Annotated in this window: 48 protein-coding genes (1 of these 48 cut by a window edge); 28 read left to right on the forward strand and 20 right to left on the reverse strand. The window is 73.0% G+C overall.

Going from position 1 to position 57,364, the window contains the following annotated elements:
- Positions 1-50: 50 nt before the first annotated feature.
- Both ABZV94_RS11395 and map read right to left on the reverse strand, forming a co-directional pair.
- The gene (locus ABZV94_RS11395; RefSeq protein WP_356339784.1) at positions 51-2,594 is read right to left on the reverse strand and encodes an ATP-dependent Clp protease ATP-binding subunit; all 2,544 of its coding nucleotides are present in this window, start codon (positions 2,592-2,594) and stop codon (positions 51-53) included.
- 190 nt (positions 2,595-2,784) lie between these two features.
- On the reverse strand, positions 2,785-3,561 hold the full coding sequence (gene map / locus ABZV94_RS11400) for a type I methionyl aminopeptidase (protein WP_356339672.1): 777 nt from the start codon (positions 3,559-3,561) through the stop codon (positions 2,785-2,787).
- Positions 3,562-3,623: 62 nt separating this feature from the next.
- Here map and ABZV94_RS11405 point away from each other — a divergent pair, with 62 nt between their 5' ends.
- The 9 genes from ABZV94_RS11405 (at position 3,624) to ABZV94_RS11445 (ending at position 15,094) form a co-directional block, all read left to right on the forward strand.
- The gene (locus ABZV94_RS11405; RefSeq protein WP_356339674.1) at positions 3,624-3,875 is read left to right on the forward strand and encodes a helix-turn-helix transcriptional regulator; all 252 of its coding nucleotides are present in this window, start codon (positions 3,624-3,626) and stop codon (positions 3,873-3,875) included.
- Between the two features lie 152 nt (positions 3,876-4,027).
- Positions 4,028-6,001: a hypothetical protein gene (locus tag ABZV94_RS11410; protein ID WP_356339676.1), complete on the forward strand. Its 1,974-nt coding sequence runs from the start codon at positions 4,028-4,030 to the stop codon at positions 5,999-6,001.
- Between the two features lie 206 nt (positions 6,002-6,207).
- Positions 6,208-7,050, forward strand: coding sequence for a nitrilase-related carbon-nitrogen hydrolase (locus ABZV94_RS11415; protein WP_356339678.1), 843 nt, complete (start codon positions 6,208-6,210; stop codon positions 7,048-7,050).
- Entirely contained in the window at positions 7,047-8,330 is a 1,284-nt protein-coding gene (locus tag ABZV94_RS11420; protein ID WP_356339680.1) for an aspartate aminotransferase family protein, read from the forward strand. Before ABZV94_RS11415 ends, ABZV94_RS11420 begins: the two co-directional genes overlap by 4 nt.
- 17 nt (positions 8,331-8,347) lie before the next feature.
- Positions 8,348-9,913, forward strand: coding sequence for a PucR family transcriptional regulator (locus tag ABZV94_RS11425; protein WP_356339682.1), 1,566 nt, complete (start codon positions 8,348-8,350; stop codon positions 9,911-9,913).
- Positions 9,914-10,068: 155 nt separating this feature from the next.
- Positions 10,069-10,911, forward strand: a complete 843-nt coding sequence (locus ABZV94_RS11430) for a nitrilase-related carbon-nitrogen hydrolase (protein WP_356339684.1) — start codon at positions 10,069-10,071, stop codon at positions 10,909-10,911.
- A 103-nt stretch (positions 10,912-11,014) separates the two neighbouring features.
- A complete protein-coding gene (gene hydA / locus ABZV94_RS11435; protein WP_356339686.1) occupies positions 11,015-12,409 on the forward strand; it encodes a dihydropyrimidinase in 1,395 nt (464 codons plus the stop codon).
- Positions 12,410-12,420: 11 nt separating this feature from the next.
- The gene (locus ABZV94_RS11440; protein WP_356339688.1) at positions 12,421-13,440 is read left to right on the forward strand and encodes a TIGR03842 family LLM class F420-dependent oxidoreductase; all 1,020 of its coding nucleotides are present in this window, start codon (positions 12,421-12,423) and stop codon (positions 13,438-13,440) included.
- A gap of 130 nt (positions 13,441-13,570) precedes the next feature.
- The gene (locus ABZV94_RS11445; protein WP_356339690.1) at positions 13,571-15,094 is read left to right on the forward strand and encodes an NCS1 family nucleobase:cation symporter-1; all 1,524 of its coding nucleotides are present in this window, start codon (positions 13,571-13,573) and stop codon (positions 15,092-15,094) included.
- A 200-nt stretch (positions 15,095-15,294) separates the two neighbouring features.
- Here ABZV94_RS11445 and ABZV94_RS11450 read toward each other — a convergent pair whose 3' ends face one another.
- Complete coding sequence (locus tag ABZV94_RS11450; protein WP_356339691.1) at positions 15,295-15,963, reverse strand: hypothetical protein; 669 nt, start codon at positions 15,961-15,963, stop codon at positions 15,295-15,297.
- Between the two features lie 218 nt (positions 15,964-16,181).
- Positions 16,182-17,246, reverse strand: a complete 1,065-nt coding sequence (locus ABZV94_RS11455; RefSeq protein ID WP_356339693.1) for a biotin/lipoate A/B protein ligase family protein — start codon at positions 17,244-17,246, stop codon at positions 16,182-16,184.
- Positions 17,247-17,366: 120 nt separating this feature from the next.
- Between ABZV94_RS11455 and ABZV94_RS11460 the strand changes: the two genes are divergently transcribed.
- The 8 genes from ABZV94_RS11460 to ABZV94_RS11495 all read left to right on the forward strand — a co-directional run bounded on the left by ABZV94_RS11460 (position 17,367) and on the right by ABZV94_RS11495 (position 26,314).
- Positions 17,367-19,184 carry a gamma-glutamyltransferase gene (locus tag ABZV94_RS11460; RefSeq protein ID WP_356339695.1) on the forward strand — a complete coding sequence of 606 codons (1,818 nt, stop codon included), beginning with the start codon at positions 17,367-17,369 and terminating at the stop codon, positions 19,182-19,184.
- A 256-nt stretch (positions 19,185-19,440) separates the two neighbouring features.
- Positions 19,441-20,286: an inositol monophosphatase family protein gene (locus tag ABZV94_RS11465; protein WP_356339696.1), complete on the forward strand. Its 846-nt coding sequence runs from the start codon at positions 19,441-19,443 to the stop codon at positions 20,284-20,286.
- Between the two features lie 87 nt (positions 20,287-20,373).
- Positions 20,374-21,792 carry an NAD(P)/FAD-dependent oxidoreductase gene (locus tag ABZV94_RS11470; protein ID WP_356339698.1) on the forward strand — a complete coding sequence of 473 codons (1,419 nt, stop codon included), beginning with the start codon at positions 20,374-20,376 and terminating at the stop codon, positions 21,790-21,792.
- Between the two features lie 21 nt (positions 21,793-21,813).
- Entirely contained in the window at positions 21,814-22,323 is a 510-nt protein-coding gene (locus ABZV94_RS11475) for an O-acetyl-ADP-ribose deacetylase (RefSeq protein ID WP_356339700.1), read from the forward strand.
- A 158-nt stretch (positions 22,324-22,481) separates the two neighbouring features.
- Positions 22,482-22,958, forward strand: coding sequence for a hypothetical protein (locus ABZV94_RS11480; protein ID WP_356339702.1), 477 nt, complete (start codon positions 22,482-22,484; stop codon positions 22,956-22,958).
- A gap of 415 nt (positions 22,959-23,373) precedes the next feature.
- Positions 23,374-24,246, forward strand: coding sequence for a methylenetetrahydrofolate reductase (locus ABZV94_RS11485; RefSeq protein ID WP_356339704.1), 873 nt, complete (start codon positions 23,374-23,376; stop codon positions 24,244-24,246).
- 88 nt (positions 24,247-24,334) lie between these two features.
- The gene (locus ABZV94_RS11490; protein ID WP_356339706.1) at positions 24,335-25,813 is read left to right on the forward strand and encodes an AlkA N-terminal domain-containing protein; all 1,479 of its coding nucleotides are present in this window, start codon (positions 24,335-24,337) and stop codon (positions 25,811-25,813) included.
- Between the two features lie 9 nt (positions 25,814-25,822).
- Positions 25,823-26,314, forward strand: a complete 492-nt coding sequence (locus ABZV94_RS11495) for a methylated-DNA--[protein]-cysteine S-methyltransferase (RefSeq protein WP_356339708.1) — start codon at positions 25,823-25,825, stop codon at positions 26,312-26,314.
- Between the two features lie 29 nt (positions 26,315-26,343).
- Here ABZV94_RS11495 and ABZV94_RS11500 read toward each other — a convergent pair whose 3' ends face one another.
- On the reverse strand, positions 26,344-27,069 hold the full coding sequence (locus ABZV94_RS11500; protein WP_356339710.1) for a Sir2 family NAD-dependent protein deacetylase: 726 nt from the start codon (positions 27,067-27,069) through the stop codon (positions 26,344-26,346).
- A 106-nt stretch (positions 27,070-27,175) separates the two neighbouring features.
- Between ABZV94_RS11500 and ABZV94_RS11505 the strand changes: the two genes are divergently transcribed.
- Positions 27,176-27,376 carry a DUF2191 domain-containing protein gene (locus ABZV94_RS11505; RefSeq protein ID WP_356339712.1) on the forward strand — a complete coding sequence of 67 codons (201 nt, stop codon included), beginning with the start codon at positions 27,176-27,178 and terminating at the stop codon, positions 27,374-27,376.
- Between the two features lie 24 nt (positions 27,377-27,400).
- Here ABZV94_RS11505 and ABZV94_RS11510 read toward each other — a convergent pair whose 3' ends face one another.
- Together ABZV94_RS11510 and ABZV94_RS11515 are read right to left on the reverse strand one after the other, a co-directional pair.
- Positions 27,401-27,895: an NUDIX hydrolase gene (locus ABZV94_RS11510; protein ID WP_356339714.1), complete on the reverse strand. Its 495-nt coding sequence runs from the start codon at positions 27,893-27,895 to the stop codon at positions 27,401-27,403.
- 28 nt (positions 27,896-27,923) lie between these two features.
- Positions 27,924-28,997, reverse strand: coding sequence for an ADP-ribosylglycohydrolase family protein (locus ABZV94_RS11515; protein WP_356339716.1), 1,074 nt, complete (start codon positions 28,995-28,997; stop codon positions 27,924-27,926).
- A gap of 165 nt (positions 28,998-29,162) precedes the next feature.
- Here ABZV94_RS11515 and ABZV94_RS11520 point away from each other — a divergent pair, with 165 nt between their 5' ends.
- Entirely contained in the window at positions 29,163-30,299 is a 1,137-nt protein-coding gene (locus ABZV94_RS11520) for a glycerate kinase (RefSeq protein WP_356339717.1), read from the forward strand.
- A gap of 65 nt (positions 30,300-30,364) precedes the next feature.
- Here the strand turns inward: ABZV94_RS11520 and pssA are convergent, their stop codons facing one another.
- The 9 genes from pssA to ABZV94_RS11565 all read right to left on the reverse strand — a co-directional run bounded on the left by pssA (position 30,365) and on the right by ABZV94_RS11565 (position 41,295).
- Positions 30,365-31,183 (reverse strand): CDP-diacylglycerol--serine O-phosphatidyltransferase, encoded by an 819-nt coding sequence (pssA, locus tag ABZV94_RS11525; RefSeq protein WP_014675980.1) that lies wholly within the window; start codon positions 31,181-31,183, stop codon positions 30,365-30,367.
- A 22-nt stretch (positions 31,184-31,205) separates the two neighbouring features.
- Entirely contained in the window at positions 31,206-31,862 is a 657-nt protein-coding gene (locus ABZV94_RS11530; RefSeq protein WP_356339719.1) for a phosphatidylserine decarboxylase, read from the reverse strand.
- A 170-nt stretch (positions 31,863-32,032) separates the two neighbouring features.
- Entirely contained in the window at positions 32,033-33,238 is a 1,206-nt protein-coding gene (locus ABZV94_RS11535; RefSeq protein WP_356339721.1) for an acyl-CoA dehydrogenase family protein, read from the reverse strand.
- Positions 33,239-33,240: 2 nt separating this feature from the next.
- On the reverse strand, positions 33,241-33,753 hold the full coding sequence (locus ABZV94_RS11540) for a MaoC family dehydratase (protein WP_356339723.1): 513 nt from the start codon (positions 33,751-33,753) through the stop codon (positions 33,241-33,243).
- A gap of 5 nt (positions 33,754-33,758) precedes the next feature.
- Positions 33,759-34,724 (reverse strand): CoA ester lyase, encoded by a 966-nt coding sequence (locus ABZV94_RS11545; RefSeq protein WP_356121826.1) that lies wholly within the window; start codon positions 34,722-34,724, stop codon positions 33,759-33,761.
- Positions 34,721-36,748: a protein meaA gene (locus ABZV94_RS11550; RefSeq protein ID WP_356339725.1), complete on the reverse strand. Its 2,028-nt coding sequence runs from the start codon at positions 36,746-36,748 to the stop codon at positions 34,721-34,723. The genes ABZV94_RS11545 and ABZV94_RS11550 overlap by 4 nt, the downstream gene beginning before the upstream one ends.
- A gap of 17 nt (positions 36,749-36,765) precedes the next feature.
- The gene (gene ccrA / locus ABZV94_RS11555; RefSeq protein ID WP_356339786.1) at positions 36,766-38,103 is read right to left on the reverse strand and encodes a crotonyl-CoA carboxylase/reductase; all 1,338 of its coding nucleotides are present in this window, start codon (positions 38,101-38,103) and stop codon (positions 36,766-36,768) included.
- A 398-nt stretch (positions 38,104-38,501) separates the two neighbouring features.
- On the reverse strand, positions 38,502-39,320 hold the full coding sequence (locus ABZV94_RS11560) for a TetR family transcriptional regulator (RefSeq protein WP_356339727.1): 819 nt from the start codon (positions 39,318-39,320) through the stop codon (positions 38,502-38,504).
- Positions 39,321-39,480: 160 nt separating this feature from the next.
- Positions 39,481-41,295 (reverse strand): 3-hydroxyacyl-CoA dehydrogenase family protein, encoded by a 1,815-nt coding sequence (locus ABZV94_RS11565; protein WP_356339729.1) that lies wholly within the window; start codon positions 41,293-41,295, stop codon positions 39,481-39,483.
- 388 nt (positions 41,296-41,683) lie between these two features.
- Here ABZV94_RS11565 and ABZV94_RS11570 point away from each other — a divergent pair, with 388 nt between their 5' ends.
- Positions 41,684-42,265 (forward strand): adenylosuccinate lyase, encoded by a 582-nt coding sequence (locus tag ABZV94_RS11570; protein ID WP_356339731.1) that lies wholly within the window; start codon positions 41,684-41,686, stop codon positions 42,263-42,265.
- 6 nt (positions 42,266-42,271) lie between these two features.
- On the opposite strand, the gene ABZV94_RS11575 is transcribed toward ABZV94_RS11570, so the two are convergent.
- The 4 genes from ABZV94_RS11575 to ABZV94_RS11590 all read right to left on the reverse strand — a co-directional run bounded on the left by ABZV94_RS11575 (position 42,272) and on the right by ABZV94_RS11590 (position 46,190).
- Positions 42,272-42,790 (reverse strand): GNAT family N-acetyltransferase, encoded by a 519-nt coding sequence (locus ABZV94_RS11575; RefSeq protein WP_356339733.1) that lies wholly within the window; start codon positions 42,788-42,790, stop codon positions 42,272-42,274.
- Positions 42,787-43,185, reverse strand: coding sequence for a RidA family protein (locus tag ABZV94_RS11580; protein ID WP_356339734.1), 399 nt, complete (start codon positions 43,183-43,185; stop codon positions 42,787-42,789). The genes ABZV94_RS11575 and ABZV94_RS11580 overlap by 4 nt, the downstream gene beginning before the upstream one ends.
- A gap of 252 nt (positions 43,186-43,437) precedes the next feature.
- Entirely contained in the window at positions 43,438-44,997 is a 1,560-nt protein-coding gene (locus ABZV94_RS11585) for an alpha/beta hydrolase (RefSeq protein WP_356339735.1), read from the reverse strand.
- A 149-nt stretch (positions 44,998-45,146) separates the two neighbouring features.
- A complete protein-coding gene (locus tag ABZV94_RS11590) occupies positions 45,147-46,190 on the reverse strand; it encodes an Rv2578c family radical SAM protein (RefSeq protein ID WP_356339737.1) in 1,044 nt (347 codons plus the stop codon).
- Positions 46,191-46,324: 134 nt separating this feature from the next.
- On the opposite strand from ABZV94_RS11590, the gene ABZV94_RS11595 reads away from it, so the two are divergent.
- The 8 genes from ABZV94_RS11595 to ABZV94_RS11630 all read left to right on the forward strand — a co-directional run.
- Positions 46,325-46,768 (forward strand): SRPBCC family protein, encoded by a 444-nt coding sequence (locus tag ABZV94_RS11595; RefSeq protein WP_356339739.1) that lies wholly within the window; start codon positions 46,325-46,327, stop codon positions 46,766-46,768.
- 162 nt (positions 46,769-46,930) lie between these two features.
- Entirely contained in the window at positions 46,931-49,333 is a 2,403-nt protein-coding gene (locus tag ABZV94_RS11600; RefSeq protein WP_356339741.1) for an MFS transporter, read from the forward strand.
- A gap of 142 nt (positions 49,334-49,475) precedes the next feature.
- A complete protein-coding gene (locus ABZV94_RS11605) occupies positions 49,476-51,929 on the forward strand; it encodes a SpoIIE family protein phosphatase (RefSeq protein WP_356339743.1) in 2,454 nt (817 codons plus the stop codon).
- Positions 51,930-52,067: 138 nt separating this feature from the next.
- Positions 52,068-52,787 (forward strand): class I SAM-dependent methyltransferase, encoded by a 720-nt coding sequence (locus tag ABZV94_RS11610; protein ID WP_356339745.1) that lies wholly within the window; start codon positions 52,068-52,070, stop codon positions 52,785-52,787.
- A 70-nt stretch (positions 52,788-52,857) separates the two neighbouring features.
- Complete coding sequence (locus ABZV94_RS11615; protein WP_356339747.1) at positions 52,858-53,691, forward strand: M55 family metallopeptidase; 834 nt, start codon at positions 52,858-52,860, stop codon at positions 53,689-53,691.
- Positions 53,684-55,000, forward strand: coding sequence for a M20/M25/M40 family metallo-hydrolase (locus ABZV94_RS11620; protein ID WP_356339749.1), 1,317 nt, complete (start codon positions 53,684-53,686; stop codon positions 54,998-55,000). Before ABZV94_RS11615 ends, ABZV94_RS11620 begins: the two co-directional genes overlap by 8 nt.
- A 3-nt stretch (positions 55,001-55,003) precedes the next feature.
- Positions 55,004-56,971 carry a prolyl oligopeptidase family serine peptidase gene (locus tag ABZV94_RS11625; protein ID WP_356339750.1) on the forward strand — a complete coding sequence of 656 codons (1,968 nt, stop codon included), beginning with the start codon at positions 55,004-55,006 and terminating at the stop codon, positions 56,969-56,971.
- Positions 56,968-57,364, forward strand: partial view of an LD-carboxypeptidase gene (locus tag ABZV94_RS11630; protein WP_356339752.1) — the 5' portion only. The gene runs 527 nt beyond the window's last position; the window shows 397 of its 924 coding nt (coding positions 1-397); the start codon lies at positions 56,968-56,970; its stop codon lies beyond the right edge, outside the window. The genes ABZV94_RS11625 and ABZV94_RS11630 overlap by 4 nt, the downstream gene beginning before the upstream one ends.

Consider the following 57,364-nt stretch of genomic DNA (forward strand, 5'->3'; position numbering starts at 1 on the left):
GCCCGGCCGCGGGGCTGCCGGCCGCGTGGCCGCCCCGGGGTGCCCGGCGGTCAGAGTTCGGGCGCGGGCGGCTGGGCCGGTTCCGTGCGGAAGTCCAGCCGTCCGTCCCGCGCGTCCACCGTCACCCGGCTGCCCTCGGTGATCGTGCCGTTCAGCAGCAGCCGGGACAGTTGGTTGTCCACCTCCCGCTGGATCGTGCGCCGCAGCGGCCGGGCACCGTACTCCGGCTGGTAGCCGCGCTCGGCGAGCCAGTCGACGGCCGCGCTCGTGAACTCGACCGAGACGCCCTGCCCGTCCAGCAGCCGCCGGGTGGTCTCCAGCAGCAGATCGGTGATCTGCCGCAGCTGCTCGCTCGTCAGCTGCCGGAACACCACGATCTCGTCGATCCGGTTCAGGAACTCCGGCCGGAAGTGCTCGCGCAGCGGCCGCAGGATCTGCTCGCGCCGCGCCTCCTCGTCGGCCTCCGCGCCCCCCGGCCCGAACCCGATCCCGGCACCCCGCCGGGTGATCGCCTCCGAGCCCAGGTTGCTGGTCATCACGATGACCGTGTTGGTGAAGTCCACGGTCCGGCCCTGCGCGTCGGTGAGCCGGCCGTCGTCGAGCACCTGGAGCAGGATGTTGAAGACGTCCGGGTGCGCCTTCTCCACCTCGTCCAGCAGCAGCAGCGAGTACGGGTGCCGGCGCACCACCTCGGTGAGCTGGCCGGCCTCCTCGTGGCCGACGTACCCGGGCGGGGCGCCCACCAGCCGGGAGACGGTGTGCCGCTCCTGGTACTCGCTCATGTCCAGCCGGACCATCCGGTCCTCGCTGCCGAACAGCGCCTCCGCCAGCGCCCGCGCCAGCTCGGTCTTGCCGACACCGGTCGGGCCGAGGAAGAGGAAGCTGCCGATGGGCCGGTTCGGACTCGCCAGCCCGGCGCGGGAGCGCAGCACCGCCTCGGACACCACGGCGACGGCCTCCTCCTGGCCCACCACCCGCTGGTGCAGGTGCTGCTCCAGGCCGAGCAGCCGCTCCTTCTCCTCCTGGGTCAGCCGGCTGACCGGGATGCCGGTCTGCCGGGACACCACCTCGGCGATGGCCTCCGCCGTCACCTCCAGGTCCTGGCCCTCGTCGGCCTTGTCGCCGCCGGTCGCCTGGGCGATCCGCTGCTTCAGCTCACCGATCCGGTCGCGCAGCTGCTTCGCCTGCTCGTAGTCCTCGTCCGCGACGGCCTGGTCCTTGTCCCGGACCAGCTGCTCGATCTCGCGCTCCATCGTGCGCACGTCCGTGCCCTTCGTCCGGGCACCGAGCCGGACCCGCGCGCCCGCCTGGTCGATCAGGTCGATCGCCTTGTCCGGCAGCCGCCGGTCGGTGAGATACCGGTCCGACAGCTCCACGGCGGCGATCAGCGCCTCGTCGGAGTAGCGGACCTGGTGGTGGGCCTCGTACCGGTCCCGCAGCCCGCGCAGGATCTCGATCGTGTCCTCGGCCGTCGGCTCGGGCACCAGGACCGGCTGGAAGCGGCGGGCCAGCGCCGCGTCCTTCTCGATCCGGCGGAACTCCTCCAGCGTGGTCGCGCCCACGATGTGCAGCTCGCCCCGGGCGAGCGCGGGCTTGAGGATGTTCCCGGCGTCCAGCGCGCCGCCCTCGCCGCCGGAGCCCGCGCCCACGACGGTGTGCAGCTCGTCGATGAACACGATCAGCCGGTCGGAGTGGGCGCGGATCTCCTCCACGATGGTGTTGAGGCGCTCCTCGAAGTCGCCCCGGTAGCGGGTGCCGGCCACCACGCCGGTGAGGTCCAGGGCCACCACCCGGCGCCCGGCCAGGACGTCCGGGACCTCACCGTCCGCGATCCGCTGGGCGAGGCCCTCCACGATGGCCGTCTTGCCGACGCCCGCGTCACCGATCAGCACCGGGTTGTTCTTGCCGCGCCGCGACAGCACCTCGATGGTCTGCTCGATCTCGGTCTCCCGGCCGATCACCGGATCGATCCGGCCCTGCCGGGCCATGTCGGTCAGGTCACGGCCGTACTTGTCCAGGGTCGGCGTGCCGGTGGGCCGCTGCCGCTGCCGCTCCGGGCGGGGCGGCGCGCTCTCCGCGGCCTCCGGAGGCAGGGAGCTCCCCGAGAACCGGGCCGCGTGCAGGATGTGCCCGGCCGCCGAGTCCGGATTCGCGGCCAGCGCGCTCAGCACGTGCTCCGGGCCGATGTACCCGGCGCCGCTCGCCCGCGCCATGTCGTGCGCGTCCAGCAGGGCGCGCTTGACCGCCGGGGTCAGCGACAGCGAGGTCGGCGGCGGGGTCTCGCCCGGCGGGTGCTGGACGGGGCCCGCCCGGTCGTCGATCTCGTGGGCGAGCGAGTCCGGGTCCGCGCCCGCCCGGCTCAGCAGGCTCCGGGTGGGCTCCGTGGACACGGCCGCGCGCAGCAGGTGCTGGGTGTCCAGATCCCGGCTGCCGTGCTCGGCCGCGTACTGGGCGGCTCCTCTGACCAGCTCCCGGGCCGGCTGGCTGAGCAGGCGGCCGATGTCGATGTGGCGGGGCCCGGGGGCTCCGCCCGTGCCGCCGAAGAAGCGGGCCAGGAATTCACCGAAGGGGTCAGGAGGGTAGCCGTTGGTCATCGCGTGGGTTCCTTCGCTGACGACATGCGGAGCGGCCGGGTAACCCGGGGCCGGGTTGCTCATGCCCACGATGACACGATCCGTGGGGGCGGGCATGTTCGCCCAGGCGGGTGGGGAACCGGTACGGCACGGCGGCCGCGGCCCCCTCCTGGGCGCCCTGGCGTACGCCGGGGAGCCGACCCGGCGCGCCCTACGGGACTTCGCGTGCCGTCAGCACCCTGGGGCCGTTCTCCGTGACCGCCACCGTGTGCTCGACGTGGGCCGCGCGGGAGCCGTCGTCGGTGCGCAGCGTCCAGCCGTCGGGCGCCGCGTGGTAGCCGTCCCCGCCGCTCGCGATGACCATGGGCTCGATGGCGAGGACCATGCCGGGGCGCAGCGGCAGGCCGCGGCCGGGGCGGCCCTCGTTCGGCACATCGGGGTCCTCGTGCATACGGCGGCCCACGCCATGGCCGCCGAAGCCGTACGGGATGCCGTAGCCGGCGCCGCGGCAGACCCGGCCGACGGCGTGCGCGATGTCGCCGATGCGGTTGCCGGCCACGGCCGCCTCGATGCCCGCCGCCAGCGCCCGCTCGGCGGTCTCGATCAGCCGGAGGTCCGCGGGGCGCGGACGGCCCACCGTGAAGCTGATCGCGGAGTCGCCGGCCCAGCCGTCCAGCAGCGCGCCGCAGTCGACGGAGAGCAGGTCGCCGTCGCGCAGCCGGTACCGGGTGGGGATGCCGTGGACGATCGCGTCGTTCACCGAGGCGCAGATCACCGCGGGGAAGGGGGTGGGGGCGAAGGAGGGGCGGTAGCCGAGGAACGGCGAGGACGCGCCCGCCTCGCGCAGCACCTCCCGGGCCACCTCGTCCAGCTCCAGCAGGGAGACGCCGACGTGCGCGGCCTGCCGTACGGCCGTCAGGGCGCGGCCGACGACCCGGCCCGCCGCGTGCATCGCGTCGATCGAGGCGTCCGTCTTCAGTTCCACCATGCAATTACTATACCGGTATTTGAATAGGAGTGCCGGTGGGGGGTGGTATTAGAATGGGCCACATGGTGCGCACCCCCCTCACCCCCGAAGAACACGAACGCGGCGAGCGGCTCGGGCAGTTGCTGCGGGCGGCGCGCGGCGATCGGAGCATGGTCGACGTCGCCGCCGAGGCGGGCATCTCGGCCGAGACGCTGCGCAAGATCGAGACGGGGCGGGCGCCGACGCCGGCGTTCTTCACCGTCGCCGCGCTGGCGCGCGTCCTCGGCCTGTCCATGGACGACCTCGTCGCCCGGTGCGCCCTGGTGCCCGTCTGAGGGACCCGTACGGCGGGGCCGGGCGCGCAACGCTCACGATCCCGAAATGAGCGGTCCGCGCGCCGCCGGAAAACTCTCCGTAGCAAGCCCGTAACACGACTGGTGTTGCCTACCGGGGACGAGGGTGCTGGCGGTCGGGCGGGAGCTGGGCGATGGCGGTGGATCAACTCCCCGGTCGAGTACGGGAGTTCGCGAGCTACCTGGACGCCCTGCTGGCGCGTCTCGATCCGCGCGGCGGCTGGAACGGGGTCTTCTGGGAGCGGGACCCGGAGGGCATGCGCGCCTGCCTGGCCGGGCGCGAGGTGCCGCCCTGGGACGTGGTGGAGGCGCTGCTGGAGGATCTCGGCGCGCTGTACGGCCCCGCCACCGCGGGCGCCGAACGGGAACGGGCCCGCGCGCTGCACGCCGCCGCGGTCACCGCGTACGACGCCCGGCCCGGCGCCCGGGACGCCCTGGCCGACCGGCTCGACGTCATGCTCCGCGAGCAGCGGTACGCCGCGGAACGCCACGCCGGACTGAGCCGCCGGCTGTCCGCACCGGTCCCCGGCGACCAGCCCGACGCCCTCCGGCTCGACCTCGCCTGGGCCCGCGACGACCACGCCCGCGCCACGGCCCGCTGCGCGGAACTCCGCGCCCGTTTGGAGGCACTGGACCGGCGACCGGACCCCGGGCAGGCCCAGCCCGGAGAGCCCGGGGAGCCCGTGGACCCAGCCCGGCTCGGCCGGCCTGCCCGGCTCGGCGAGTCGGGCCGGCCCGGTCAGCTCGGCGCATTGGGTCAGTTCGCGCAGTCCGGTCAGCTCGGCGAGCCGGCCCGGCCTGCCGGGCCCGGCCAACTCGCCCCGCCCGGAGAGCCCGGAGAGCCCGTGGACCCCGCCCGGCCCGGCACGTCGGGCCAGCTTGCCTGGTTCGGCCAGCCCGGTCAGCCTGGCCGGCTCGGTGAGTCTGGAGAGCCCGCTCAGCTTGTCCGGCCTGGCCACCTCGGCCCGTCCGGTCAGTCCGCCCAGCCGGGCCGGCTCGGCCACCCGGGCCGCTCCGCCCTGTCCGGCCGGCTCGGCCACCCGGGCCAGTCCTCCCAGTCCGACGACCCCCCTCAGCTCGGCAAGCCAGCGCCTCCCGGCCAGCCCGGCCCTCCCGGCCAGTTCCCCGAGCCTCGCCAACCCGCCCAGCCCAGCCGGTCCGCCCAGACCGACCCCGTCCCCGGTGTCGCCCCCGTGTCTGACGTTGCCGTAGATCCCGCCCGGGCCGTTCCGTCCGCGGCTCCCCGTGTCCGTACCGCCGTGGAGCCCGAGGAGGCCACCCACGGTGTCGTGCTGCCCGTCCAGGACTCCCGGGCGGCCGGTGCCGGTGTCGAAGCCCCGGGTCCCTCCTCGCCGCCCCCCATCACCCGCAAGCCCCGCAAACGGCGCCGTGGCAGTGCCCGGTTCGCCGGGGTCGTCGATGGCGAGGAGGCCGCACCCGTCGTCGTACCGCAGGCCTCCGGAGGTGTCGGGGCGGACGGTGGGCCGCGGACGCAGCGGGCACCGCGGGGGGCTCGGTTCGCCGGGGTCCCGGAGGCGGCGGAGCCGGTGGTGCCGGAGGGGGCGCCGCCGCTGGACGAGCAGGCCCGGGAGGCCGTCGACGGGGTCGTCACGCGGCTGGCGCGGTTGCGGGCCGAGGGGCGCAGCGGGGAGGCGCATGTGGTGCTGGTCGAGGCCGCGCGCTGGTCCGTGGACCGGCTGCCGCTGCTCGCGGACGCCCTGCACCGGGCCGGGCTCGGCGCCGACTGGGCCACGCTGCTGTGGGAGGCCGCCGCGCTGCCCGCCGAGCGGCTCGTCGCCGCCGCCGACGCGCTGGCCGCGGCCGGCCGGGACGGCGACGGCCGGCAGCTGCTGCGGCAGGGCGTGGCCCGGCCGGCCGAGCGGATCGGCGCGGCCGTGCTGCGTCTGGCGGAGGAGGGCAGGACCCGGGAGGTGCGGGCCCTGCTGGACGCCTACGTGCGCGTCCGCACTCCCGAGGAGGCCGCCCGGTGTGTCCACGCCGACCCCGGGCGCCTGGTCCCGCTGCTGCTGGAGGCCGCGCTCGGCGTCTCCGACGAGCGGCACTGGGACCTGGTGCACGCGCTGCGTGTCGCCGGGTACGGCGCGTGACAGGCCGGAGGGGTAGTGTCCTGGTGTGTCCCGATCCGCGCACCCGGGTCGGCGTCGCCGGCTCACCCACCGGGGTGTGAAACGTGATCGACTCAGCGGGTTGACGGCGATGGTCTTGGCAAGGGCCGCGCGGAGGCTTACTTTCGTCCCTCTACGGCCTGCTCTACGGGCGTAGAGGCTCTGACGTCGTGTCGAAGGAGCAGCTCATGGCCAACGTCGTCCGCGCCGCTCTGGTCCAGGCCACCTGGACCGGCGACACCGAGTCCATGGTCGCGAAACACGAGGAGCACGCCCGCGAGGCGGCCCGCCGGGGTGCGAAGATCATCGGGTTCCAGGAGGTCTTCAACGCCCCCTACTTCTGCCAGGTCCAGGAGCCGGAGCACTACCGCTGGGCCGAGCCGGTGCCGGGCGGGCCGACCGTCCGCCGGATGCAGGACCTCGCCCGGGAGACCGGCATGGTGATCGTCGTCCCGGTCTTCGAGGTCGAGCAGTCCGGGTTCTACTACAACACCGCCGCCGTGATCGACGCGGACGGCACCTGCCTCGGCAAGTACCGCAAGCACCACATCCCGCAGGTCAGGGGCTTCTGGGAGAAGTACTACTTCAAGCCCGGCAACCTCGGCTGGCCGGTCTTCGACACCGCCGCCGGCCGGATCGGGGTCTACATCTGCTACGACCGCCACTTCCCGGAGGGCTGGCGGCAACTCGGGCTGAACGGCGCCCAGTTGGTGTACAACCCGTCCGCCACCCACCGCGGCCTGTCCGCCTACCTGTGGCAGCTGGAGCAACCCGCCGCGGCCGTCGCCAACGAGTACTTCATCGCGGCCATCAACCGCGTCGGGCGGGAGGAGTACGGCGACAACGACTTCTACGGGACGTCGTACTTCGTGGACCCGCGCGGACAGTTCGTGGGCGAGGTCGCCGACGACAAGAGCGAGGAACTCCTCGTCCGTGACCTGGACTTCGACCTCATCGAGGAAGTGCGGCGGCAGTGGGCCTTCTACCGCGACCGCCGCCCGGACGCCTACGAAGGGCTGGTGCAGCCGTGAACGACCTCTACTCCCGCCACCGCAGGGTCCTGCCCGACTGGCTCGCCCTCTACTACGACGACCCGATCGAGATCACCCACGGCGAGGGGCGACACGTCTGGGACTCCGCCGGGCGCCGGTACCTGGACTTCTTCGGCGGCATCCTCACCACGCTGACCGCGCACGCGCTGCCCGAGGTGACCAAGGCGGTGAGCGAGCAGGCCGGCCGGATCATCCACTCCTCGACCCTCTACCTCAACCGGCCGATGGTCGAACTCGCCGAGCGGATCGCCCAGGTGAGCGGCATCCCGGACGCCCGCGTGTTCTTCACGACCTCCGGCACCGAGGCCAACGACACCGCCCTGCTGCTCGCCACCACCTACCGGCGCAGCAACACCGTCCTCGCCATGCGCAACAGCTACCACGGCCGGTCCTTCAGCGCGATCGGCGTCACCGGCAACCGCGGCTGGTCCCCGACCTCCCTGTCCCCGCTGCAGACCCTGTACGTCCACGGCGGCGTGCGCACCCGGGGGCCGTTCGCCCACCTCGACGACCGGGCGTTCATCGACGCCTGTGTCGCCGACCTGAAGGACGTCCTCGGCCACACCCGGCCGCCGGCCGCGCTGATCGCCGAACCCGTCCAGGGCGTCGGCGGCTTCACCTCCCCGCCGGACACCCTCTACGCCGCCTTCCGCGAGGTGCTGAAGGAGCACGGCGTCCTGTGGATCGCCGACGAGGTGCAGACCGGCTGGGGCCGCACCGGCGACCACTTCTGGGGCTGGCAGGCGCACGCCCGCAGCGGCCCGCCGGACATCGTCACCTTCGCCAAGGGCATCGGCAACGGCATGTCCATCGGCGGGGTCATCGCCCGCTCCGAGATCATGAACTGCCTGGACGCCAACAGCATCTCCACCTTCGGCGGCACCCAGATCACCATGGCCGCCGGCCTAGCCAACCTCACCTATCTCCTCGAACACGATCTCCAGGGCAACGCCCGGCGCGTCGGCGGTCTGCTCCTGGAGCGGCTGCGGACGGTCGGGGCGCAGCTGCCCGGGGTGCGGGAGGTGCGCGGACGCGGGCTGATGATCGGCGTCGAGCTGGTCAGGCCGGGCACGGACCAGGCCGACCCGCAGGCCGTCGCGGCGGTGCTGGAGGCGGCCCGGGAGGGCGGGCTGCTCCTCGGCAAGGGCGGCGGGCACGACACCAGCGCCCTGCGGATCAGCCCGCCGCTGTCGCTGACGGTCGCCGAGGCCGAGGAGGGCGCGGCGATCCTCGAACAGGCGCTGAGGAGCACGTACTAGAGAACAGGTGTACGGCCATGAGCATCACCTCGGAATCCCGGCACGTGCCGGAACCCGCCCTCTCCGTGCGCCAGGTGCTGACCCTGGAGCGCGTCCTCGCCGGGGAGCCCGAGGTGGTGGCCGGCGCCGCGCAGCTCGACCGGCCGGTGCGCTGGGTGCACGTCGCCGAGGCCGCCGACGTCGGCGTCATGCTCAGCGGCGGGGAGATGGTCCTCACCACCGGGGTGCTGCTCGCCGGGGACGAGGCCCGGCAGGCCGAGTACATCCAGTCCCTGCACCGGGCGGAGGCGGCGGCCGTCGTCCTCGGTCTCGGCCGGGCCTTCCCCGCGCCGCCCGAGGTGATGCGCCGGGCCGCCGAACGGTGCGGGCTGCCCATGGTCGTACTGCACCGGCCGTTCCCCTTCGCCGAGCTGACGGAGGAGGTGCAGTCCCGGCTCGTGCGGCGCAAGTTCGCCGCGATCAGCCTGTCGGAGAGCGTACGCACCGCCCTCACCGGGCTGATCACGGCCGGCGCGCCGCTGCAACGGCTGCTCGACGAGGTCGCCCGGCACAGCGGCTGTCCGGTCGTCGTCACCAACCTCGCCCACCGGGTCCTCGGCACGGCGGGGGAGCGGTCCGCCGTGGACGACGTGCTGCGCGACTGGGAGCGGATCGCCCGGCAGGCCGGCGGCAGCGCCGGCGACGGCTGGGTACGCGCCGAGCTGGGCGGGCGCGGGGAGCGGTGGGGCCGGCTGCTGCTGTGCGGCTACCGGGGCGACGCGGCCACCGGGCGGCTGCTCGCGGACCGCGCCGCCGAGGCCCTGGTGCTGCACCGGATGCTCGGCGGCGCCTGCGCGCACAGCTGGGAGGAGCAGTCCGCGCAGAGCCTGCTGACCGACCTCGTCTCCGGGGTCGTACCGGCCCGGCAGCTGCTGCCGCGGGCCCGGGCGGCCGGGCTGCCGGTCAACCGGCGGACCTTCGTCCCGCTCGTCGTCCAGGGCCGCACCCCGGAGCAGCTCGACCGGGTGCTGCGGCTGCTGGGGCTGCCCGGCCTCGTCGCCGAACTCGCCGACGGCGCCGCCACCGTGCTGCTCAGCCTCGCCCGCGACCAGGACGCCGAGGCGCTCACCGCGCACTTCGCGACCCGGCTGCGCGCCGCGTCCCCGGCCGTGGTCGCCGCCGCCGGTCCCCGTACCGCGTGGGACGACGTGCCCGCCGGGCTGCGCGAGGCCCGGCACGTCGCCGACGCCGTCGCCGGCTCCTCCGCCGCCCTCGACCTGCCGGCCGTCGTCCGGCTCAAGGACGTCCACCTGCGGGGGCTGATCCGCCTGCTGCGGGACGACCCGCACGTGCAGTCCTTCGCCGAGCGGGAGCTGGACGGGCTGCTGTGCGCCGCCGAACCGGAGCTGCTGAACGTCCTGCGCACCTATCTGGCGACGGGCCGCAACAAGTCCCGCACCGCCCAGCTCCACCATGTCTCCCGGCCCGCCCTCTACCGCCGCCTGGAGGCCATACAGGCCCGCCTCGGCGTCGACCTGGACGACTTCGAACAGGCGGCCTCCGTGCACATCGCGCTCCTCGCGCACGACGCGCAACAGGGGTGAAACATGCGACGACCTGCGACAACGGCGGTGAAACATGGGCCCGCGCACGCGTGACACGGTGGCACGCCGGCCACCCGGGGACGTGACACGCTGCCCGTCGAACCGGCCGCCCGGGCTTCCTACGCTCACGGCACACCGAGCTACCGGAGGTCCCGATGAGCCGAGTGATCCGTGCCGCCCTCTTCCAGACCGCCTGGACCGGCGACAAGGAGTCCATGACCCAGGTGCACGAGCAGGCGGCCCGCGACGCCGCCGCCCAGGGCGCCCAAGTCCTCTGCTTCCAGGAGCTGTTCTACGGCCCCTACTTCTGCCAGGTCCAGGACAAGGCGTTCTACGAGTACGCCGAACGGATCCCCGAGGGCCCCACCGTCCAGCGCTTCCAGAGCCTCGCCCGCGAGCTGGGCATCGTCCTGGTCCTGCCCATGTACGAGGAGGAGCAGCCGGGCGTCCTGTACAACACGGCCGCCGTGATCGACGCGGACGGCTCCTACCTCGGCAAGTACCGCAAGACCCACATCCCCCAGGTCCAGGGCTTCTGGGAGAAGTTCTACTTCCGCCCCGGCAACAGCGGCTGGCCCGTCTTCGACACCGCCGCCGGCCGGATCGGGGTCTACATCTGCTACGACCGCCACTTCCCGGAGGGCTGGCGGGCCCTCGGCCTCGCCGGTGCCGAGATCGTCTTCAACCCGTCGGCCACCTCCCGGGGCCTGTCCCGCTACCTCTGGCAGCTGGAGCAGCCGGCGGCGGCCGTCGCCAACGAGTACTTCGTCGGCGCGATCAACCGGGTCGGCGTGGAGGACCTCGGCGACAACGACTTCTACGGCACCACCTACTTCGTGGACCCGGAGGCCCAGTTCGTCGGCGAGGTCGCGAGCGACAAGGAGACCGAACTGGTCGTCCGCGACCTGGACCTGGCCAAGCTCCGCGAGGTCCGCGACCGCTGGCAGTTCTACCGGGACCGGGCGCCGGGGGCCTACGGACCGCTGACGGCGCCGTAGAAGTGCCCCGAAGGGGCGCGGGGCCGCATCCGGCACGCGGCTCCCGCCGCGTGGGCGCGAACAGTCACGACGGACCCGCACGCGACCAGGAAGGAGACGGCCCATGACCCGCCGAACAGTCATCCGCGGTGGCCTCGTCATCACCGCGTCCGACGAGATCCACGCCGACGTCCTCATCGAGGACTCCCGCATCGTCGCGCTCGCCGCGCCCGGTTCGCAGAACTGGAGCGCCGACCGCAGCATCGACGCCACCGGGAAGTACGTCATCCCGGGCGGCGTCGACGCCCACACCCACATGGAGCTGCCGTTCGGCGGCACCTTCGCCTCCGACACCTTCGAGACCGGCACCCGGGCCGCCGCCTGGGGCGGTACGACCACCATCGTGGACTTCGCGGTGCAGAGCGTCGGCCACACCCTGCGCGAGGGCCTGGACGCCTGGCACGCCAAGGCCGAGGGCAACTGCGCGATCGACTACGCCTTCCACATGATCGTCTCCGATGTGAACCAGGAGACGCTCAAGGAGATGGACCTGCTCGTCGAGGAGGGGGTCACCAGCTTCAAGCAGTTCATGGCCTACCCGGGGGTCTTCTACAGCGACGACGGGCAGATCCTGCGCGCCATGCAGCGCTCCGCCGAGAACGGCGGGCTGATCATGATGCACGCCGAGAACGGCATCGCCATCGACGTGCTGGTCGAGCAGGCGCTCGCCCGGGGCGAGACCGATCCGCGCTACCACGGCGAGGTGCGCAAGGCCCTGCTGGAGGCGGAGGCCACCCACCGGGCCATCAGGCTCGCCCAGGTGGCCGGCGCGCCCCTGTACGTCGTGCACGTCTCCGCCATGGAGGCCGTGGCCGAGCTGGCGCGGGCGCGCGACGAGGGGCTGAACGTCTTCGGCGAGACCTGCCCGCAGTACCTGTTCCTGTCGACGGACAACCTGGCCGAGCCGGACTTCGAGGGCGCCAAGTACGTGTGCAGCACGCCCCTGAGGCCGAAGGAGCACCAGGCCAGGCTGTGGCGGGGCCTGCGGACCAACGACCTCCAGGTCGTCTCCACCGACCACTGCCCCTTCTGCTTCACCGGCCAGAAGGAACTGGGCCGCGGCGACTTCTCCAAGATCCCCAACGGGCTGCCGGGCGTGGAGAACCGGATGGACCTGCTCCACCAGGCGGTCGTGGACGGGCACATCTCCCGCCGCCGCTGGATCGAGATCGCCTGCGCCACCCCGGCCCGGATGTTCGGCCTGTACCCGAAGAAGGGGACCATCGCCCCGGGCGCCGACGCGGACGTCGTCATCTACGACCCGCACGCCGAACAGGTGATGTCCGCCGAGACCCACCACATGAACGTCGACTACTCGGCGTACGAGGGCAAGCGCGTCACCGGCCGCGTCGAGACGGTCCTGTCGCGCGGCGAACTCGTCATCGACCAGCGGGAGTACACCGGCCGCGCCGGGCACGGCGTCTTCACCCCGCGCTCCACCTGTCAGTACCTCACCTAGGAGTGGCGCCCATGGACTTCGGACTCGTCCTCCAGACCGACCCGCCCGCCTCCCGGGTCGTCAGCCTGATGAAGCGGGCCGAGCGCAACGGCTTCCGCTACGGCTGGACCTTCGACTCCGCCGTGCTCTGGCAGGAACCCTTCGTCATCTACAGCCAGATCCTGGCCCACACGCAGAAGCTCAAGGTCGGCCCGATGGTCACCAACCCGGGCACCCGCACCTGGGAGGTCACCGCCTCCACCTTCGCCACCCTCAACGACATGTTCGGCAACCGCACCGTCTGCGGCATCGGGCGCGGCGACTCCGCGATGCGCGTCGCGGGCCGCAAACCCAACACGCTCGCCCGGATCAGTGAGGCCATGAAGGTGATCCGCGCCCTCGGCCGGGGCGAGGAGGCCGACCTCGGCGGCACGAAGATCCGGTTCCCATGGATCAAGGAGGGCGCCGAACTCCCCGTCTGGATGGCCGCGTACGGGCCCAAGGCGCTGAAGATGACCGGCGAGGAGGCCGACGGGTTCATCCTCCAGCTCGCCGACCTCTACCTGACCGAGTACATGGTGAAGGCCGTCAAGGACGCGGCGGTCGCGGCCGGGCGCGACCCGTCCGAGGTGACGATCTGCGTCGCCGCGCCCGCCTACGTCACCGAGGACGACTCGCCCGAGGCGCTCGCGCACGCCCGCGACCAGTGCCGCTGGTTCGGCGGCATGGTCGGCAACCACGTCGCCGACCTGGTCGCCCGGTACGGCGAGCACTCCGCGCAGGTCCCCGAGGAACTCACCGACTACATCAGGGCCCGGCAGGGCTACGACTACGCCCACCACGGGCGCAGCGGCAACCCGGACACCGCGTTCGTGCCCGACGAGATCGTGGACCGGTTCTGCGTCATCGGCCCGGTCGGGAAGCACATCGAGAAACTGACCGCGCTGCGGGCCCTGGGCGTCGACCAGTTCGCGGTGTACGACATGCACGACGCGCAGGAAGCCACCATCGAGGCCTACGGCCGGCACGTCATCCCCGCCGTCAACTCCTGACCCCCGCACACCTTCCGAGTCCCTTCCCGAGTCCCCCCACGCCCCTCTTGGTCTCCCCTCCCCGCCGTCCCGGGGAGGGGGCTGGTGCCCGCACGGCCATCCCGACCCGTCTCTCCCGATTGGCCAGCCCATGACCGACACCGCTCCCACGGCCGCACCGATACCCGGCCAGGTCACCCTCCCCGACGGGCGCGTGGAACTCGCCCCCGGCACACCGCCGCCCAGCGGCCCCTACGCCAACCAGGACCTGCTCCCGGTCCCGGTGGCCGGGCGCACATGGACGACGTACAACTTCTCCGCCCTGTGGGTCGGCATGGCCCACAACACCGCCTCCTGGACCCTCGCCTCCGGGCTGATCGCGGTGGGCATGGACTGGAAACAGGCGGTGTTCACCATCGCCCTCGCCAACCTGATCGTGCTCGTCCCGATGCTGCTGACCGGACACGCCGGCCCGAAGTACGGCATCCCCTTCCCGGTCTTCGCCCGCGCATCCTTCGGCGTGCGCGGCGCCAACCTGCCCGCCGTGGTACGGGCGCTGGTGGCGTGCGGCTGGTTCGGCATCCAGACCTGGATCGGCGGCGAGGCGATCTACTTCCTCGCGGGGAAGCTGATCGGCGACAGCTGGAAGAACGCCGGGCACATCGGCGGCTACGCCTGGACGATGTGGCTGTCCTTCGCGATCTTCTGGGCGATCCAGGTGGCCATCATCCACCGCGGCATGGAGACCATCCGCCGCTTCGAGAACTGGGCCGCGCCCTTCGTCCTCGTCGGCGCCTTCGTGATGCTGTGGTGGATGAGCAGCAAGGCCGGCGGTGTCGGACCGCTCTTCGACCAGCCGTCCAAGCTCGGCTGGGGCGGCGACTTCTGGAAGCTGTTCTGGCCCTCCCTCATGGGCATGATCGGCTTCTGGTCGACGCTGTCGCTGAACATCCCCGACTTCACCCGCTACGGCAGGAGCCAGCGCGCGCAGACCTGGGGCCAGGCCCTCGGCCTGCCGACGACGATGACCCTGTTCGCGTTCCTGTCCGTGCTGGTCACCTCCGGCTCGCAGGCCGTGTACGGCGCACCGGTCTGGGACCCGGTGCAGCTGGCGGCGAAGACGGACAACGTGGCCGGTCTGCTCTACGCGCTGGTGACGGTCCTGGTGGCGACGCTGTCCGTGAACATCGCCGCCAACCTGGTCTCCCCGGCGTTCGACTTCTCCAACGTGGCGCCCAGGAAGGTGAGTTTCCGCACCGGCGCCCTGATCACCGCCGTCCTCGCCGTCCTGATCTTTCCGTGGAAGCTGTACTCCGACCCGCAGGGCTACATCTTCACCTGGCTCGGCCTGGTCGGCGGCCTGCTCGGCACGGTCGCCGGCATCCTCGTCGCCGACTACTGGCTGCTGCGCCGCACCCGCCTGGACCTCGGCGACCTGTACCGGCCGGGCGGCCGGTACTGGTACGCGGGCGGCTGGAACTGGCGGGCCGTCGTCGCCTTCCTGGCGGGCGGTGTCCTCGCGATCGGCGGCGCGAGCCTCAAGCCCCTGACCGACGGCCGCCCGATCCCCGCCCTGGCGCCCCTCGCGGACTACGGCTGGGCGGTGGGCCTGGGCACCTCCCTGGTGCTGTACCTGACCCTCACCCTGGCCTCCGGGCGGCGCGCCGACGGCTGAGCGGACCGGCGCACCATCAGGGGGGCGCGGCGCCCGGGCAGTCGTCGACCGCGGTCACGGCCTCGGCCCGGGCGAGCCGCACCCCCTCCGCTTCGACATGAGCGAGTTCTCCGCCGCGCACTTTGCCGACCGGCTCGCCGCCGCCCCGCCCTCGGCCACCCGCGCACCGGCCGGGCCCGCGGACGCGCCGCCGTACGGGCTCAGCCCCGGCCGGCGCCCAGCGCGGCCACCGCGGACTTCGCCGCCTTGATGGCCCCCTTGTTGATCTCGTCCGTACCGGGGGCCTTCTTGCTCTCGAAGTCGCTGCCGTTGTAGGTGACGACGACGAGGGCGTTGGCGGCACGGGCCAACACCACGCCCTCACGGGTCTGCTGGCCGTCCTCCGTGGTGAGGTTCACGACGGAGTAGGCGCTGTCCCCGAGTCCGGGGACGGCCCCGCCGCCGCTCTTCTCGGCGACCCGCTGCTCGTACTCCTTCGCGGCCTGCTGGTCCGACCCGCTGATCTCGAACGACACGTCGAGCCAGCGGTAGTCGTACCCCTGGAGCGCGTTCCAGGAGCAGGTGCGGCGCAGTTCGGTGTCCGTCGACGGGATCTCCTTGCCGGCCGTCTTCGCCCCGGGCACCAGCGACTTGACGGTGCCGGCGGGCACGGCGGAGCAGGGGGCGGGCGCGGCGGTGTACGTCTTCGCCGCGGTGGTGGACGACGGGGTGGCGGCGGAGGACCCGGCGGGCGTCTTCTGGGCCGTCGGGTGCCCGGCGGAGGCGGGCGGCGCGGCCGGACCGGACGTCAGCGCCCAGCCGGCACAGGCGAGCACCGCGACCGGCGTCAGACGCGCGGTGAGAGCGAGCGGCAGAGGAAGGGAACGCACAGCGCACTTCTCGTGGGGGAGGGGGTGCGGAAGGGGTCCGCATGGTGGACGGGGACGACAGTGTCACATGACTCCCTGTGGGGCGGAAGTGCCAACTCGCTCCGTACCCGCCCGGTCACGGCCACGCGTTCACGACGTACGGCTCTGCCCCTTATGCCCCGCCCACCGGCCCCGGGCACCAGCGGCCCCCGACGGCAGCCGGCACCGCGCGCGCACGGCTACGGCACTCTCGCCGTCCACTCCGGCGACGAGAACTTGGTGCGCGCCAGCTCCTCCGCCCGGGCCAGCTCCTCGTCGGTGACCTTCCCCTCCGCCAGGCCGTAGCGCGCGCGGAAGGAGGCGATCATGCGGTCGATGACGGCCTCGCGCGGCAGCCCCGTCTGCCGCCGCAGCGGGTCGACCCGCTTCTTCGCGCTCCTGGTCCCCTTGTCGGAGAGCTTCTCCCGCCCGATGCGCAGCACCTCGACCATCTTGTCCGCGTCGATGTCGTACGACATCGTCACGTGGTGCAGGACCGCACCCGGGCCACCGCCCGGGCCGACGATCCGCTTCTGCGCCGCACCCGCGATCTTGCCCTGGTCGGTCGCGATGTCGTTCAGCGGCTGGTACCAGGCCCGGATGCCCATGTCGCCGAGGGCGCCCAGCACCCAGTCGTCCAGATAGGCGTAGCTGTCCTGGAAGGACAGGCCCTGCACGAGGGACTCCGGCACCGACAGCGAGTACGTGATCGTGTTGCCGGGCTCCACGAACATCGCGCCGCCGCCGGAGATCCGCCGCACCACCTCGATGCCGTGCCGCGCGGCGCCCTCCGGGTCCACCTCGTTGCGCAGCGACTGGAAGCTGCCGATGATCACCGCCGGGGCGCCCCACTCCCACACCCGCAGCGTCGGCGGCCGCCGGCCCGCGGCCACCTCCGCGGTGAGCACCTCGTCCAGCGCCATGTGCAGGGCGGGCGGCTGCGGGGCCTCGTGGATCAGCTGCCAGTCGTAGTCCGTCCAGTCCGTGGCGCGCGCGAGCGCGCGGCGCACCGCGACGCCGACGCCCTCCGACGTCAGCCCGTACATCACCGTTCCCGCCGGCAGCGCCGCCTCGATCCGCGCGGCCAGCCCCGCCGCGTCCGTGTCCGCCGGAGCGCCCTCCAGCGCGCGGTTCACCGCGTCCAGCGCCTCGTCCGGCTCCAGGAAGAAGTCACCGGCCACGCGCACGTGCCGCAGCACGCCGTCCTCGACGTCCACGTCCACGACGACGAGCTTGCCGCCGGGCACCTTGTACTCACCGTGCACTGCCAGGGCCTCCGTTCCTCCGCACGAGATCAACGCGGGGGTCCGTCGCGGTGTTCCCCGGCCGCCGGTCACCTCCGTACGATCACCCGGGAGAGGTATCCCGAGCCGAGGAGCGCGCCCTTGTTCACCACCCGGCCCACCCTCCAGGGCACCTTCGGCATGGTCTCCTCCACCCACTGGCTCGCCTCCCAGTCGGCGATGGCGGTGCTGGAGGACGGGGGCAACGCGTTCGACGCGGCCGTGGCCGGGGCGTTCGTGCTGCACGTGGTGGAGCCGCACCTCAACGGGCCGGCCGGCGAGGTGCCGATCCTGCTCGCCCCTGCGGGTGGGGCGGTGCGCGTGCTGTGCGGGCAGGGCGTGGCCCCGGCCGGCGCGACGGTGGCCCACTACCGGGGGCTCGGGCTGGATCTCGTACCCGGCACCGGGCCGCTCGCCGCCGCCGTACCCGGAGCCTTCGACGCCTGGCTGCTGCTCCTGCGCGACCACGGCACCAAGTCCCTGGACGACGTCCTGAAGTACGCCATCGGCTACGCCGGACACGGGCACGCGCCCGTGGAGAACGTCGGCCTGACCGTCGAGAGCGTACGGCGGCTGTTCGAGACCGAGTGGACCTCCTCGGCGGAGCTGTACCTGCCGGGCGGCCGGGCACCCCGCCCCGGCACACTGCTGCGCAACCCCGCGCTGGCCGCCACCTGGAAGCGGCTGCTGGCCGAGACCGCCCGCGCGGGCGGCCGGGAGGCCCGGATCGACGCCGCGCGCGAGGTGTGGCGCACCGGCTTCATCGCCGAGGCCCTGGTACGGCAGGCCCGCCGGCCCACCCTGGACACCAGCGGCGAACGGCACACCGGCACCCTCACCGAGGCCGACCTCGCCGGCTGGTCGGCGACCTACGAGACACCGGTGACGTACGACTGGAACGGCTGGACGGTGTGCAAGGCCGGCCCCTGGAGCCAGGGCCCGGTGCTGCTCCAGCAGCTCGCCCTGCTCCCGCCCGAGCTGCCCGCCCACGGCTCCGCCGACTACGTCCACCTGCTGATCGAGGGCTGCAAGCTCGCCATGGCCGACCGCGAGGCCTGGTACGGGGACGCCGCCGAGGTGCCCCTCGCGGACCTGCTGTCGGACGGGTACAACGCGGCCCGGCGGGCCCTCGTCGGCGAGAAGGCGGACCACGAACTGCGCCCCGGCAGCCCCGGCGGCCGTGTCCCGCGGCTGCCCGCGCGGGCACGCGCGCGCGTGCCGTCCGGCGCGGAGCACGGCTTCGACCCCATGGGCGCCGGCGAACCGACCGTCGCGAGGCTGCCCGGCGAGCCAGAGGTCGCCGCCGACGGCACGACCCGCGGCGACACCTGCCACCTGGACGTCGTCGACCGCTGGGGCAACATGGTCGCGGCCACGCCCAGCGGCGGCTGGCTCCAGTCCAACCCGGTCGTCCCCGAACTGGGCTTCCCGCTCGGCACCCGGTTGCAGATGACCTGGCTGGAAGAGGGCCTGCCAAGTTCCCTCACCCCCGGCCGCCGCCCCCGCACCACCCTCACCCCGTCCCTCGCGCTGCGCGACGGCGTGCCGGTCATGGCGTTCGGCACGCCCGGCGGCGACCAGCAGGACCAGTGGCAGCTGCACTTCTTCCTGGGCGCGGCCCTGCGCGCCCCCGTCCGCGGCGGCCTCGACCTCCAGGGCGCCGTCGACGCGCCCAACTGGCACAACGACAACCACCCCAGCTCCTTCCACCCGCGCGGCCGGCGTCCGGGCGGCGTGACCGTGGAGTCCCGCATGGACGCCGGTGTCATCGAGGAACTGCGGCGGCGCGGCCACGACGTCACCGTCGGCCCCGCCTGGTCCGAGGGGCGGCTGTGCGCGGTGGCCCGGGACCCGGAGACCGGCGTCCTGTCGGCGGCGGCCAATCCGCGCGGCATGCAGGGGTACGCGGTGGGCCGCTGACGGCGGCCCCGAGGCCCGCTCGACGAACGGGAGGGCCCCGCGGTCGCGCGCGTACGCCGGCGGAGGGCCTCGCACGCGCCGGTGTGCGCGGGATCGGCCCACGCCCGCCCGTACACCGGCGGGACCGTCCCAGCGGAACCCTTCGCCGGGCCCCGTCCGGCGACGGCGTCGCCGCCCCCGCTCTTCACCCGGAGTCCACCCCGGGTACACCGAACGTGGGCGGGGATTGTCAGTGCGGCGTGCTCTCATGGGAGGCATGATCGAAGAGACGGAAACCATCGAGGAGTTTCTCGCCCGCTGCTCGGCCGACGTGGAGGAAGCGGTCCGCAAGGCCGCCGCGGCCGAGATCCTGCCCCGCTTCCGCCGCCTCGCCGCGCACGAGGTCGACCAGAAGAGCGGCCCCCACGACCTGGTGACGGACGCCGACCGCCTCGCCGAGCAGCGGCTCACCGAGGACCTCGGCGCCCTGCTGCCCGGCTCGGTCGTCGTCGGCGAGGAGGCGGTGCACGCCGACCCGGCGGTGTACCGGGCGCTCCAGGACGACGTACCGGTGTGGATCGTCGACCCCGTCGACGGCACCCGCCAGTTCGTGCACGGCGACGACGGCTTCTGCACCCTGGTCGCGCTCGTCCGGCGGGGCACCGTGATCGCCTCCTGGACCTACGCGGCGGCGCGCGGCCGGTTCGCCACCGCCGTCCGCGGCCAGGGCGCCTTCCTCGACGGCGAGCGGCTGGTCGCGGGCGCGCCCACGCCCGGCCGGGACCTCGTCGTCGCCACCTCCCACCCGGACTACACCACCGACGAGGAGAAGCGGGCGCTGCGCTCCCTGTGGACCGACGGCCTCGCCCCGCGCGCCTGCGGCTCCGCGGGACTGGAGTACCTCGCCGTCGCCCGGGGCGAGTTGGACGCCGTCGCGTTCTCCTGGGAGGCCGCCTGGGACCACGCGGCCGGTCTGCTCCTGGTCGAGGAGGCGGGCGGCACGCACCTCACCCTGACCGGTGAGCCGTTCCGCGTCACTGGCGGCAACGCCCTGCCGTTCACCGCCGCACGGGACGCCGGCACCGCCCGCCGCGTGGCGGACCTGCTGCGCACCGCGTCCTGACCCCGGGGGCCACCCGGGCCGGGGGAGTGTCGGACCCCCGGCATATCCTGATCCCGAATGGCCATCGGCTGACGAAGGGGTCCGAAGGTGCCGTCGATGCTCGATGCGGTCGTGGTGGGTGCGGGACCGAACGGACTGACCGCAGCCGTGGAGCTGGCGCGCCGAGGCTTCTCCGTGGCCCTGTTCGAGGCGAAGCCCACCGTCGGCGGCGGCGCCCGCACCGAGGAGCTGACCCTGCCCGGCTTCCGGCACGACCCGTGCTCGGCCGCGCACCCCCTCGGCATCAACTCCCCGGCGTTCCGCGCCCTGCCGCTCGACCGGTACGGCCTCGAATGGCTGCACGCCCCGCTGCCCATGGCCCACCCGTTCCCGGACGGCACCGCGGCCGTGCTGTCCCGCTCGGTCGCCGAGACCGCCGCCTCCTTCGGACCGCGCGACGCGGGCGCGTACCGCAGGCTGGTCGAGCCCCTCCTCGCCCACTGGGACACCCTCGTCCGGGACTTCATGTCCCTGCCGCTGACCGCGCTGCCCCGCGACCCCGTCACCCTGGCCCGCTTCGGCCTGGCCGGGCTCCCGCCGTCCACCTGGCTGATGCGCCGTTTCAAGGACGAGCGGTTCAAGACCCTGTTCGCCGGCCTGGTCGGCCATGTGATGGCACCGCTGAGCGGCCCGGCCACCAGCGCCATCGGACTCGTCTTCGCCCTCTCCGCCCACGCCCGCGGCTGGCCGGTGCCCCGCGGCGGCTCCCAGGCCATCTCCGACGCGCTCGTCGCGTACCTGACCGACCTGGGCGGCGCCGTGCACACCGACTACGAGGTCAAGCGCCTCGACGACCTGCCGCCCGCGCGCGCGTACGTCTTCGACACCTCGCCCGCGGCGCTCGCCCGGATCGCCGGTTTCGGCGACCACTACGCGCGTTACCGCTACGGCCCCGGCGTCTTCAAGATCGACTACGCGCTGGACGGGCCGGTGCCCTGGACCGCGCCCGAGGCCCGCACCGCCGGAACCGTCCAGATCGGCGCGAGCCACGCCGAGATCGGCAGCGCGCTGCGCGCCGCCTCCCGCGAGGGCCGCGCCCCCGACAGACCGTTCATGATCACCGTGCAGCCCAGCGTGGTCGACCCCACCCGCGCCCCCGAGGGCAAGCACGTCTTCTGGGCCTACGGCCATGTGCCGAACGGCTGGTCCGGCGACCTCACCGACGCCATAGAACGCCAGCTGGAGCGCTTCGCGCCCGGCTTCCGCGACCGCGTGCTCGCCCGCGCCACCGCCGGACCCGCCGAGATGGCCGCCCGCAACGCCAACTACGTCGGCGGTGACATCGCCTGCGGCGCGGCCTCCGGACTCCAGCTGCTGCTGCGCCCCAAGCCGACCCTGTTCCCGTACCACACTCCCCACCCGGCGGTCTTCATCTGCTCCTCGGCCACCCCGCCCGGACCCGGCGTCCACGGCATGTCGGGACACAACGCGGCCAAGGCCGTCTGGCGGAGACTGAGACAGACCTGACGACCACCAGCCGAGGCAGACATGACCGCCCTCACTTTCGTCCAAGGTGACATCACCCGCCAGCGCGCCGACGCCATCGTCAACGCGGCGAACTCCTCCCTGCTCGGCGGGGGAGGCGTGGACGGCGCGATCCACCGCCGAGGCGGCCCAGCCATCCTCGAGGAGTGCCGCGCCCTGCGCGCCTCCCGGTACGGGAAGGGCCTGCCCACAGGTCAGGCGGTCGCCACCACGGCGGGCGCACTGGACGCCCGCTGGGTGATCCACACCGTCGGGCCCGTCTGGTCCGCCACCGAGGACCGCTCCGACCTGCTCGCCTCCTGCTACCGCGAGTCCCTGCGCGTCGCCGACGAACTAGGCGCCCGGACCGTCGCCTTCCCGGCCGTCTCCACCGGCGTCTACCGGTGGCCGGTGGAGGACGCGGCCCGCATCGCGGTGGAGGCGGTACGCAGCACGCCGACGGCGGTGGAGGAGGCGCGGTTCGTGCTCTTCGACGCACGGGCGTACGAGGCGTTCGCCCGCCAGGCCGGCTGACGGACGCTGCCGCCGGCACCGGCGCCGACCGCGGCGTTCACCCGAACGGCGTAGCCCTTGGTGCGCCCGGCGGCTGCCTGGCCAACGCTCGGAGTGCCCCACGTGCTCCACGAGCGCGCGGGCATCCGGACGAACGGGGCGGCAGAAAGGACAGGCTCATGAGCCAGGCAGCGCAGCCCACCGGACCGACCAGCCCGGGCGGCTCGTGGCCGCCGCGGCAGCCCGGCGCCCGGGTCGGCGCCTGGGCCACCGGCGGCGTCACGTTCGCCGGCGTCCTGATGATGTGCAGCGGCCTCCTCGCCCTCTTCCAGGGGATCGCCGCGGTCACCGGAGACGCCGTCTACTTCCGCATCGGCACCTACATCTACAAGATGAACCTCACCGGCTGGGGCGTCATCCACATCGTCATCGGCACCCTGGTCCTGGCGACCGGCATCGGGCTGCTCATGGGCATGGCCTGGGCCCGCATCGTCGGTATGGTCCTCGTCGCGTTCAGCCTCATCACGCAGTTCCTGTTCCTGCCGTACGCGCCCGTCTGGTCGCTGATCCTGCTGGCGATCGACGTCTTCGTGCTCTGGGCGCTGGGCTCCAGCCACGAATCCGGCCGCGAGACCGGTCAGCAAGCGACGAGCTGAGCCCCCGCCGGCGCCCGGCACGCCTCTGCCACCGCAGCTCGCGCAGGGCTCTGCCGAGCAGCACCACACCCCACCCTCGGCCACGACACCCGGCGCGGTCGCCGCGGCGAACTCGGCGTCAGGTACGCGCATCACCGTCAGACGCTGACCCGCCGCGGCCCCGTGCGCCCGTGCGCCACCCGCCTGTGCCGCTCCGGTTCACCGGACTCCGTCAGCCGGGCGAGCACCGGCGCCGCGCTCCTCGGATGACCGGGACCACCACCCTGTCCCGCCCCGCCCACCGGCCGGACCCGGGCCCCGCCCCCAGCCCCCTGTCCACGCGCAGGACCCCGCGTGACATCATCGGCCGGGTCCCGAGCACAGCCGCAGCAGGTGCGGCGAGCCGTTCCCCGGCACGAGGAGTACGAGAAGCACGATGGGCCCCGCGCTGCTGGACGACTTCTCGCTGGAGATGACCGGCAAGGACGTTCCCGGGCTGGAGGAGGCGCGCGACAGCATCCCGCCCGGCACCCGGATCAACATCACGTTCCTGGCCGGCGAGGACACCGGTACGCGGCGGACCGCGGCCCGCGCGGTCAAACGGCTCGGGTTCGTCCCCGTACCGCACATCTCCGCGCGCCGCCTGCCCTCGCGCCCCGCCCTGGAGGAGTTCCTCGCCGGGCTGGCGGCCGACGGCACCGCCGAGAACGTGTTCGTCGTCGGCGGCGACCCGGCCCGGCCCGAGGGGCCGTACGAGGACGCCCTCGCCGTCCTGCGCACCGGGCTGCTGAGGGAGCACGGCGTCCGGCACGTCGGTGTCGCCGGCTACCCGGAGGGCCACCCCGGCATAGCCGACCGGGTCCTGTGGTCGGCGCTGACGGAGAAGGCGGCGGCCATCGGGCGCGGGCGGTTCACCGGCGACGTCATCACCCAGTTCGGCTTCGACGTCGACCCGGTGCTCGCCTGGCTGGAGGCCCTGCGCGCGCGGGGCGTGCACCTGCCCGTCCGGGTCGGCGTCCCCGGGCCGGCGGGGGTGCGGCGGCTGCTGCGCTACGCCGGCCGGTTCGGCGTCGGCACGAGCGCCTCCGTGGCCCGCAAGTACGGCCTCTCGCTGACCAACCTCATGGGTACGGCCGGCCCGGACCGCTTCCTGCACACTCTGGCCGACCGGTACGACCCGGCCCGGCACGGCACGGTGAAGGTGCACTTCTACACGTTCGGCGGCCTGCGGGCCACCGCGGACTGGATCACCCGCTTCCGCCACGGATCCGAACGGTTCGACGACGTGCGACAAGCCGCTCGATCATGAGATTCAGCGATCGGGGGTCCTGGCCAGGCCCACGTACATGTCGGATTTTCGCCAGCGGCCGGGGCCCGCGGTGGGCGATGCTGGACGCATGCAGACAGGGATGCACCTCGACCGGGAGCACTGCGTACGCGCCGTGCGGTCCAAGGACGCGCGGTTCGACGGATGGTTCTTCACGGCCGTCCTGACCACCCGGATCTACTGCCGGCCGAGCTGCCCGGTCGTGCCGCCCAAGCCGGAGAACATGACGTTCTACCCGAGTGCCGCCGCCTGTCAGCAGGCCGGGTTCCGGGCCTGCAAACGCTGCCGCCCCGACACCAGCCCCGGCTCCCCGGAGTGGAACGCGCGCGCCGACCTGGTGGCCCGCGCCATGCGGCTGATCGCCGACGGGGTCGTGGACCGCGAGGGCGTGCCCGGACTCGCCGCCCGGCTCGGCTACAGCACCCGGCAGGTGGAGCGCCAGCTGCTCGCCGAGCTGGGCGCCGGCCCCCTCGCGCTCGCCCGCGCGCAGCGCTCCCAGACCGCGCGGCTGCTCATCGAGACCACGGCCCTGCCGATGGCGGAGATCGCGTTCGCGGCCGGTTTCGCCTCCGTGCGCGCCTTCAACGACACCGTCCGCGAGGTCTTCGCCCTGTCCCCGAGCGAGCTGCGCGCCCGGGCGCCGAAGAGCGGCGCGGGTACGCCCGGCGTGGTCACCCTGCGGCTGCCGTTCCGCGCCCCGCTCAACCCGTCCAACCTCTTCGGCCACCTCGCCGCCACCGCCGTACCCGGTGTCGAGGAGTGGCGCGACGGCGCCTACCGCCGCACCCTGAGGCTGCCGTACGGCCACGGCATCGCCGCGCTCGCACCCCGACCCGACCACATCGCCTGCCGCCTCGGCCTCAGCGACCTGCGCGACCTGACCGTGGCCATCAGCCGCTGCCGTCGCCTGCTCGACCTGGACGCCGACCCGGTGGCGGTCGACGGCCACCTGCGCACCGACCCGGCCCTCGCACCCCTGGTCGACCGGGCGCCGGGCCGCCGGGTGCCGCGCACGGTCGACGAGGCCGAGTTCGCCGTCCGCGCCGTGCTCGGGCAACAGGTCTCCACCGCCGCCGCCCGCACCCACGCGGCCCGCCTGGTCACCGCGCACGGCAAGCCCCTGGACGACCCCGAGGGCGGCCTCACCCACCTCTTCCCCACCCCCGAGGCACTGGCCGCCGTCGACCCCGAGACCCTGGCGATGCCCCGCACCCGGCGCACCACCTTCACCACGCTGGTCCGCGAACTCGCCGACGGCGTCCTGCACCTGGGCGTGGAGGCCGACTGGGCCGAGGCCCGGGCCCGGCTGCTCGCTCTGCCCGGCTTCGGGCCCTGGACGGTGGACGTCATCGCGATGCGCGCCCTCGGCGACCCCGACGCCTTCCTCCCCACCGACCTCGGCATCCGGCGCGCCGCGAAGGAGCTGGGCCTGCCGGCCACCCCCGCCGCGCTCACCGCCCGCGCGGAGAGCTGGCGGCCCTGGCGGTCGTACGCCGTGCAGTACCTGTGGGCGACGGACACCCACCCGATCAACTTCCTCCCGGCCTGAAGGACTCCGATGAACCACCACACCGTGATCGACAGCCCGTACGGGCCGCTCACCCTCGTCGCCGACGCCGACGGCGCCCTGTGCGGCCTGTACATGGTGGGCCAGCGGCACCGCCCCGGCGAGGAGAGGTTCGGCCCGCGCGAGGACAGCCTGCCCGTGTTCGCCGAGACGGCCGAGCAGCTGACCGCGTACTTCTCGGGCGAGACCAAGGAGTTCACCGTCCGGCTCGGCCTGCACGGCACACCGTTCCAGCGCAGCGTCTGGCAGCAGCTGGCCGCCATCCCGTACGGCGAGACCCGTACCTACGGCGAACTGGCCGACGCCCTGGGCAACCCCCGGGCCTCCCGCGCCGTCGGCCTCGCCAACGGCCGCAATCCCGTCGGCATCATCGTCCCCTGCCACCGGGTGATCGGCTCCGACGGCAGCCTCACCGGCTACGGCGGCGGCCTCGACCGCAAGCGCCGCCTGCTCGACTTCGAACGCGGCAGCGCGCTGTTCTGACCCGGCGGACCGGCGCCCGCCGGGCGTTCTCAGCCGCTCAGGGTGCGCAGGAGTGCGGGCAGCGCGGTGCCGATCGGCTCCCGGACGACCTCGTCCGCCAGGTCGTCGTACGGCGTGGGTTCGGCGTTCACGATGACGAGGCGTGCGCCGTGGTCGGCGGCCACGCCGGCGAGGCCGGCGGCGGGCTGCACCTGGAGGCTGCTGCCGACGGCGATGAACACCTGGCAGGCCTTGGTGATGGCCACGGCCTCGCCGAGGACCACGGGATCCAGCCGCTCGCCGAACATCACCGTCGCCGACTTCAGGATGCCCCCGCACTCCAGGCACGGCGGGTCCTCCTCGCCGGCCTCCACCCGGGCGAGGGCGTCCTCCATCGCTCCCCGGGCCCCGCAGCCGGTGCACACGACGGCGCGGGCGCTGCCGTGGAGTTCGAGCACCTTGCGGGCGGGCATGCCGGCGAGCTGGTGCAGGCCGTCCACGTTCTGGGTGATGACCCGGACCGGGACGCCGGACCTCTCCAGCTCGGCGACGGCCCGGTGCGCCGCGTTCGGCTCGGCCCGCAGCGTCTGGCTCTCCCGGCGCATCTGCCAGGACCGCCGCCGGATCTCCGGGTCCGCCATGTAGTACTCGTACGTCACGAGCTTCTCGGCCTCCGGATCGCGCCGCCACAGTCCGTTCGGCCCGCGGTAGTCCGGGATGCCGGAGTCGGTGGAGATACCGGCCCCGCTGAGCAGGGCGACGAGGGGCTTGGCCATGGCATCGAGGGTAGGGCGGGCGGCATGGCCGCCGCGAACGGATTACCACGCGGGCGGGTCCGGCGGTAAGGTCCCGCGGCACGGCGCCCGGTGCTAGCGTCCCCGCATGGCCAAGGTGACTGTCTCGCTCGACGCCCAGCTCGTCGTGGAGGTCATGGTGCTCGCCGGGGTGGGGAACCCGCAGGACGCCGTCGAACTGGTGGTCCGGGACTACATCGAGCGCGGGCACCGCACGGAGGCACGCGCCGCCGCCCGGGACGACGCGCTGCGCGAGGTCGACGTCAAGCCGCGCGACCCGGAGGGCTGAGCGGCCGCACGGCGGGCCGGACGGTCACGCCACCCGGTGGCCGTTCTCCAGTTCCGCCGTGCCCGAGCCGTCCGCGAGGACGTCCAGCGCGGTCAGCACACGGTGGCCGAGCGCCCCGGGCAGATGGGCGGTGAGGTCCTCGCGGGCGACCATGCGCCAGGAGAGCAGTTCCTCCTCCTGGAGGCGGATGGACTTCAGCTCGTCCTCGGTGAGGACACCGCCGTCGTACAGGTACGCCACCAGCGGCGGCCGGCCCGCACCGTGCACCCAGTCCACGGCCAGCAGCCGGCCGAGTTCCCGGTCGAGCCCGATCTCCTCCAGCGTCTCCCGGCGGGCGCCCTGGCGCGGCGTCTCCCCGTCGTCCGACTCGATGGTGCCGCCCGGCAGCGCCCAGCCGTCACGGTAGTTGGGTTCGACGAGCAGCACCCGCCCCTCGGCGTCCCGGAAGAGGGCGGCGGCCCCGGCGAGGACGCGGGGCAGGCTCGCGATGTACGCGGCGAAATCCTGGGTGGTGGTCATTGGGGAAGGGTAACCAGCCGGCCGCCGGCTACGTCCCGCTCGTCGCCAGGCGCAGGGTGCGTTCGGCCAGCGCACTGATCCGTACGCCGTCGAAGCCGAACACCGCGCTGCGCACCGTGTCCTCCAGCGGATCCCGCCAGTGCGCCGGGATGGCCTCGGCGCCGGTGAGGACGCCGGTCACCGAACCGGCCGTCGCCCCGTTGGAGTCGGTGTCGAGGCCGCCGCGCACGGTCAGGGCGATGGTGCGGGTGAAGTCGCCGTCGCCGTACAGCAGTCCGGCGGCGAGGACGGCCACGTTCGGCACCGTGTGGATCCAGCCGAGCCCCGCGGTCTCCGCGGACACGGTGGCCAGGGTCTCCTCCCACGGCAGCCGCGCGTCGTGCAGGGAGGCCACCCGCCGTACCGTCCGGGCCAGGCGGCTGCTCGCCGGGACGACCGAGAGCGCGGTGTCCAGGGCGTCCCGGACGGTCGGTGCGGTGAACGCGGCCGAGATCAGCGCGGCGGCCCACATGGCGCCGTACACGCCGTTGCCGGTGTGCGAGAGCACCGCGTCCCGGCGGGCCAGACCGGCGGCCCGGACGGGATCGCCGGGACAGGTCCAGCCGTAGACGTCGGCGCGGATCAACGCGCCGATCCACTCCTGGTACGGGTTGTCGTACGTCGCCGTCAGCGGCGGTTTCAGCCCGTTCGCGAGGTTCCGGTACGCGGCCCGTTCCGCCGTGAACGTCTGCAGGTACGGCAGCCTGAGCAGCCACAGGTCGCCGATCTGCTCGGTGCTGAAGCCGAAGCCGTGGGTCTCCAGCAGGTGCAGGCCGAGGATCGCGTAGTCGACGTCGTCGTCCCGGCAGCTGCCGTGGATCCGCCCGCGCACGCAACAGCGCCACTCCGGGCGCAGTACGGCGGCCTCCTCGGCGTCGGCCGGCCCGGGCAGGTAGTCGGTCAGCGGCAGGGCGGCGGCCCGGCGCAGATAGCGGTCGATGCGGTCGCGCGTCCACACCTCGCCCTGCTCGACCGGCTTGCCGAGCATGTTGCCCGCGATCCGGCCGAGCCAGCCGCCGTGGACGCGGTCGGCGAGGTCCGGTCCGGTGCGCTGGGTGCTCATGGCAGCGGTGTACCCACTTTGCCCCGCCCGCTCCCAGCGGCTTCCCAGGGTTCGGGCGGGGCATGACGGCGGGGGTGTCCTGCGGTTATGGTCACAGCGGCGCGACTGGCCCTGACGTGCGCGGGGCCCGGAGAGCAAGGGGAAGACAAGGTGGCGGACGCTGCAGTGAACGAGACCCGTCGGGTGCTCATCGCCGCGGACAAGTTCAAGGGCTCGCTGACGGCCGTGCAGGTCGCCGAGCGGGTGACGGCCGGGTTGCGTCGGGTCGTGCCGGATCTCCGGGTGGAGGCGCTGCCCGTGGCCGACGGCGGCGACGGGACCGTGGACGCGGCGGTCGCGGCCGGCTTCGAACGCCGGGAGGTGCGGGTCGCCGGGCCGCTCGGCGAGGAGGTCACGGCCGCGTTCGCGCTGCGCGGCGCCACCGCGGTGGTGGAGATGGCCGAGGCCAGCGGCTTGCAGCGGTTGCCGGCCGGAGTCTTCGCGCCGCTGACCGCCTCGACGTACGGCTCCGGGGAACTGCTGCGCGCCGCGCTGGACGCCGGTGCGCGGACGATCGTGTTCGGCGTCGGCGGCAGCGCCACGACGGACGGCGGTGCGGGCATGCTGTCCGCGCTGGGCGCGCGGTTCCTGACCGAGGAGGGCGAGCCGGTGCCCCCGGGCGGCGGCGGACTCGCCGATCTGGCCCGCGCCGACCTCTCCGGACTCGACCCCCGGCTGTCCTCGGTCGAACTGGTCCTGGCCAGCGACGTCGACAACCCGCTGACCGGACCGAAGGGCGCCCCGGCGGTGTACGGCCCGCAGAAGGGCGCCTCGCCGGACGACGTGGACACGCTGGACGCCGCGCTGGTCCGCTTCGCGAAGGTCCTGGAGGCGGAGGCCGGGCCGCGGGCCGCCGAGTACGCGGTGGCGCCGGGCGCGGGGGCCGCCGGGGGCATCGGCTACGGCGCCCTGCTCCTCGGTGCGCGGTTCCGCCCCGGCATCGAGGTGATGCTGGACGTGCTCGGCTTCGCACCCGCCCTGGAGCGGGCCTCGCTGGTGATCACCGGGGAGGGCTCGCTGGACGAGCAGACCCTGCACGGCAAGGCGCCGGCGGGGGTCGCCGCGGCGGCGCGCTCCGCGGGGAAGACCGTCGTGGCGGTGTGCGGGCGGCTGGCGCTGCCGACGGAGGCGTTGCTGGCGGCCGGGATCTCCCAGGCGTACCCGCTGACGTCCGTCGAACCGGACGTGGCCCGGTGCATCGCGGATGCCGGGCCGATCCTGGAGCGGGTCGCTGCGCGGCTGGCCGAGGACCACTTGGCCTGAGGCCCCCGGGGGTAAGCGAAAGGCCCCTTACCCAACCCGGGTAAGGGGCCCTCGTCCAAGCGCCGCTACGGCAACTGCGCCGCGCGAGCCTCACGGCGGTTGTCGCGGAAGTTGTTCACCCGCCGCGCCGTGGCGAACAGCGGGATCACCGCGCCCATCACCAGCTGCAGCGCACAGCCCGTCTGGAGGAGCAGCTGCCCGCTGGGCGCGTCGAAGGCCCATGCCGCCAGCAGCCCCATCGACAGCACGATCCAGGAGAGCATCGCGCCCGCGAGACGCCCCCGCGGCTTCGGGTACTCCACCCGGCTCACCATCAGCCACGCGGTCCCGAGGATCGCCAGCAGCGTCGCCACGAACGGCAGCTCCAGCAGCACGATCGAGACGACCGTCAGCGCGCCGAACGGCGAGGGCATGCCCTGGAACATGCCGTCCTTCATGGTCACGCAGCTGAACCGGGCCAGTCTCAGCACCACGGCCAGCAGCACCACGATCGCGCCCACCGCGGCCACCCGCTGGTGCGCGTCGTCCGCGACCATGCCGTAGACCAGGACGAAGTACGCGGGGGCCAGCCCGAAGCTGATCAGGTCGGACAGGTTGTCCAGCTCCGCGCCCATCGGCGACGAGCGCAGCTTGCGGGCCACCAGCCCGTCGAACAGGTCGAAGACCGCCGCGCAGAGCATCAGGATGACCGCCGTGGCCGCGCTGTGGCGGGCCATGCCGGACTCCTGGCTGCCGGTGAGGTGCGGGATCAGGATGCCGGTGGTGGTGAAGTACACCGCCATGAAGCCGCACGTGGCGTTGCCCAGCGTCAGGGTGTCCGCTATCGACAGGCGGAGAGAGAGAGGCATCTCCTCCTCGTCGTCCACCTCGTCGGCCTCGGGCACCCAGCCCGCCTGGGTCTCCGGATCAATCACGGTCAATGCGAGTCACCCCAGCCACGGTCTTCTGGCCGACCTCGACCGCGACCTCCACGCCCTCGGGCAGGTAGAGGTCGACACGCGAGCCGAAGCGGATCAGACCGATACGGTCGCCCTGCTCGACCTTCGTTCCCTCGGGGATGTAGGGAACGATGCGGCGGGCCACCGCGCCGGCGATCTGGATCATCTCGATGTCGCCGAGTTCGGTGTCGAAATGCCAGACTACGCGCTCGTTGTTCTCGCTCTCCTTGTTGAAAGCCGGAACAAAGCCGCCGGGGATGTGCTCGACGGACGTCACGGTGCCCGCGAGGGGCGCGCGGTTGACGTGGACGTTGAGCGGGCTCATGAAGATGGCGACGCGGGTACGCCCGTCCTTCCACGGCATGATGCTCTGCACCACACCGTCGGCGGGCGAGATGACCCGGCCAGGGGCGATCTCGCGCTCGGGGTCGCGGAAGAACCACAGCATGCCCGCCGCGAGCGCGGTGGCGGGCACGGCGACGGCCTTGGCGACGCCCGAGCGGCGAGCGCGGGCCAGGCTGAGGGCTGCGGTGGCGACGGTCGGGAGAAGCCACGGCGATGCTCCGCGCGCGAGGCGTACGCCGGCTCGGCTGTCGCGAGGTGCAGAGGTTTGGCTGTGGGGCATGGATGACCTTCGTAGCGGATGATGCCGCGCTCTGACGGGGGACGGCGGCTTTCCGGGGATCGTACCGGGCGCGGGCCACAACTGGGCAAGCCAGGAAGCCGAGTCGGCGGCCGAAGAGTGTCTACGGGGTGTGATCTTCTTCTCGAAGAAAACACCCCGTATCAGGACAATCAGCCCTGGAATCGATACTCTTCGAGCAGCCTGCGCCCGATGATCATTTTCTGGATCTCGGCGGTACCTTCACCGATGAGCAGCATCGGGGCCTCGCGGTAGAGGCGCTCGATCTCGTACTCCTTGGAGAAGCCGTAGCCGCCGTGGATCCGGAAGGCATCCTCCACGACCTCCTTGCAGTACTCGGAGGCGAGGTACTTCGCCATCCCCGCTTCCAGGTCGTTTCGCTCCCCGGAGTCCTTTTTGCGTGCCGCGTTGACCATCATCGCATGCGCGGCCTCGACCTTGGTCGCCATCTCCGCCAGCTTGAACTGGATGGCCTGGTGCTGGGCGATCGGCTTGCCGAACGTGTGCCGCTGCTGGGCGTACTGAACGCCCAGTTCGAAGGCGCGCTGGGCGACGCCGCAGCCGCGCGCCGCCACATTGACCCGGCCGACCTCCACGCCGTCCATCATTTGGTAAAAACCTCGGCCGGTGACCCCGCCGAGCACCCGATCGGCCGGAACGCGCAGGCCGTCCATGATCAGCTCGGTCGTGTCGACGCCCTTGTAGCCCATCTTCTCGATCTTGCCGGGGATGGTGAGGCCCGGGCGGACCTCGCCGAAGCCCGGCTCCTTCTCGATCAGGAAGGTCGTCATCGACTTGTGCGGCGCCGTGCCCTCGGGGTGTCCTTCGTCACTCCGGACCAGAACGGCCACGAGCGACGAGGTGCCGCCGTTCGTCAGCCACATCTTCTGACCGTTCAGGACGTACTCGTCGCCGTCCTTGACCGCCTTAGACGTGATGGCGGACACATCCGAGCCCAGGCCGGGCTCCGACATCGAGAAGGCGCCCCGGATGTCGCCGGCCGCCATCCTCGGCAGGAAGTGGTCCTTCTGCTCCTGCGTGCCGTGCTGCTTGAGCATGTACGCGACGATGAAGTGCGTGTTGATGATGCCGGACACCGACATCCAGCCACGGGCGATCTCCTCCACGCACAGCGCGTAGGTGAGCAGCGACTCGCCCAGGCCGCCGTACTCCTCGGGGATCATCAGGCCGAAGAGGCCGAGTTCCTTCAGGCCGTCGACGATCTGCTGCGGGTACTCGTCGCGGTGCTCCAGCTCGGTCGCGACCGGGATGATCTCTTTGTCGACAAAGTCCCGGACGGTGGAGAGGATCTCCTGCTGGACGTCGGTCAGACCGGCGGTCTGGGCGAGACGGGCCATGGCTACTTCTCCTGCTCCTTGAGCTCGGGGCGGCCCGGCTGCTCGCCGCCGCGCTCCTTGATGTACGTCTCGGTGGGCACCATCACCTTGCGGCGGAAGACGCACACCAGGGTGCCGTCCTGCTTGTAGCCCTTGGTCTCGACGTGGACGATCCCGCGGTCGTTCTTCGACTTCGACGGCCACTTGTCCAGCACGGTCGTCTCGCCGTAGATCGTGTCCCCGTGGAAGGTCGGCGCCACGTGCTTGAGCGACTCGATCTCCAGGTTGGCGATCGCCTTGCCGGAGATGTCCGGGACGGACATGCCGAGCAGGAGGGAGTAGACGTAGTTCCCGACCACCACGTTCCTGCCGAAGTCCGTCGTCTTCTCGGCGTAGTTGGTGTCCATGTGGAGCGGGTGGTGGTTCATGGTGAGCAGACAGAACAGGTGGTCGTCGTACTCCGTGACCGTCTTGCCGGGCCAGTGCTTGTACGTCGCCCCGACCTCGAACTCCTCGTACGTGCGTCCGAACTGCATCGCCGTCACGCCTCCGGGATCTCGAACGTGCTGGTGCGCCGCATGCCGGCGGCACGGCCCTTGCCCGCGATGACCAGCGCCATCTTGCGGCTGGCCTCGTCGATCATCTCGTCGCCGAGCATCGCGGAGCCCTTCTTGCCGCCCGCCTCCGACGTGTAGTAGTCGTACGCGTCCAGGATCAGCTCGGCGTGGTCGTAGTCCTCCTGCGACGGCGAGAAGACCTCGTTGGCGGCGTCGACCTGACCGGGGTGCAGCACCCACTTGCCGTCGAAGCCCAGCGCGGCGGCGCGGCCGGCGACCTCGCGGAAGCCGTCGACGTTGCGGATCTGGAGGTAGGGGCCGTCGATCGCCTGGAGGTCGTTGGCGCGGGCGGCCATCAGGATCTTCATCAGGATGTAGTGGTAGGCGTCCGCCGGGTAGCCGGGCGGCTGCTCGCCCACGACCAGGGACTTCATGTTGATGGAGGCCATGAAGTCGGCCGGGCCGAAGATGATGGTCTCGATCCGCGGGGAGGCCTGCGCGATCTCGTTGACGTTGTTCAGGCCCTGCGCGTTCTCGATCTGCGCCTCGATGCCGATCCGGCCGACCTCGAAGCCCATCGTCTTCTCGATCTGCGTCAGCAGCAGGTCCAGGGCGACGACCTGCTGGGCGTTCTGCACCTTCGGCAGCATGATGCAGTCCAGGTTCGGGCCCGCGCCCTCCACCACCGTGACGACGTCCCGGTACGTCCACTCGGTCGTCCAGTCGTTCACCCGGACCACGCGCGTCTTGCCCGTCCAGTCGCCCTCGTTGAGGAACTTGACGATGGTGTGCCGCGCCTCGGGCTTGGCGAGCGGCGCGCACGCGTCCTCCAGGTCCAGGAAGACCTGGTCCGCGGGGAGGCCCTGCGCCTTCTCCAGGAAGCGCGGGTTGCTGCCCGGTACGGCCAGGCAGGAGCGCCGCGGGCGAAGGCGGTTGACAGGGGTCGTCATGCGGGGACCTCCAGGGGGTCGAGCTTGTTCGCTTTCCGGATCTCGTCGACGATGCGGCCGATGATCCCGGTGATGTCGAAGTCCTTCGGGGTGAAGACGGCGGCCACTCCGGCTTGCCTCAGCTGCTCGGCGTCACCGTTGGGGATGATGCCACCGGCGATCACCGGTATATCTGTGGCACCGGCCACACGCAGCCGCTGGAGCACATCGGGGACCAGCTGGGCGTGCGAGCCGGAGAGGATCGACAGGCCCACGGCGTGCACGTCCTCGGCCAGGGCCGCGTCCACTATCTGCTCGGGCGTGAGCCGGATGCCCTGGTACACCACCTCGAAGCCGGCGTCCCGCGCGCGGACGGCGATCTGCTCGGCGCCGTTGGAGTGACCGTCCAGGCCCGGCTTGCCGACCAGGAAGCGCAGTTTGCCGACGCCCAGCTCACGGGCGGTGGCGTCCACCCGGGCGCGGACCTCGGCGAGCGCCGAGCCGGCCTCGGCGGCGACGGCCACCGGCGCGGAGGAGACCCCGGTGGGCGCCCGGTACTCGCCGAACACCTCGCGCAGGGCGCCCGCCCACTCGCCGGTGGTGACCCCGGCGCGGGCGCACTCCAGCGTGGCCTCCATGAGGTTGTCGGTGCCCTTGGCGGCCTCCTTCAGCCGCTCCAGTGCCTTGCAGGGGCGCGGGTGGTTGAAGGGCGGCTGGTAGCGGGTGTCCCGCCAGTGCTGGAGGGACTCGATAACGCGGGCCTCGACCGCCGGGTCGACCGTCATGATGGCGGTGTCCAGATCGGCCGTGAGCGGGTTCGGCTCGGTGCCCTCGAAGATGTTGACGCCGACGATCTTCTCCTCGCCGGACTCGATCCGGGCCCGGCGCTCGGCGTGCGAGGCGACCAGCTGCGACTTCAGGTAGCCGGACTCCACGGCGGCCAGCGCGCCACCCATCTCCTGGATGCGGTCGATCTCCGCGAGGGTGTCCTCGACCAGCTGGTCGACCTTCGCCTCGATCACCTTCGAGCCCTCGAAGATGTCGTCGTACTCCAGCAGGTCGCTCTCGTAGGCGAGGACCTGCTGGATGCGCAGGCTCCACTGCTGGTCCCAGGGCCGGGGCAGGCCCAGCGCCTCGTTCCAGGCGGGCAGCTGCACGGCACGCGCGCGTGCGTCCTTGGAGAGGGTGACCGCCAGCATCTCCAGCACGATCCGCTGGACGTTGTTCTCCGGCTGCGCCTCGGTCAGGCCGAGCGAGTTGACCTGGACGCCGTAGCGGAACCGGCGCTGCTTGGGGTCCTCGATGCCGTACCGCTCGCGGGTGATCCCGTCCCAGATGCGGCCGAACGCGCGCATCTTGCACATCTCCTCGATGAAGCGGACGCCCGCGTTCACGAAGAAGGAGATGCGGGCGACGACGTCCCCCATGCGCTCCTGCGGCACCTGGCCGGAGTCGCGCACGGCGTCGAGGACGGCGATCGCGGTGGACATCGCGTACGCGATCTCCTGCACCGGCGTGGCCCCGGCCTCCTGCAGGTGGTAGCTGCAGATGTTGATCGGGTTCCACTTCGGGATGTGGGAGACCGTGTACGCGATCATGTCCGTCGTCAGGCGGAGCGAGGGTTCCGGCGGGAACACGTGGGTGCCCCGGGACAGGTACTCCTTGACGATGTCGTTCTGGGTCGTGCCCTGGAGCTTGGTGATGTCCGCGCCCTGCTCCTCCGCGACGACCTGGTAGAGCGCCAGCAGCCACATGGCGGTGGCGTTGATCGTCATCGAGGTGTTCATCTGCTCCAGGGGGATGTCCTGGAACAGCCGGCGCATGTCACCGAGGTGCGCGACGGGCACGCCCACCCGGCCGACCTCGCCGCGCGCGAGGATGTGGTCGGGGTCGTAGCCGGTCTGCGTCGGCAGGTCGAACGCCACCGACAGACCGGTCTGGCCCTTGGCGAGGTTGCGCCGGTACAGCTCGTTGGACGCCTCCGCCGTGGAGTGACCGGCGTACGTCCGCATCAGCCACGGCCGGTCCTTCTGACGCTCTGTCATCTATGGCCTCCCGGTTCTCAGACGTTCCGGAAGCGGTTGATGGCGTCGATGTGCTTGGCGCGCATCTCCTCGTCGCGCACGCCCAGGCCCTCCTCGGGGGCGAGGCACAGCACGCCGACCTTGCCCTGGTGCAGGTTGCGGTGGACGTCGTAGGCGGCCTGCCCGGTGTCCTGAAGGGAGTAGACCTTGGAGAGGGTCGGGTGGATCTTGCCCTTGGCGATGAGGCGGTTGGCCTCCCAGGCCTCGCGGTAGTTCGCGAAGTGCGAGCCGATGATCCGCTTCAGCGACATCCACAGGTAGCGGTTGTCGTACTCGTGCAGGTAGCCCGAGGTCGAGGCGCAGGTGGTGATCGTGCCGCCCTTGCGGGTGACGTAGACGCTGGCGCCGAAGGTCTCGCGGCCGGGGTGCTCGAAGACGATGTCGATGTCCTCGCCGCCGGTCAGCTCGCGGATGCGCTTGCCGAAGCGCTTCCACTCCTTGGGGTCCTGGGTCCGCTCGTCCTTCCAGAACTTGTAGCCCTCGGCGTTGCGGTCGATGATCGCCTCGGCGCCCATCGAGCGGCAGATCTCCGCCTTCTGCGGCGAGGAGACGACGCAGACCGGGTTGGCGCCGCCGGCCAGGGCGAACTGGGTGGCGTAGGAGCCGAGGCCGCCGCTCGCGCCCCAGATGAGTACGTTGTCGCCCTGCTTCATGCCGGCGCCGTTGCGGGAGACCAGCTGGCGGTAGGCGGTGGAGTTGACCAGGCCCGGGGCCGCGGCCTCCTCCCAGCTGAGGTGGGCCGGCTTCGGCATCAGCTGGTTGGACTTCACCAGCGCGATCTCGGCGAGGCCGCCGAAGTTGGTCTCGAAGCCCCAGATGCGCTGCTCGGGGTCGAGCATGGTGTCGTTGTGGCCGTCGGAGGACTCCAGCTCGACGGACAGGCAGTGTGCGACGACCTCGTCACCGGGCTTCCAGGCGTTCACGCCGGGGCCGGTGCGCAGGACGACGCCCGCGAGGTCGGAGCCGATGATGTGGTACGGCAGGTCGTGACGCTTGGCCAGCTCGTTGGTGCGGCCGTAGCGCTCCAGGAACCCGAAGGTGGACAGGGGCTCGAAGATCGACGTCCACACCGAGTTGTAGTTCACCGAGGAGGCCATGACGGCCACCAGGGCCTCGCCCGGGCCCAGCTCGGGCACGGGGACCTCGTCCAGGTGGATCGACTTGCGCGGGTCCTTGTCGCGGGTCTGCAGGCCCGCGAACATCTCCGTCTCGTCCTTGTGCACGGTGATCGCGCGGTACGACTCGGGGATCGGCAGGGCGGCGAAGTCGGCGGACGTGGCGTCCTTCGACTGGATCGCGTCCAGGATGTCCTTCACGGTCACGGTGTTGCCTCCGGCGGTGAGCGCCCTGAGGGAGGGGCGCCTGAGGGATCGTCGGTGCTGCGATGAGTGCTGCTGAGGGTTTTCGAGGGGTGTGCCGTCGGTTCGGCTCGGTGGTGCTTCGGCAGCGCGTGGTGGCGCGGGAGGTTGCCTGTGACGCAGGCGCCCGGGCCGCAGGTGATGGTCTGCGGGGACAGCCCGGACTCCTTCAACGTATGACACCGCGTGTCACCCCGCAAGGCACTGAGTGCCAGAACTTGCTCTCAGATGAAATCTTTACTTGACAGATGAGCGATGATCGATCGAAACGGCCTCTCCCGGCGTGCCAAAAGGGGCGCTGACATGCAAAAACGGCCACCCGGAGGGTGGCCGTCGTCACAGCGGGAAAGGGCGGATCAGCGTTCCTTGAGGGCCTGCTCGATGGTGCGCATGACCTCTTCCAGAGGCGCGTCGGTGCGTGCCACGGTCACCAGCACCTCGCCCGCCTCGGAGGCGGCGGCCGGGGCCGAGGCGGCCTGCCGGGGGGCCGTGCCGCGGCCGGCCCCGATGCCGGTGCCGAAGGTCTTGCGCACGATCGCGAAGGCGTGGTCCAGCTGGGCCTCCACGTCCCCCTGGCCGCCCGCCCGCAGCCAGCGCCTGAGCACGTGGTTGTGGGCGGTGACCACGGCCGAGGCGGCGACCTCGGCCAGCAGCGGATCGTCGTTGGCGTCGTCGGCGTGCGCGTGCTCGTCGAAGTGGCCGAGCAGATACCGCGTGAACAGGCGCTCGTAACGGGCCACGGAGGCGATCTCGGCCTCGCGCAGGGTGGGCACCTCGCGGGTGAGCTTGTAGCGGGCGACCGAGATCTCCGGCCGCGCCGCGTACATCTTCATGACCTCCTTGATGCCCCGGCACACGGTGTCGAGCGGGTGCTCGTGCGCCGGCGCGGCGTTGAGGACCGCCTCCGCGCGGATCAGCGTGTCGTCGTGGTCCGGGAAGATCGCCTCTTCCTTGGAGCGGAAGTGGCGGAAGAAGGTGCGCCGGGCGACGCCGGCGGCGGCGGCGATCTCGTCGACGGTGGTGGCCTCGTACCCTTTGGTCGCGAACAGCTCCATGGCTGCTGCCGCCAGTTCTCGGCGCATTTTCAGCCGCTGGGCGGCGGCACGACTGCCTGCGGCACTTTCCGGCGCGTCGGGCGTGGCTGGTGTACGTGAGGACTTGGCGGGCTGGGACATGACCCGAACGTACTGCATGCGCGCAGCCTGATGCGCAGGTCCGGGGTGTCCCCCACCCCCGGAGGGTGGGGGACCGCCGGGCCGGGCGGCCGGGGGAGAGCCACCCGGGTCGAGCAGTCCGCCCCAGTCCGGCTCCGTCCGGAACCAGTCGCCGACGCCGTCAGCGGCGGGCATACTCGCGGAAACCACGGCCGGTCTTGCGGCCCAGGCAGCCCGCCGCCACCAGGTGCTCCAGCAGCGGCGCCGGGGCGAGACCGGGGTCGCGGAACTCGCGGTGCAGCACCTTCTCGATGGCCAGCGAGACGTCCAGCCCGACCACGTCCAGCAGCTCGAACGGGCCCATCGGGTAGCCGCCGCCCAGCTTCATCGCCGCGTCGATGTCGTCGAGCGACGCGTAGTGCTCCTGCACCATCTTGACCGCGTTGTTGAGGTACGGGAACAGCAGCGCGTTCACGATGAAACCGGCGCGGTCGCCGCAGTCCACCGGGTGCTTCCTGATCTTCGCGCAGACCTCGCGCACGGTCGCGTGGACGTCGTCCGCCGTCAGCACCGTCCGCACGACCTCGACCAGCTTCATCGCCGGTGCCGGGTTGAAGAAGTGCATGCCGATCACGTCCTGCGGGCGCGAGGTCGCGCGGGCGCAGGCGACGACGGGCAGCGACGAGGTGGTCGTGGCCAGCACCGCACCCGGCTTGCACACCTTGTCCAGCGTGGCGAACAGCTGCCGCTTGATCTCCAGGTCCTCGGCGATCGCCTCGACCGCCAGGTCGACCTCGGCGAAGGCCTCGTAGGAGCCCGCCGGCGTGATCCGGTCCAGGATCTGCGCGGCGGCCTCAGCGGTCAGCCGGCCCTTGTCGACGGAGCGGGACAGCGACTTGCCGATACGGGCCTTGGCGGCCTGCGCCTTCTCCTCGCTGCGGGCGGCCAGGACGACGTCGTAGCCCGCCTTGGCGAACACCTCGGCGATGCCGGAGGCCATGGTGCCGGAGCCGGCGACGCCCACCGAACCCACCGCGCGGCCCGCGACCGGCGAGGCGTCCGCCGCCGGCGTCAGCGCGTCCGGCACGACCGTCCCGCTGCCCGGCGCCTCGTACGTGTAGAAGCCGCGCCCCGACTTGCGGCCGGTCAGGCCCGCCTCGCTGAGCTGCTTGAGGATCGGGGCGGGGGCGTGCAGCCGGTCCCGGGACTCGGCGTACATGGCCTCCAGGACCGTCCGCGCGGTGTCGATGCCGATGAGGTCCAGTAGGGCGAGCGGACCCATGGGCAGGCCGCAGCCGAGCCGCATGGCGGCGTCGATGTCCTCGCGGGAGGCGTACTTGGCCTCGTACATCGCGGCGGCCTGGTTGAGGTAGCCGAACAGCAGCCCGTCCGCGACGAAGCCGGGGCGGTCGCCGACCGCGACCGGCTCCTTGCCCAGCTCGATCGCGAGGTCGGTGACGGCGGCCACGGCCTGCGGCGCGGTCAGCACCGAGGAGACGACCTCCACCAGTCGCATCGCCGGCGCCGGGTTGAAGAAGTGCAGGCCGAGCACGCGCTCGGGACGGGCCGAGTCGGCGGCCAGCCGGGTCACCGACAGCGCGTTGGTGCCGGTCGCCAGGATCGTCTCCGGGCGGACGATGCCGTCCAGCTCCCGGAAGATCTGGTGCTTGATCTCGTACGACTCCGGCGCCACCTCGATGACGAGGTCGGCGTCGGCCGCCGCGGTGAGGTCCGTGGCGGTGCGGACCCGGGCCAGCGCCCGGGCGCGCTCCTCCTCGGTGAGCCTGCCGCGCGCCACGGCACGGGCGGTGGCGGCCTCCAGGGTGGCGAGCGCCTGCGCGGTCCGGGCCTCGCTGATGTCGATGCCGATCACCTCGCGGCCGGCCTTCGCGAGGACCTCGGCGATGCCGGTGCCCATGGTGCCGAGACCGACGACGGCGATCGTCTTGAGGGGGGACAGCGGGGACAGAGCTGAGTCGGACAGGGGAGTGGCCATCGCGGGACTCCTGGAATGAGGGTGACGACGAGGAGCGCTCCGTGGTGCGCCGGAGGCGCACCACGGGGCGGGAGAGTGCGGGTGTTGCCGGGCTGCGAGCGCACACGCCCGGGGGCGCCGGTGCCACGGGCGTGCACACGCCCGGGAGCGGCGGAACGTCCGACCGGCTCTGTCCCGAAGCCGGGTCGTCCTGCGGTACACACGGCGTACCGAACCGACCTGCTCGCTCGCGACGGCCGCGTCACCAAACCGTCGCCAGCGGAAATGCGAGAGGGTTACTCGCTCGTATGAGCTTAACCGGCCGGTAACGAGCGCGCTAGTCCCCGGTGGCGAACCGACTTTGTGATGTAGGTCCCCCGGCCGCCGCGACCCGCCTACGCTGGACCTCGTGGACGAAGAGTTGCGATCGCTCACGGAGCGCTTACGGCGGGAGTCGGGCGGCTCGGCCGCGTTCGAGCACCTGCTGGCCACCGGGGACCACGACGAACTGGCGGAGGTGCTCACCGCGCCCGGACAGCCGCTGTGGGCCAGGGAACTGGCCGCCTTCCGCCTCGGCCTGGCCGGCGACCGGCGCGCCTTCGAGTCCCTGGTGCTGCTGCTCAACCACCGCGACCCGCCGCGCTGCGCCTCCGCGGCCCACGCCCTCGCCCGGCTCGGCGACCCGCGCACGGCCCGCGCCGCGGCCGCCCTCGCCACCAACGAACTGCGCGTCGCCTACGCCCTGCACCCGGTACGGCTCCTGGTCGCCCTGCGCGCACCGGAGGCCGTGCCCGCGCTGATCACCACGCTGGAGCGGCGGCTGCGCCCGCACGACCCCTACCGGCGGGTGGCCCTCGCCTGCGTGGAGGGCCTCGGCGCGCTCGGCGACGCCCGCGCCCGGCGGGTCCTCACCGAGGCCCTCGCGCACCCCGCGCTCGCCGAGGCGGCCGTGCACGCGCTGGCGCGGATACCGGAGCAGCAGCCGAGCTGAGTCCGGTCAGCCGCCCAGCGTCCTCACGTACCGCACCTCGGGCACCGGTACGCCGTCCACCTCGAAGGGCTCCTCGGCCCCGTCGGGCCGGAACCCGGCGCGCTCGTAGAAGCGGCGGGCGGGCGCGTTCTCCTTGAGGACCCACAGGAGCATGCGGGGATACGCCCGGCACCGCTCGGCCGACGCGGCCAGCAGCGCCCGCCCGATCCCGCCGCCGAGCCGGGCCGGGTCGACGTAGATCGCGTACAGCTCGGCGTCGCCGGTGCGCGTCCCGCCGTCCCGGTACGGCCCGTGTGCCGCCCAGCCGACCACCGTGCCGTCCCGCTCGGCGACGAGGTTCACCACGGAGCCGGTCCCTTCGGCGAAGCGGGCCCGCCTGCGCTCGGCGTCCGCGGTCACGCTGAGCCCGTCGAGGTACCGCTGGGGCATGAGGCCCCGGTAGGCGTGCCGCCAGCCACGGATGCGTATCTCGGAGACGCGGTCGCAGTCGGCGAGGGTCATCTCCCGGACCGTCAGCTCGCTCACGCGGCCACCACCGCCAGGGCCTCGACCTCCAGCAGGAACTCCGGCGACACCAGCCCGGCCACCGCCACCGCCGAGGAGGCGGGCAGGCGGTCGTCGGGTATGTGGGCGGCGCGGGCCGCGCGGATCGCCGGCATGTGGGCCATGTCCGTGACGAAGTACGTCAGCTTCACCACGTCCTCGAAACCGGCTCCCGCGGCGGCCAGGCAGCGCCGCAGATTCGCGAACACCTGCCGCGCCTGGGCCGTCGGGTCGCCCGCCCCGACCAACGCGCCGTCCTCGTCGAGGGGAAGCTGGCCCGAGACCGCGACGAGACGGCCGGCCGCGGTCACCACATGGGTGTACTGGGCGGCGGGGAACACCCCGGCCGGGGCGGGGATGCGAGTCGGTTCGCTCATGGCCCCCATGATGGACCACCCCACTGACAACACCCCCCCAGCCCGTAGGAGGTCCGGCCCCGCCGGTAGGCAACGCGTCGGACACCCGACAAGGCCTCCAGCCCCGCGCCGCAGGCCCGGCCCCCACCCATAGGGCACGCGGCCGCGCGGGCCGACGGCTACGGGCTGGGGGAGTCGCGCGGGCGCGTGGCCCGCCCCTGGGGGGCCGGGTCTCCCGTGGGGTGCGCGCGTGGCTCGGGCCCAGCCCGTCGGCTAGCGGCGGAAGCCCAGGAGGCCGTGCAGGGTCGAGCCGCGGGACGTCGTCGACGCCGACTTCCCCTTCGGCGGCGCCGGGTCGGGGGACTTCGGGCAGACCGCGTCCACCGTGCCGCTGCCGCGCGGCACCCTGCCGTCACCCAGGTACGCGGCCAGGTGTTCGTCCAGGCACGCGTTGCCGCTGAGCGTGACGCCGTGGTTGCCGCCGCCCTCCTCGACCACCAGGCTGGAGCGGGCCAGCAGCCGGTGCGCCGTCGCGCCGCCGGAGTAGGGGGTCGCCGCGTCGTCGGTGGCCTGGAAGAGCAGGGCCGGCGGCAGCGTGCCGTTGGTGATGTCCACCGGCCGCAGCGGGGCCGTCGGCCAGAACGCGCACGGCGCGTTGTACCAGGCGTTGCTCCAGGCCATCACGGGTGCCTTGGCGTACACGTCCCAGGCGTCCGCGCGCCACCGGTCCCAGCCGCGCGGCCACGCCGCGTCCCGGCACTGCACCGCCGCGTAGACGCTGTAGCCGTTGTCCCCCTCGGCGTCCACGGCGCCGAAGTTCTGGTACGCCTCCACCAGCGGCCTGGTGTCCCCGCGATGGACCCAGGCCGCCAACGCCTCGGCGAGGTAGGGCCAGTAGCCGTTGTAGTAGGCGCCCGGCGTGAAGGTGTCCTCCAGTTCGGCGGCGCCGACCCGGCCCCCGGCCGGCTTCTTCGCCAGGGCCGCCCGCATCGCGTACCAGCGGGCCTCGATCTCCTCGGGGTCCTTGCCCAGCCCGTACGTGCTGTCGTACTTGGCGATCCAGGCCATCAGCGCCCGGTGCCGGTCGTCGAAGGCGTAGTCCTGGCCGAGGTTGTCCTCGTACCAGACGCCCGTCGGGTCGACGATCGAGTCCAGCACCATGCGGTGCACCCGCCCGGGATACAGCTTCCCGTACACCGCGCCCAGGTAGGTGCCGTAGGAGTAGCCGAAGTAGCTGATCTTCGCGGCGCCGAGGGCGCGGCGGACGGCTTCCAGGTCCCGGGCCGCGCTGACGGTGTCCAGATACGGCAGCAGGTCGCCGTACTTCCGGCCGCAGGCCTCGGCGAAGGACCGGGCGCGGTCGAGGTTGGCCCGCTCCAGCGCGGGCGTGGCCGGTACGGAGTCGGGGCGCACCGGCTTGAAGTGGCCGGGCACGCAGTTCAGGGCGGGCTCGCTGCGGCCGACCCCGCGCGGGTCGAAGCCGATGACGTCGTACCGGGCCGCCACGCTCTTCGGCAGCGACGACGCGACGAACCCGGCGAGCGTCAGACCGCTGCCGCCGGGGCCGCCGGGGTTGACCAGCAGCGGTCCCTGGGAGGCCCGCGCGGTGTGCGGGACGCGGGACAGCGCGAGGGTGATCCGCCGGCCCGAGGGGTCGGCGTGGTTCAGCGGCACCGTCAGGGACGCGCACTGGAGGGTGGGGTAGTCGGCGGTGCCGCACGTCTTCCAGCTGAGCTGCGCGGGCCGGGCGGCCTGCGCGGGTGCGGCGGTGACCGAGCCCGCGAGCACGGTGGCGGCCGCGGCTGCGCACAGCAGGGCTGCGCGTGTTCTCATACGGGTCCTCCCGGGACGGAGGTCTTCGGCGAACCGCGAGGCTCACGGCTCTCGCCGGATCGTCCCGGAGTCGGGGCCCTGAAGAACGCGTTGCGGCGATACTTGACCCGATCGGGCCGTGCGATGCCCCCCAACGACCCTGGGCGTCCTCACATGAGGCTGAGCTGGACCGGCTCGGGCTCGGCGGGGGCCGGCGCCGGCTCCGCCGGGCGGATCCGGCGGGCCGCCCCCGCGCGCGCGGGCCCGATGCCGTACTCCTGTGCCAGTTCGTGCACCTGGCGGGTGATCCGGCGCTGGTACCACTTGGGCGCGTAGGCGCCCTCCGCGTACAGCCGCTCGTACCGTCGCACCAGGTGCGGATGGTGCTGCCCGAGCCAGGCCATGAACCACTCCCGGGCCCCGGGGCGCAGATGCAGCACCAGGGGGGTGACGGAGGTGGCCCCGGCCGCCGCGATGGCCCGGACCGTGGCGCGCAGCTGGGCCGGGTCGTCGCTCAGGAACGGGATCACCGGCGCCATCAGCACCCCGCAGCCGATCCCGTGCTCCCCGAAGGTGCGGACGACGTCCAGCCGGCGCTCGGGCGCGGGCGTGCCCGGCTCCACCGTGCGCCACAGCACGGGGTCCAGGAAGCCGACGGAGACCGAGACGCCCACGTCCGTCACCTCGGCCGCCCGGACCAGCAGGTCCAGGTCGCGCAGGATCAGGGTGCCCTTGGTGAGGATCGAGAACGGGTTCGCGTGATCGGTGAGCGCCGAGATGATGCCCGGCATCAGCCGGTAGCGGCCCTCGGCGCGCTGGTAGCAGTCGACGTTGGTGCCCATCGCCACGTGGTCGCCCTGCCAGCGGCGGGAGCCGAGCTGGCGGCGCAGCACCTCGGGGGCGTTCACCTTGACCACGATCTGGGTGTCGAAGCCGATGCCCGTGTCCAGGTCGAGGTAGCTGTGCGTCTTGCGGGCGAAGCAGTAGACGCACGCGTGCGTGCAGCCCCGGTAGGGGTTGACCGTCCACTCGAACGGCATGCGGGAGGCGCCCGGCACGCGGTTCAGCACCGAGCGCGCCCGGACCTCGTGGAAGGTGATGCCCTGGAACTCGGGCGTGTCGAACGTCCGGGTCGTCACGGCGTCCGCGCCGAACAGCGCGGTGTCGGCGGCCCGGCCGTGTTCGCTCTCGTCTGTGAGGTTCTCCCAGCGCATGACGCCTCCTAGCTAGCGCTGCCCACACAATAGAACACATGTTCCCATGATCGTGCGAACCCCGATTTGGGCGGCCGGGCGCCGGGGTGGTTGGCTTGCCCCAACCCCGAGGAACCAGGTCGTGGAGGAACGCAATGGCGCAGGTCGAGGCCACTACGGAGCGGGTCGTCGCGGCGGACGCGGAGAAGGTGTTCGACGCCCTCGCCGACTACCGCGGCACGCGGCAGAGGCTGCTGCCCGAGCAGTTCAGCGAGTACGAGGTGCGCGAGGGCGGCGACGGCGAGGGCACCCTCGTCCACTGGAAGCTCCAGGCCACCAGCAAGCGGGTGCGCGACTGCCTGCTGGACGTCAGCGAGCCCACCGACGGCGAGCTGGTGGAGAAGGACCGCAACTCCTCCATGGTCACCACCTGGCGTGTCACCCCCGCCGGTGAGGGCGCGTCGCGCGTGGTCGTCACCACCACCTGGCAGGGCGCCGGCGGCATCGGCGGCTTCTTCGAGAGGACGTTCGCGCCCAAGGGCCTCGGCCGCATCTACGACGCGCTGCTCGCCCGGCTCGCCGCCGAGGTCGAGAAGTAGCCCAAGCGCCCGCCGGTGAAGGGGGGTTGACCGCCGGTCGGCCCCGTCACCGGTACGAGTGCATCTCCGTTCCGTACCGGAGAGTGCCGTAACTCGCCGCAGTTGTTCGCAGTTGTCGCCTTACGCGGGAAATGTGAACAGGTCTGACGAGGGGAGCGGTACGTGGGCGGGACGACACTGGTGAAGCCCGAGCCGGTCGTGGCACCGGCCGCCGGCGAGGAGACCGCGACCGCGCCGCCGCCGCCACCCCCGCCGCCCGCCGGCCTCGGGCCCCGCCGGGTGCGGTGGGTGTTCCTCGGGCTGATGCTGGCCCTGCTGCTGGCCGCCCTCGACCAGATGATCGTCGCCACCGCCCTGCCGAAGATCGTCGGCGAACTGCACGGCCTGGACAAGATGTCCTGGGCGATCACCTCCTACCTGCTCACCTCCACCATCGGCCTGCCGGTCTACGGCAAACTCGGCGACCTGGTCGGCCGCAAGGGCGTCTTCCAGTTCGCCATCGCCGTCTTCGTCCTCGGCTCCGCCCTCGCCGGCCGCGCCGGGACCATGGACCAGCTGATCGCCTTCCGCGCGGTCCAGGGCATCGGCGCCGGCGGGCTCATGATCGGTGTGCAGGCGATCATCGCCGACATCGTCCCGCCCCGGGAACGCGGCCGGTACATGGGCCTGATCGGCGCCGTCTTCGGTCTCGCGTCCGTCGCCGGACCGCTGCTCGGCGGCTACTTCACCGATCACCTCTCCTGGCGCTGGTGCTTCTACGTCAACGTCCCCTTCGGCCTGGTCACCCTGGCCGTCATCGCCGTCGTCCTCAAACTCCCGAGGCCGCGCACGCGCGCCCGGCTCGACGTCCTCGGCACCCTGCTGCTCGCCGCCGCCTCCACCTGCCTGGTCCTGCTCACCAGCTGGGGCGGCACCGAGTACGCCTGGGACTCCCGGCAGATCCTCGGCCTCGGCGCCGGAGCCCTCGTCGCCACCGTCCTCTTCCTCGTCGCCGAGCGCTTCGCCGCCGAACCCCTCATCCCGCTCCGGCTCTTCCGCGACTCCGTCTTCACCGTCAGCGGCCTGGTCGGCCTGGTGATCGGCGTCGCCCTGTTCGGCGCCGCCAGCTATCTGCCGACCTTCCTGCAGATGGTCGACGGCGCCAGCGCCACCGAGTCCGGGCTGCTGATGCTGCCGATGATGGCCGGCATCGTCGGCGCCTCCATCATCGGCGGACAGCTCATCAGCCGCACCGGCCGCTACAAGATCTACCCCGTGCTCGGCTGCGCCGTCGCCACCGCCGGCATGTGGCTGCTGTCCCGGCTCCAGACCGACACGCCCCGGCTGCACTACAGCGTCTGGATGGCCGTCCTCGGCGCCGGGATCGGCCTGGTCATGCCCGTGCTCGTCCTCGCCGTGCAGAACTCCGTCCGCCCCGCCGACCTCGGCACCGCGACCAGCGCCAACAACTACTTCCGGCAGATCGGCGGCAGCGTCGGCGCCGCCGTCTTCGGCACCCTCTTCGCCGACCGGCTCACCTCCTCGCTGCGCGAGGAACTGCCCCCGCGCGCGGGCACCGGACTGCCCGCCGCCGACTCGATCACCCCGCAGCTCGTCCACGCGCTGCCCCCGGCCCTGCGCGACGCCTACATCCGCGCCTACGCCGACGCGATGCCCCGGATCTTCCTCTACCTGGTCCCGGTGCTCGCGCTCGGCCTGCTCATCGCCTTCTTCCTCAAGGAGAAACCACTGGTGTCCCACAACACCGCCGAAACGGAGCCGCAGACCGTGACCGCCTCGATCCCCGGCGCCCGGGCGCCCTACGCCGCCGGGGTCCCCGTCTGCGGCACCGTCCAGCACCCCGACGGCACCGTGGTGCCCCGCGCGGCCCTCACCCTCATCGACGTCGCCGGACAGCAGATCGGGCGGGGCGCCAGCGGCGACGACGGGCGGTACGCGCTCAGCACGCCCGGCTCCGGGTCGTACGTACTGATCGCCGCCGCCGGCGGGCACCAGCCGCAGGCCGTCTCCGTCACCGTCGGCGAACGCCCCGTCGAACTCGACGTCGTCCTCGGCGGCGCCGGCCGCCTCGCCGGCAGCGTGCTCACCGCCGACGGCAGCCCCGTCCGCGACGCCACCGTCACCCTCACCAACGTGCACGGCGAGGTCGTCGCGAGCACCCGCAGCGGGCGCGAGGGCGGCTACGTCATCACGGAACTGGTCGCGGGCGAGTACACCCTCGCCGCCAGCGCCCCCGCCTTCCGGCCCGCCGCGCTCCCGGTCACCGTGCAGGCCTCCCGGGAGACCCGGCAGGACATCGAACTCGCGGGCGGCGCCGTGCTGAAGGGCACCGTCCGGGCGAGCGGAGGACGGCCCGTGGAGGACGCCCGGGTGACCCTGCTCGACGCCGCCGGCAACGTCGTCGACACCCTCACCACCGGAGCCGACGGAACGTTCCGGTTCGTCGACCTCTCCTCCGGTGAGTACACCGTCATCGCCGCAGGTTACCCGCCGGTCGCCACGGTGTTGCAGGTCGCGGGGGGTGGCCGTACGGAACGGGATCTCCAACTGGGCCACGAGGACTGAGCGGGGGGCCGCCCGCCGCGCCGGAACGATCCGGTGAAACCAATTCCAGGATTGCCACACATGGCGACCGGCGGTCGTCTTACCGTAGTGGCGGGCGGCACAGATCGTTTGCGGACAGCCGTGGGGAGAGAGGGCCTGGGCCATGGACCGTGGCAGCGAGCGGGACACACCTCCCGGGCGCGGCGTCGGCGACACCGCCGCGGGCCGGATTCCGCTGGCCGTGGTCGTCGTCGACCGGGCCGGGCTGGTGTCCCACTGGAGCACCGGCGCGCGGCGCCTGTTCCGCGTGAGCCGCGAGGACGCCGTCGGACAGCCCGCGGCCGACCTGCTGCCCGTCTCCGGCACCCTGCCGGAGGACCTCCAGGACGGCGCCATGCCGGACGCCTACGAGGGGTACGACGGACCCGGCCCCGACCTGGAGACCTCGCTCGGCGGGCACACCGGCTACGCCACGGCCGGCCGGGCCCGGCTCTGCCCGCCCCCGCAGACGCCCGACGGCGAGCGGCTGGACGTGCTGTGGTGGGCCTACCCGCTGGTCGGGCCGGGCCCCTCCCGGCTGCTGGTGCTCGCCGCCGACGCCAGCCGGCTGCGCGACGAACGCGGTTACGACGACGAGACCGCCGAACGCATCTCGCCCGGCTTCGCCCGCCACACCGAACTGCCCGCCTCCGACGAACTCGAACGGCGGCTGCCCGAGATCCTGCCCAACATGGGCCCCGGGCTCAGCGCCCGCATCGTCGCGCAGGTCCTCGAACTCGGCTACCCCGTCCTGGAGTTCAGCCAGTACGACCGGGTGCCCGTGACCCCGTACTGGGGCGTGCCCCGCCGTCCGGGCCGCGCCCGCGCGGAAGAAGCCGTCGCACCGCGGCAGCGGGCCGCGGCCGCGGTCCCGGCCGGAGCCGAACAGGACCTGGAGTACGCCGCCGTCCGCGAGCGGCTGGAGTTCCTCAACGAGGTCAGCTCCCGCATCGGCTCCTCCCTGGACCTCGGCGAGACGATCCGGGAGGTCACCAGCGCCGCCGTGCCCCGGTTCGCGGACTTCGCCGGCACCCATCTGCGCGCCGCGGTGCTGGCCGGCGAGGGCTTCCCGGACGGCCCGCCGGACGCCAGCACCGTGATGTTCCGCGTCTGGGTGGAGCACAACGACGAACCGGGCCGCTGGGACGACACCGTGCCCGTGGGCGAGGCCTTCGCCTTCCCGGAGCACACCCCGTTCTACCAGTGCATGGTCACCGGCGAGCCCGTGCTCGTCCCACGGGTGACCGAGGAGCTGTCCGAGCGCATCTCCGGCGAGTTCGAGAAGCGCGACCTGCGGCCCCTCATCGGCGGCCGGTCGCTGCTGATCGTCCCGCTCAAGGCGCGCAACGTCGTCCTCGGGTTCATGGTGCTGATGCGCCGCCCGGACCGGCCGGAGTTCGACGACATGGACCGCACCACCGGGGCCGAACTCGCCGCCCGCGCGGGCCTCGTCCTCGACAACGCCCGCATGTACACGTACCAGGAGAACGTCGCCGACACCCTCCAGGACAGCATGCTGCCGCAGGTCACCCCGCGGATGGCCGGCTGCGACATCGCCACCCGCTATCTGCCCGGCACCCGGCTCGGCCGGATCGGCGGCGACTGGTTCGACACCATCAAACTGCCCGGCTCCCGCACCGCCCTCGTGGTCGGTGACGTCATGGGCCACGGTCTCAACTCGGCCGCCATGATGGGCCAGTTGCGCACCGCCGTGCAGACCATGGCCGCGATGGAGACCCCGCCCGCCCAGCTGCTGCGCAACCTGGACGACCTGGCCCGCAGGCTCGGCGACACCTACCTCGCCACCTGCCTGTACGCCGTGTACGACCCGATCCGCGGCGACCTGACCCTCGCCAACGCCGGACACATCCCGCCCGTGCTGGTCCGCGCCGAGGACGGCCGCAGCGAACTCCTCGACCTGCCCACCGGGGCGCCGATCGGCGTGGGCGGTGTTCCCTTCGAGGTCACACGGGTCAAGGTGGCGCCGGGCGACCGGCTGGTGCTGTGCACCGACGGCCTGGTCGAGGTGCGCGGCTCCGACATCGGCGAGGGCCTCGCCGCGCTCTGCGAGTCCGCCGCCCACCCCGCGGCCTCCATGGACGACGCATGCGACACCATCATCCGCGCCCTGAACACGCGCGGCGGACGCAAGGACGACGTCGCCCTGCTCATGGCCCGTCTCAACGGCATCCCCGACGAGCACGTCGCCGAGTGGCGGCTCGACGCCGACCCGCGCGAGGTGGCCAGGGCCCGCCGCCTGGTGCGCGAGCGGCTTCTGGGGTGGGGCCTGCCGCAGGCCGTGGAGACGGCCGAACTGCTCGTCAGCGAGGTGGTCACCAACGCCGTCCGGCACGCGGAGAGCGACCGGATCGGGCTGCGCGTGGTCCGCACCGACGCGCTGCTGTTCGAGGTCACCGACGACGAACCCGCCCTGCCCGCCATGCTGAGCGCCGGCCCCTACGACGAGTCGGGGCGCGGCCTGCGCGTGGTCAGCCGGCTCGCCCGGGAGTGGGGCGCCAGCGCCAGCGGACACCGCAAGATCGTCTGGTTCGAGCAGGCCGTCCCCACCGGCCGCTGACGGAGGCGCGGCGCGGGGACCGTGTGCCGTCCGGAGCGACCGGGGCCCGCACATCGCGTGAAGATGGACACCTGGCCCTTGCCCCGCCTGCGGTTCTCACGATATCCCGATCACGGAACCGACCCGTGGGGAGAGCGCATGAACGTCTCGGAGAACTACCGCAACGCGTGGGAGAGTTACTGGCGCGATACCTCCGACGGCCGAGGCGAGGCGATATGGGACGCCGACCCGTCCCTGAGCGCGGCACCGCACAGCGAACTGCTCCTGCCCCACGCCGACCCCGACCGGACGATCGTCGACCTCGGCTGCGGCAACGGCACCCAGACCCGCTACCTGGCCACCCGCTTCGCCCGCGCCGTCGGCGTCGACCTCTCGCACGCCGCCGTCGAGCACGCCCGCCGCGCGGCGAACGGCGCCCCCGTCGAGTTCCAGCAACTCGACCTCACCGACACCGACGCCGTCCGCGCCCTGCACCAGCGGCTCGGCGACAGCCACGTCTACATGCGGGCCGTCATCCACCAGAGCGAACCGGCCGCGCGGCCGGCGGTGGCCGCCGCCGTCGCCGAACTCATCGGCTCCGAAGGCCGCGCCTTCGTGGTCGAGCTGACCTCCGGCTCCCGCGACGTCCTCCGGCGGGCGGCGTCCGAGCCGGGCGGCCCGGGACCCAAGCTCCAGCGCGTCTTCCACCACGGCCTCAAGCCCGCCGACGCCCCCGACGACGAGATCCCGCGCCTGCTCGCCGAGGCCGGTCTCACCGTCCTGGCCGAAGGCGACACGGCGCTGCCGCAGACCGAGCACCTGGCGGACGGCACCCGCATCGACCTGCCGGCCCGCTGGTTCGTCCTGGCCAAGGCCTGACCGGACCCGGCGCCGCTTCCTCGGGCGGGGTCGTAGCCTGTCCGCCGCTCGGCGCGTAACGTGACGGTCCATGAAGATCCTCATCAGTGCCGACATGGAGGGTGCCACGGGCGTCACCTGGCCCGCCGACGTGCTGCCGGGGACGCCGCAGTGGGAGCGGTGCCGGTCGATGTTCACCTCGGACGTGAACGCCGCCGTGGAGGGCTTCTTCGACGGCGGTGCCGACCAGGTGCTCGTCAACGAGGCCCACTGGACCATGCGCAACCTCCTGCTGGAGCGGCTCGACGAACGGGTCGAGATGCTCACCGGCCGGCACAAGGCGCTGTCCATGGTGGAGGGCGTCCAGCACGGTGACGTCGACGGCATCGCGTTCGTCGGCTACCACGCGGGCGCCGGCATGGAAGGCGTCCTCGCCCACACCTACCTGGCCAACCAGATCACCGGTGTGTGGCTGAACGACGTCCGCGCCAGCGAGGGTCTGCTCAACGCGCGCGTCGTCGCCGAGTACGGCGTCCCCGTCGTCCTCGTCACCGGGGACGACGTGGCCTGCGAGGACGCCCTCGGCTACGCGCCGGAGGCGCTGAAGGTGGCCGTGAAGGACCATGTGTCGCGGTACGCGGCCGTGTGCCGGACCCCGGCCCGCACCGCGGCCGACATCCGCGCGGCGGCCAAGGAGGCCACTCGGCTGGCGGTCCGTCAGGAGCCGGTCGACGCCGGGCCGTTCACGGTCGCCGTCGAGTTCGACGCCGAGCATCTCGCGATGGCCGCGACCGTCGTGCCCGGCGTGGCGCGGATCGGGGAGCGGAAGGTGGCGTACACCAGCGCCACCATGTACGAGGGGATCAGGACGTTCAAGGCGGTCACCACGATCGTCTCTGCCGCCGTGGAGGAGCAGTATGGCTGACCCGCAGGCCGACGACCTGGCCCTGGCCGAGGTCGTGGAGTTCACCTCCGGTCTGATCCGCATCGACACCACCAACCGGGGCGGCGGCGACTGCCGGGAGCGGCCCGCCGCCGAGTACGCGGCCGAACGGCTGGCGGGGGCGGGCCTGGACCCCCTGCTGCTGGAGCGCACCCCGGGCCGCACCAACGTGGTCGCCCGCATCGAGGGCACCGACCCGTCCGCCGACGCGCTGCTGGTGCACGGGCACCTCGACGTGGTGCCCGCCGAGGCCGCCGACTGGACCGTGCACCCGTTCTCCGGCGAGGTCCGGGACGGCGTGGTGTGGGGGCGGGGCGCCGTCGACATGAAGAACATGGACGCGATGATCCTGGCCGTGGTCCGCTCCTGGGCCCGGCAGGGTGTGCGGCCCCGCCGGGACCTCGTGCTCGCGTTCACCGCCGACGAGGAGGCCAGCGCCGAGGACGGCTCCGGGTTCCTCGCCGACCGGCACCCCGAACTCTTCGAGGGCTGCACCGAGGGGATCAGCGAGTCGGGTGCCTTCACCTTCCACGACGGGGCCGGACGGGAGATCTACCCCATCGCCGCGGGGGAGCGAGGCACCGCCTGGCTGAAGCTCACCGCGCGCGGCCGGGCCGGGCACGGCTCCAAGGTGAACACGGAGAACGCGGTGACCCGGCTCGCCGCCGCCGTCACCCGCATCGGCGCGTACGAGTGGCCGCTCCGGCTCACGCCCACCGTACGGGCCGCCCTCACCGAACTCGCCGCCCTGTACGGCATCGAGCCCGACTTCACCGACGTGGACCGGCTGCTGGAGAAGCTCGGCCCGGCCGCCAGGCTGGTCGAGTCGACCGTCCGCAACAGCGCCAACCCGACCATGCTGGAGGCCGGCTACAAGCTCAACGTCATCCCCGGCGAGGCGGTCGCCCACGTGGACGGGCGCTGCCTGCCCGGCGCGGAGGGGGAGTTCACCGCCACGCTGGACGAGCTGACGGGGCCGGACGTCGACTGGGAGTTCGCGCACCGCGAAGTGGCCCTCCAGGCGCCGGTGGACGCGCCGGTGTTCGCGAGGATGCGGGCCGCCGTGGAGGAGTTCGCGCCGGGCGGGCACGTGGTGCCGTACTCCATGTCGGGTGGCACGGACGCCAAGCAGTTCTCCCGGCTCGGCATCACCGGCTACGGCTTCGCCCCGCTGAAGCTGCCCGTGGACCTCGACTACCAGGCGCTGTTCCACGGCGTGGACGAGCGGGTGCCCGTGGAGGCGCTGCACTTCGGGGTCCGCGTCCTGGACCGGTTCCTGCGGACGGCCTAGACGATGGGGGAGCGGATGCAGAGCGCGCCGTACGGATCGTGGCCCTCGCCGGTCGACGCGGCGCTCGCCGCCGCGCACGACGGACGGCCCGATTGGGTGGGCTTCGTCGGCGACGAGGTGTGGTGGACCGAGCCCCGGCCGGCCGAGGGCGGCCGGCGGACCCTGGTGCGACGGCGGGCCGACGGGGGTGAGGAGTCGGTGCTCGCCGCGCCGTGGAACGTGCGCAGCCGGGTCATCGAGTACGGCGGCCGTCCCTGGACCGGGGCGGTCCACGACGGCCGGCCGCTGATCGTCTTCGTGCACTTCGCCGACCAGCGGCTGTACCGGTACGAGCCCGGCGGCGAGCCCGTCCCGCTCACCCCGCTCTCCCCGCTGGGCGGCGGCCTGCGCTGGGCGGAGCCCCGGCTGGACCTCGCCCGCGGTGAGGTGTGGTGCGTGCTGGAGGAGTCCACCGGGGACGGCCCCGACGACATACGGCGGCTGCCGGCCGCCGTACCGCTGGACGGTTCGGCCGCCGGCGACCGCGCCGCCGTCCGCGAGCTGACCGAGCCCCGGCACCGGTTCGTCACCGGCGCCCGGCTCTCCCCCGACGGCCGGCGGGCCGCCTGGCTGGCCTGGGGCCATCCGCGGATGCCGTGGGACGGCACGGAGCTGCTCGTCGCCGACGTGACGGAGGACGGCCGGCTCACGGACGCGCGGACCGTCGCCGGCGGCCCGGACGAGGCCGTCGCCCAGGTCGAGTGGTCGGCCGACGGCGCCCTGCTGTACACGAGCGACCGCAGCGGCTGGTGGAACCTCTACCGCGACGGCACCCCCCTGTGCCCGCGCGAGGAGGAGTTCGGCGGGCCGCTGTGGCAGCTCGGGCTGCGCTGGTTCGCGCCCCTGGACAGCGGTCTCCTGGCGGTCCTGCACGGTCGCGGGCCGACCGCGCTCGGGATACTGGACCCGGAGACCGGGGAGATCGTGGACGCCGTCGGACCGTGGACGGAGTGCGCCGCCACCCTCGCCACCCACGGCGCACGCGTCGTCACCGTCGCCGCCGGCCCGCGCACCGCCTACGAAGTCGTCGAACTGGACACCGCCACCGGCCGCGCCCGCGTGATCGGCTCACCGCACCGGGACCCCGTCGATCCGGCCTACTACCCGGAACCCCGGATCCGCACCTTCACCGGCCCGGACGGCCGCGAGGTGCACGCCCACCTCTACCCGCCGCACCACCCGGCCCGCACCGGGCCCGACGGCGAGCTGCCGCCGTACGTGATCTGGGCGCACGGCGGCCCGACCAGCCGGGTGCCGCTCGTCCTGGACCTGGCGATCGCCTACTTCACCTCGCGGGGCATCGGCGTCGCCGAGGTGAACTACGGCGGGTCCACCGGCTACGGACGGGCCTACCGGGAGCGGCTGCGCGAGCAGTGGGGCGTGGTCGACGTCGAGGACTGCGCGGCCGTCGCCCGGGCCCTCGCCGACGAGGGGACCGCCGACCCGGCCCGGCTGGCGATCAGGGGCGGCAGCGCGGGCGGCTGGACCACCGCCGCCTCCCTGACCACGACCGACGTCTACGCCTGCGGCACCATCGTCTACCCCGTGCTCGACCTCGCCACCTGGGGTCCCGGCGAGACCCACGACTTCGAGTCCCGCTACCTGGAGTCGCTGATCGGCCCGCACGCCGAGGTGCCCGACCGGTACGCCGAACGCTCCCCGACCGCGCACGCCGACCGGCTCACCGCGCCGTTCCTGCTGCTCCAGGGCCTGGACGACGTCATCTGCCCGCCCGCCCAGTGCGAACGCTTCCTCGCCCGGATCGCGGGCCGCGGCGTGCCGCACGCCTACCTCACCTTCGCGGGGGAGGGCCACGGGTTCCGGCGGGCCGACACCATGGTCCGCGCCCTGGAGGCCGAACTGTCCCTGTACGCCCAGGTGTTCGGGCTGGACCCGACACCGCCGGTGCCGAAGGTGGAGCTGACCTCGTGAAGGAACTCGCGCGGCCGCGCCGGCTGGCCCCCGGCGCGCGGGTCGCCGTCGTCGCCACCAGCGGGCCGGTGCCCGAGGAGCGGCTCCAGGCGGGCCTCGACGTGCTCCGCGGCTGGGACCTCGACCCGGTGGTCGCACCCCATGTCCTGGACCGGCACCCCGACTTCGGCTACCTGGCCGGCTCGGACGCCGACCGCGCCGCCGACCTCCAGAACGCCTGGTGCGACCCTGCCGTGGACGCCGTGCTGTGCGCCCGCGGCGGCTACGGCGCACAGCGCATGGTCGACCTGCTCGACTGGGAGGCGATGCGGGCGGCCGGACCCAAGGTCTTCGTCGGATTCAGCGACCTCACCGTCCTGCACGAGGCCTTCGCGACCCGCCTGGGCCTCGCCA

This window comes from Streptomyces sp. NPDC004658, from assembly GCF_040609555.1.
In the GTDB taxonomy this organism is placed as follows: Bacteria; Actinomycetota; Actinomycetes; order Streptomycetales; family Streptomycetaceae; genus Streptomyces.

Excerpts from the sequence above, each read along its gene's own strand:
- ABZV94_RS11395 (WP_356339784.1), bottom strand. The coding sequence starts at position 2,594 with ATGACCAACGGCTACCCTCCTGACCCCTTCGGTGAATTCCTGGCCCGC.
- map (WP_356339672.1), bottom strand. The coding sequence starts at position 3,561 with ATGGTGGAACTGAAGACGGACGCCTCGATCGACGCGATGCACGCGGCG.
- ABZV94_RS11405 (WP_356339674.1), top strand. The coding sequence starts at position 3,624 with ATGGTGCGCACCCCCCTCACCCCCGAAGAACACGAACGCGGCGAGCGG.
- ABZV94_RS11410 (WP_356339676.1), top strand. The coding sequence starts at position 4,028 with ATGGCGGTGGATCAACTCCCCGGTCGAGTACGGGAGTTCGCGAGCTAC.
- ABZV94_RS11415 (WP_356339678.1), top strand. The coding sequence starts at position 6,208 with ATGGCCAACGTCGTCCGCGCCGCTCTGGTCCAGGCCACCTGGACCGGC.
- ABZV94_RS11425 (WP_356339682.1), top strand. The coding sequence starts at position 8,348 with ATGAGCATCACCTCGGAATCCCGGCACGTGCCGGAACCCGCCCTCTCC.
- ABZV94_RS11430 (WP_356339684.1), top strand. The coding sequence starts at position 10,069 with ATGAGCCGAGTGATCCGTGCCGCCCTCTTCCAGACCGCCTGGACCGGC.
- hydA (WP_356339686.1), top strand. The coding sequence starts at position 11,015 with ATGACCCGCCGAACAGTCATCCGCGGTGGCCTCGTCATCACCGCGTCC.
- ABZV94_RS11440 (WP_356339688.1), top strand. The coding sequence starts at position 12,421 with ATGGACTTCGGACTCGTCCTCCAGACCGACCCGCCCGCCTCCCGGGTC.
- ABZV94_RS11445 (WP_356339690.1), top strand. The coding sequence starts at position 13,571 with ATGACCGACACCGCTCCCACGGCCGCACCGATACCCGGCCAGGTCACC.
- ABZV94_RS11465 (WP_356339696.1), top strand. The coding sequence starts at position 19,441 with ATGATCGAAGAGACGGAAACCATCGAGGAGTTTCTCGCCCGCTGCTCG.
- ABZV94_RS11475 (WP_356339700.1), top strand. The coding sequence starts at position 21,814 with ATGACCGCCCTCACTTTCGTCCAAGGTGACATCACCCGCCAGCGCGCC.
- ABZV94_RS11480 (WP_356339702.1), top strand. The coding sequence starts at position 22,482 with ATGAGCCAGGCAGCGCAGCCCACCGGACCGACCAGCCCGGGCGGCTCG.
- ABZV94_RS11485 (WP_356339704.1), top strand. The coding sequence starts at position 23,374 with ATGGGCCCCGCGCTGCTGGACGACTTCTCGCTGGAGATGACCGGCAAG.
- ABZV94_RS11490 (WP_356339706.1), top strand. The coding sequence starts at position 24,335 with ATGCAGACAGGGATGCACCTCGACCGGGAGCACTGCGTACGCGCCGTG.
- ABZV94_RS11495 (WP_356339708.1), top strand. The coding sequence starts at position 25,823 with ATGAACCACCACACCGTGATCGACAGCCCGTACGGGCCGCTCACCCTC.
- ABZV94_RS11500 (WP_356339710.1), bottom strand. The coding sequence starts at position 27,069 with ATGGCCAAGCCCCTCGTCGCCCTGCTCAGCGGGGCCGGTATCTCCACC.
- ABZV94_RS11505 (WP_356339712.1), top strand. The coding sequence starts at position 27,176 with ATGGCCAAGGTGACTGTCTCGCTCGACGCCCAGCTCGTCGTGGAGGTC.
- ABZV94_RS11510 (WP_356339714.1), bottom strand. The coding sequence starts at position 27,895 with ATGACCACCACCCAGGATTTCGCCGCGTACATCGCGAGCCTGCCCCGC.
- ABZV94_RS11515 (WP_356339716.1), bottom strand. The coding sequence starts at position 28,997 with ATGAGCACCCAGCGCACCGGACCGGACCTCGCCGACCGCGTCCACGGC.
- ABZV94_RS11530 (WP_356339719.1), bottom strand. The coding sequence starts at position 31,862 with ATGCCCCACAGCCAAACCTCTGCACCTCGCGACAGCCGAGCCGGCGTA.
- ABZV94_RS11535 (WP_356339721.1), bottom strand. The coding sequence starts at position 33,238 with ATGGCCCGTCTCGCCCAGACCGCCGGTCTGACCGACGTCCAGCAGGAG.
- ABZV94_RS11540 (WP_356339723.1), bottom strand. The coding sequence starts at position 33,753 with ATGCAGTTCGGACGCACGTACGAGGAGTTCGAGGTCGGGGCGACGTAC.
- ABZV94_RS11545 (WP_356121826.1), bottom strand. The coding sequence starts at position 34,724 with ATGACGACCCCTGTCAACCGCCTTCGCCCGCGGCGCTCCTGCCTGGCC.
- ABZV94_RS11550 (WP_356339725.1), bottom strand. The coding sequence starts at position 36,748 with ATGACAGAGCGTCAGAAGGACCGGCCGTGGCTGATGCGGACGTACGCC.
- ABZV94_RS11560 (WP_356339727.1), bottom strand. The coding sequence starts at position 39,320 with ATGTCCCAGCCCGCCAAGTCCTCACGTACACCAGCCACGCCCGACGCG.
- ABZV94_RS11565 (WP_356339729.1), bottom strand. The coding sequence starts at position 41,295 with ATGGCCACTCCCCTGTCCGACTCAGCTCTGTCCCCGCTGTCCCCCCTC.
- ABZV94_RS11580 (WP_356339734.1), bottom strand. The coding sequence starts at position 43,185 with ATGAGCGAACCGACTCGCATCCCCGCCCCGGCCGGGGTGTTCCCCGCC.
- ABZV94_RS11585 (WP_356339735.1), bottom strand. The coding sequence starts at position 44,997 with ATGAGAACACGCGCAGCCCTGCTGTGCGCAGCCGCGGCCGCCACCGTG.
- ABZV94_RS11590 (WP_356339737.1), bottom strand. The coding sequence starts at position 46,190 with ATGCGCTGGGAGAACCTCACAGACGAGAGCGAACACGGCCGGGCCGCC.
- ABZV94_RS11595 (WP_356339739.1), top strand. The coding sequence starts at position 46,325 with ATGGCGCAGGTCGAGGCCACTACGGAGCGGGTCGTCGCGGCGGACGCG.
- ABZV94_RS11605 (WP_356339743.1), top strand. The coding sequence starts at position 49,476 with ATGGACCGTGGCAGCGAGCGGGACACACCTCCCGGGCGCGGCGTCGGC.
- ABZV94_RS11610 (WP_356339745.1), top strand. The coding sequence starts at position 52,068 with ATGAACGTCTCGGAGAACTACCGCAACGCGTGGGAGAGTTACTGGCGC.
- ABZV94_RS11615 (WP_356339747.1), top strand. The coding sequence starts at position 52,858 with ATGAAGATCCTCATCAGTGCCGACATGGAGGGTGCCACGGGCGTCACC.
- ABZV94_RS11620 (WP_356339749.1), top strand. The coding sequence starts at position 53,684 with ATGGCTGACCCGCAGGCCGACGACCTGGCCCTGGCCGAGGTCGTGGAG.
- ABZV94_RS11625 (WP_356339750.1), top strand. The coding sequence starts at position 55,004 with ATGGGGGAGCGGATGCAGAGCGCGCCGTACGGATCGTGGCCCTCGCCG.